Origin of the sequence: Pseudomonas sp. R2-37-08W (assembly GCF_003851705.1) — a bacterium.
GTDB lineage: Bacteria > Pseudomonadota > Gammaproteobacteria > Pseudomonadales > Pseudomonadaceae > Aquipseudomonas.
Genome location: NZ_CP027728.1, coordinates 4996998 through 5053535 on the forward strand (window position 1 = coordinate 4996998; position 56538 = coordinate 5053535).

Sequence of the window (56538 nt, forward strand, 5' to 3'; positions counted from 1 at the left end):
TTTTACCCGTCACGTAGGGAATCTGGCCTTTCGGCCGCCAGAACAATCCCGGTGCGGGTGTTGATCTGGATCAAGCATCGTTGAAAGAGTAGTCCCATTTGCGCTGCCCGGTTGTGTGGTCTTTTGCCGCGTGACAGCTTGCCTCACCAGGGTTATTGCAACTCTTTGTTACAACATGATGCTAATCTCGCCGTTCCTTTAGGCCCCGATCTGTACTCCCAATGCCCAGTGAACCTGCGTTGCTGTTACGTCACCACCGCCCCTTCATCGCGTTCTGGCTGGCGCGGATCTTTACCGCCAGCGGCTTCCAGATGCTGACCGTGGCCATCGGCTGGAACCTCTACCAACTGACTGGCAATGTGCTGGACCTGGGGCTGGTCGGCCTGGTGGAGTTCGTGCCGCGTGTGCTGTTCATGCTGCATACCGGGCATGTGGCCGATCGCTATGAGCGACGCAAAGTCGCCGCCATCTGCCAGACCGTACAGGCGCTGATTGCCCTGTCCCTGGCCATCGGCGGTCTGACCGGCAACGTGACCCGCGAGATGATCTTCATCCTCGCTTTCCTGCTGGGCGCCGCGCGTTCATTCGAAATGCCCACCACCCAGGCGCTGCTGCCGAGTATCGTGCCCAGCGCGCTGTTCCCCCGGGCCGTGGCCTCGTCGCAATCGGCCCAGCAATTGGCGACGATCGTCGCCCCGGCCCTCGGTGGTTTGCTCTATGCGTTCGGCAGCGTTTGGGTGTACGGCCCGACGGTGGTGCTGTACCTGATCGCCTGCGGCTTGACCCTGAACCTGCCTGCGCGCCAGACGCCGCTGAACAAAGGCAAGGCCACCCTGGATTCGCTGCTGGCCGGGATTCGCTTTATCCGCAGCCGGCCGGACATCCTCGGCGCCATTTCCCTGGACCTGTTTGCCGTGCTGCTGGGCGGCGCCACCGCGTTGTTGCCGGTGTTCGCCAAGGACATCCTGCTGACTGGCCCCTGGGGCCTGGGCCTGTTGCGCTCGGCACCAGCGGTGGGGGCGCTGTTGATGTCGTTGTGGCTGGCGCGTTTCTCGGTGGACCGCAAGGTCGGCCGCGTGATGTTCACCGCAGTCGGGGTGTTCGGCGTGGCGACCATCGCGTTCGGGCTGTCGACCTCGTTCTGGTTTTCCCTGGGGGTGCTGGTGGTGCTGGGCGCGGCGGATATGATCAGCATGGTGATCCGGGCTTCGTTCGTGCAGTTGGAAACGCCGGATGAGATGCGCGGCCGGGTGAGCGCAGTCAACGGCCTGTTTATCGGTGCATCCAATCAATTGGGTGAGTTCGAATCAGGGATCACCGCCCATTGGTTCGGCACCGTGCCCGCCGTCGTCATGGGTGGGATTGGTACGCTGGTGGTGACCGGGGTGTGGATCAAGCTGTTCCCGACCCTGGCGAATCGGGACCGGATGCATGTGCCGGTAGAAGAAAACACCAAGCCCGGTGCATGATTCAATGAGGCAATAAAGGACAATGTGGGAGGGGGCTTGCCCCCGATAGTGGTGGATCAGTCTGCTTATGCTTCGACTGAAACTCAGCCATCGGGGGCAAGCCCCCTCCCACATTTAGATCTCCATCGGTTTGAAAGGATTGCGTCAGAGCACCTTGTCCAGGGTGATCGGGAATTCCCGCACCCGCTTGCCCGTGGCGTGGTAGATCGCATTCGCCACCGCCGCCGCCACCCCGACAATGCCGATTTCGCCCACGCCCTTGGACCCGAGCGCATTGACGATCTCGTCGTGCTCTTCGACAAACACCACGTCAATCTCGCCGATATCGGCATTCACCGGGATGTGGTACTCGGCCAGGCTGTGGTTCATGTAGCGACCCAACTGATGGTCGACCTGGGTCTCTTCGTGCAGCGCCATGCCGATCCCCCACACCACCCCGCCGAGGATCTGGCTGCGCGCCATTTTCGGGTTGACCACGCGCCCGGCCGCAATCGCGCTGACCACGCGACTGACCTTGATGGTGCCCAAGTCTTCATCTACCCGTACTTCGACGAACACCGCCGAGTGGGTCGCCGTGGCATAGCCCTCGCGCTTCTTGTCGGGCTCGCTGTCGATCTGCACCTCAAGCGCGTCCTCGCCGCTGTCCTTGACCAGTTGGGCCAGCGACACACTCACGTCGCCGGTGTGCAGTTGGCCGTCTTCAAAGCGCACGGACTCGGCATCCTGGAACACCGGGTAAGTCTGCCGGGCAACGGCCAGCAGTTTGGCGGTCAAGGCCTCGCAGGCTTGCTGCACGGCGGTGCCGACGGACGACACGGTAAACGAACCGCCTTGCAGCGGCGCGGTAGGCAGTGAGGAATCACCGAGCAAAAACACCACGTCCTCCACCGCCACACCGCTGGCCTGCGCCGCGATCTGGGTCATCACGGTGTAGGTGCCCGTGCCGATATCGGTGGTGGCGCTGCTGACGGTGAGTTTGCCGCTCGTATCGAGGCGCGCCTTGGCGCTGGCTTTCATCTGCATGGCTTCCCATACACCACCGGCCATGCCCCAGCCGATCAACTGGCGGCCGTCGCGCATGCTGCGTGGTTCGGGGTTGCGCTGGCTCCAGCCAAAACGCTCGGCACCTTCGCTGTAACACTCGCGCAGGGCCTTGCTCGACCAGGGCTTGTCTTCATTCTGGTTACGTTCGGCGTAGTTGATCAGGCGCAGTTGCACCGGGTCGATGGCCAGGGCGCAGGCCAGTTCGTCCATGGCGCACTCCAGGCCGATCACACCCAGGGCGGCGCCGGGAGCGCGCATGTCCAGTGGGGTGAAGACGTCCAGCGGCACCAGCTTGTAGGTCAATTGCACGTTATCGCAGTGGTAGAGCATGCCGCTCCATTCCACTACGTGTTCGCTGAAATCCTCGAAGCGCGAAGTCTGGCCAATCGCGGTATGCCCCAGGGCCAGCAAGCGCCCGTTGGCGGCGGCGCCCATCTGCAAGCGCTGCAAGGTGCGCGGGCGGTAGCCGAAGGTGAACATCTGTTGGCGGGTCAGGGTCACGCGCACCGAGCGCTTGAGCGCCAGCGATGCCATCACCGCCAGCGGCAATTGGTACTGCGGGCGCAGGCCCGAACCAAAGGCGCCACCGACGAACGCGGCGAAGATGCGTACCTGGCTCTTATCCAGGCCAAAGACTTTTTGCACATACGCCTGGCAGTTCTGCGGGCCCTGGGTTTTGTCGTGGATATGCAGGGTGCCGTCGGGCTGGTACAGCACGGTGCTGGCGTGGGGTTCCATGGGGTTATGGTGTTCGATGGGCGTGCTGTAGTGCAGATCGAGGCTGGTGGCGGCACCCGCCCATTCGGCCTGGAAGTTGCCACGCGGCCCGGGCGGTGTCTGGGGCGAAGGGTGAGCCGATTGCTGCTGAGCGATCAGGTCGGTTTCGAAATCTTCCGCCGCGTATTCGATGTCGATCAGCGAGCCGGCATGCCGCGCCAGTTCCAGGTTATCGGCGATCACCAGGGCCAGGGGCTGGCCGCTGTAGAGCACGCGGTCGTTATACAGCGGACGGAATGGCGAACCGTCGGCGGCATCCGCATCGGCGAAGGCATCGTCGTAGCTGGCGATTTTCGGGCGATTGAGGTGATGGATGACCTCCACCACACCCGGCAGTGCCAGGGCCCTGGAGGCATCGATGCGCAGGACACGGCCTTTGGCGATGGTGCTCGAGACCACGCTGCCATGCAGCAGGCCGTCCTCGGGAAATTCACCGGCATAACGCGCTTTGCCGGTGACCTTGAGCAGACCGTCGACACGGTCCAGGGGTTTGCCGATGGCGCTCATGGCTGTTCTCCTGCGACCGCAGCGTCGCTCAGTGCACGAATGATTGCGCGGCGCGCCAGCTTGATCTTGAAGCCGTTGTGTTGCAGCGGCTCGGCATCCTGCAGCAGGGCATCGGCAGCATTACTGAAGGTTTCGCGGCTGACGCGGCGGCCTATCAGCGACGCCTCTACCGCGCGGTCGCGCCAGGGTTTGTGCGCCACACCGCCAAGGGCCAGGCGGGCGTCGATGATCTCGTCGCCGTTCAACTCCAACGCGGCGGCAACCGACACCAGCGCGAACGCGTAGGACGCACGGTCGCGAATTTTCAGGTAATGGCTGTGGCGGGCCAAGTTATCGGCAGGCAATTCAATGGCGGTGATCAGTTCGTCGTCGGCCAATTGGTTGTCGCGTTGCGGTGCATCGCCGGGCAGGCGGTGGAAGTCGGCGAACTCGATGACCCGCGCCCCGCCGCGCCCTTCGACATGCACCCGCGCCTCCAGCGCCGCCAGGGCCACGCACATGTCCGAAGGGTGGGTGGCGACGCACTGCTCGCTGGCGCCGAGGATCGCATGGATGCGGTTCAAGCCGGTGCGCGCCGGGCAGCCGCTGCCGGGCTCACGCTTGTTGCACGGCACGGTGGCGTCATAGAAATAGTAGCAACGGGTGCGCTGCAGCAGGTTGCCACCGGTACTGGCCATGTTCCGCAGTTGCGGCGAGGCTCCGGCAAGAATGGCTTGGGACAGCAATGGGTAACGCTGCTCAATCAGCGGGTGCCAGGCCAGGTCGGCATTGCTCACCAATGCGCCGATGCGCAGGCCGCCGTCGGCGGTTTCTTCGATGGCATTGAGCGGCAGCCCGGTGATATCGATCAAGTGTTCGGGGCGGCTGATGTTCTCTTTCATCAGGTCCAGCAGGTTGGTGCCCCCGGCGATGAAGCGCGATGCCGCGCTGCTCAGGTGCACTGCCTCGTGCACGTCGGCCGGTTTGCTGTAATGGAAGGGGTTCATTGCTCACCTCCCCGGTTGCCGCACGCCGGCAGCGCCTCTTCGATGGCCGCGCGGATATTGCTGTAGGCACCGCAGCGGCACAGATTGCCGCTCATCAATTCCTGCACCTGCGCACTGTCGTGGGCGCGGCCTTCGTTGGCCAGGCCGACCGCCGAGCAAATCTGGCCGGGGGTGCAGTAGCCGCATTGGAAGGCATCGTGCTTGATGAAGGCTTGCTGCATCGGGTGCAACTGGTCGCCGTCGGCCAGGCCTTCGATGGTGGTCAGCTCGGCGCCGTCGCACATCACGGCCAGGGTCAGGCAGGCGTTTACGCGCTTGCCGTCACGCAAGACGGTGCAGGCGCCGCACTGGCCGTGGTCGCAGCCCTTTTTGCTGCCGACCAGGTCCAATTGTTCGCGCAGCAGGTCGAGCAAGGTGGTCCAGGGCAACACACTCAATTGGCGATCCTGGCCATTCAAGGTCAAGCGTATCGGGTGGGCGACGAACGGCTGGGCCGCCGCGCCATTGGGGGTCGCGCTCATAAACACCTCACGGGTTGATGTACATCCGCGGCGTTCAGGGAAATCGCCGTCTCAGGGGTACGACTTCCCAGGGTTTTGAGCGTTCAAGCCAATTGATCAGCGGATATTGAGCTGGGCTTTCAGGGTGTTTTGCGGAGGATTGATCGAGGTATTGGTGAATTCGAACCAACCCTGGGCTTGCACGTTGAGGTCAAACACATAGATGTAGCCCATCAGCGTGCCCACGCCGTTACAGGCCTCACTGATGTTGCCCACCTGGCACACCGCCGTGCGCTGCCCGTTCAACTCGGCGCCATTGAAGCGGCCCATCGGGCTGTTGCCCAGGCCGACTTCCATTACCGAGACCTTCGTCGGCCCACGGTGCTCGCACATCTGGGTGGTCTGCACACGGTCCGGAATGGTCTCGCTGCACTTCGCCGATTCGACCTTGAACACCCGGACCTCGCTCAAGGCCGGTGCAGCCGCGCCCCACACCGGTGCCGCGCCGAGCCACAGGCCCAGACAAGGGATCAGAGCTAGACTCCACGCGTTGGCTTTTTTCATGCTGTCGATGACCTGCTGTTGAACGTCGGCGCAGTATGCCTCAAGGCCATGCGCCACACAGCCTCGGCTGCTGGTATGATGCGCCGCTTTTTCCGATCCTCTCTGAAGCCACAAGCGCTTGGCGCAGTTTGTGCTTTGACTTAGAGGTCAACAAATCACGACGCAAGATAGCGTCACAGGGAGCCGGCATGCTGGAAAAGCTGTTTCAACTCAAAGCCCACAACACCAACGTGCGCACCGAGATTCTCGCGGGTATCACGACATTCCTGGCCATGGCCTACATCCTGTTCGTGAACCCGAGCATCCTCGGCGAAACCGGCATGGACAAAGGCGCGGTGTTTGTCGCGACTTGCCTCGCGGCGGCCATCGGTTCGACCGTGATGGGCCTGATCGCCAACTACCCGATCGCCCTCGCGCCGGGCATGGGCCTCAATGCCTTCTTCACCTACACCGTGGTCCTGCACATGGGCCACACCTGGCAGGTGGCATTGGGCGCGGTGTTCATTTCGGCGGTGCTGTTCTTCCTGCTGTCGATCTTCCGTATCCGTGAGTGGATCATCAACAGCATTCCCCTGCCCCTGCGCTCGGCGATTGCCGCCGGTATCGGCCTGTTCCTGGCGCTGATCGCCTTGCACAACGCCGGTATCGTGGTCGCCAATCCGGCCACGCTGGTGGGCCTGGGCGACCTGAAACAACCGGCGCCGATCCTGGCCACCCTCGGTTTTGTGCTGATCGTGGCCCTGGAAGCCCTGGCCGTGCGTGGTGCGGTGCTGATCGGCATCCTGGCGGTGACCATCGTGTCCATTGTGATGGGCTTCACCCCGTTCGGCGGCGTGACCTCGATGCCACCGTCCCTGGCCCCGACCTTCCTGCAACTGGACATCAAGGGCGCGCTGGACATCGGCCTGGTCAGCGTGATCTTCGCGTTCCTGTTCGTCGACCTGTTCGACAATTCCGGCACACTGATCGGCGTCGCCAAGCGCGCCGGCCTGATGGGCAAGGACGGCCACATGCCGAAAATGGGCCGTGCGCTGATCGCCGACAGTACGGCGGCCATGGCCGGCTCGCTGCTGGGTACTTCGACCACCACCAGCTACATCGAATCTGCCGCTGGCGTGAGCGCCGGTGGCCGTACCGGCTTGACCGCCATCGTGGTCGCGATCCTGTTCCTGCTGGCGCTGTTCTTCTCACCGCTGGCGGCCAGCGTACCGGCCTTCGCCACCGCGCCGGCGCTGCTGTTCGTGGCCGTCTTGATGACGTCCGGCCTGGCCGAAATCGACTGGGATGACATTACTGTGGCCGCGCCGGTGGTAATCACCGCCCTGGCGATGCCCTTCACTTACTCCATCGCCAACGGCATCGCCTTCGGTTTCATCGCCTGGACCGCCATCAAGCTGCTTTCGGGCCGCTACCGTGAGCTGAACCCGGCCCTGGTGATTCTGTCGATTCTGTTCGTGATCAAGCTGGGCTGGTTCAACGCATGACTTTCGACGCCGCACACTACACCGCTCAACTGCAAGACAAGGTCACGCGCCTGCGTGACCTGCTGGCACCGTTCGACGCCCCCGAGCCGCAGGTCTTCGACTCGCCGCTGCAGCACTTCCGCCTGCGCGCGGAGTTTCGCCTGTGGCGCGAAGGCGGCGAGCGCCACTACGCGATGTTCGCCCAGGACGACAAGCGCACGCCGATCCTGATCGAAGCGTTTCCCATCGCCAGCCAGCGCATCAACCAGTTGATGCCGCAGCTCAAGGCCGCCTGGCAAGCCAGCGCCGCCCTGAGCCACAAACTGTTCCAGGTGGAATTCCTCACCACCCTGGCCGGCGACGCGATGATCACCCTGTGCTATCACCGCCCGCTGGATGAACACTGGCACACCGCAGCGAACAAGCTGGCGGCTGAGCTGAACGTGAGCATCATTGGCCGCTCCAAGGGCAAGCGCGATGTGATCGGCCGCGACTACGTGGTGGAAAAACTCGAGGTCGGTGGCCGCACCTTCAGCTACCGCCAACCCGAAGGCGCCTTCACCCAGCCCAACGGCACGGTGAACCAGAAGATGCTCAACTGGGCTTACGACGCCCTGGGTGATCGCCCGGACGACTTGCTGGAGCTGTACTGCGGCAACGGCAATTTCACCCTGCCGCTGGCGACCCGCGTGCGTAACGTGCTGGCCACCGAAATCAGCAAGACCTCGGTGAATGCGGCCCTGAGCAACCTCGATGAAAATGCCGTGGATAACGTCACCCTGGTGCGCCTCTCCGCCGAAGAACTCACCGCGGCCCTGAATGAAGTGCGCCCGTTCCGCCGTCTGCATGGCATCGACCTGAAAAGCTACGAATTCGGCAGCGTCTTCGTCGACCCGCCCCGCGCCGGCATGGACCCGGACACCTGCGAACTGACCCGGCGCTTCGACAACATCCTGTATATCTCCTGCAACCCGGAGACGTTGGCGGCGAACATCGCGCAGTTGCACGACACGCACCGCATTACCCAGTGTGCAATGTTTGACCAGTTCCCGTGGACGCACCATATGGAATCGGGTGTGTTGCTGACCCGTCGATAACGCTGTCAGGCTTCATCAGCTCCCACACTGAAATCATGTGTCCGTCGAGTCGCCGGGTTCCAACACTTCCTTGCGCGGCCGGCCGCCCTTCTTGCCATTGGCCCGGGCGGCGGCCGATTTGGCGGCGCTGCGTTTGCGACCGTTTCGGGAGGCTACCAGGCTCGTGGCGAGGTCCATCAGAGGCTGGCTTGTGGCGATAAGACCAGTGATCGAAACATCCAGATCCCGGGCCTCACAGCAAAGCGCCTTGCCGCCGAAACCGACCTCCAATTGCTGGAAGTCCTGCTGCGAAAACGTCTCGAACTCCGGCAGACCGGCCACCGGTAACATGACACGGCTGCCATCGCTGAAGCCAATGGAGATGCAGTCGTCTTGATAGCGCACGTTGCTGGCGTTGGCATACAGACGCTTCAGCTTGCGCCCACGGGCGATTGCCTTGTCGACGTCAGCATCGCTGAGAGGCACGTAGGGTTTGACGTTGGCTTTTACGATTTTCTTCATAATTCAATCTCCACAGAGCCCGGTGCCCTGACCAAGCTCAAAATTGTTTTTTGCCCCACGACATCGTGCCGCGCACGTGCAATCACATAAACACCCCGCCGAATGATCAACCCCGGCAACAACTCACTGGTTTCCCAATCCCAGGAATGGTTCTCCAGGCAAACCGTTTGCAGGTTTTCCCACCAGATCCTGCGTGCCCGCGCCAAGTAGTGCGGCTGCATTATTGCCTCGCGTAATTCCTCCAAGACCGCCTTGGGTGGTCGGCAGCGTTCAGGGTTTACATCCCACAGCTCCACGTCCCCATCCAGAAAACTGAAACGAAAACGCGCATCCCACGCCCTTCCCCTGACATGCACATGGGGCGGGCAATGCTCATCCCTGAGAAATACCGAGATTACATATCCCTTGTAAGCACCTACTCTCATCGTAACCCATCCGTTAGGTTATTTTCTGTCAGGTAACAATTTTCCCGTGCCACCCGACAACCGGCTTCGTGCTCACGAAGCTGCTTCAAAGATTAGTAACGACGAACAAACCGGCGAACGCCAGGTTGTAACCACTCATGCCGACAGCTGGGGTGACTCCGGCCACGCCCGTCACTCGTGTTCACACTGCAATCAGGCGTAACACTTCATCAACAGCTGCCCCTACTGATTAACGGTTCGATAATCGAACAGATTCAGCGACTTCATTTGACCAAATTAACCATCCAGTACATTTTATCCGCATAACCAATAAGAACTGCGGAGACCCCTCTATGCCACCCATTGTGCTGGTGCTCAACGGCCCCAATCTCAACCTGCTCGGTACCCGCGAGCCTGCCACCTATGGCCACGAAACCTTGGCCGACATTGCCGCCCTGTGCGGGCGCAGCGCGGAAAAGCTCGGGCTGACCATCGAGTTTCGCCAGACCAACCACGAGGGCGAACTGCTCGACTGGATTCACGCCGCCCGCGCCCGTTGCGCCGGGATCGTGATCAACCCGGCGGCCTGGACGCATACCTCGGTGGCGATTCGTGATGCGCTGGTGGCCAGCGAAGTGCCGGTGATCGAGGTGCATCTGTCCAACGTGCATGCCCGTGAGGCGTTTCGTCATCACTCCTTTGTCTCGCCCATCGCCAAGGCGGTGCTGGCCGGGTTTGGCAGCCATGGCTACCACTTGGCCCTGGAACATTTCAGCCACTCGTTGAAAGGATGCGCCTGATGAAACCGCGCGTTCTCGCCGGCCTGATCGGCGCCGGCATCCAGGCTTCCCGCACGCCCGCCCTGCATGAACAGGAAGGTGACGCCCAGGGCCTGCGCTACCTGTATCGCCTGATCGACCTGGAAGCGCTGCGCCTGGACAGCCACGCCCTGCCCGAGCTGCTACGTGCCGCCGAGCAGCTTCACTTCACCGGCTTGAACATTACCTACCCGTGCAAGCAAGCGATCCTGCCGTTGCTCGATGAATTGTCCGACGAGGCAAAGGGCATTGGCGCGGTCAACACCGTGGTGTTCAAGGACGGCAAGCGCATCGGCCATAACACCGATTGCCTGGGGTTCGCCGAGGGCTTCCGACGCAACTTGAATGACGTGCCGCGCCAGCGCGTGGTGCAGATGGGCGCCGGCGGTGCAGGCGCGGCGGTGGCGCACGCGCTGCTGGCCGAGGGCGTTGAACAGCTGAGCATTTTTGACCTGGACACCCTCCGCGCCCGCGAGCTTGTGGATAACCTCGCCCGGCGTTTTGGCAACGGTCGTGCCCAGGTCGGCGGCGACTTGACCAACGCCATGGCGGAGGCGGACGGCCTGGTCAACACCACACCAATGGGCATGGCCAAGCTGCCCGGCACACCGGTGCCCGCCGCGTTATTACATGCAGGGTTGTGGGTGGCGGAAATCGTGTATTTCCCATTGGAAACCGAGTTGCTGCGCGACGCACGCGCCTTGGGTTGCCGCACGTTGGATGGCGGCAATATGGCAGTGTTTCAGGCGGTGAAGGCGTTTGAGTTGTTCAGTGGCGAAGCGGCAGATGCAGACCGGATGTTGGCGCACTTTCAGAGCATGGATACGCCACTGTAGAAACCGAAATCCAAATGTGGGAGGGGGCTTGCTCCCGATAGCGGTCTGTCAGCGCAACATGGGGTGGCTGACACACCGCTATCGGGAGCAAGCCCCCTCCCACATTGACCGCGTACAGCCAGTTCTCAAGCTTGCAGATAACGCAACACCGACTCGCAGATCATCTCCCGGTGCCGCTGCTTGATCGCCTCATCCGACAGTTCAATTTGAAAAATCTCACTGAAGGTATGCCGGTTGGATACACGGTAAAAACTGAACGAGTTGATCAACAGGTGCACATCCAGCGGCTCCAACCCTTCACGAAACAGCCCCATTTCAGCGCCGCGACGCAGGGTCTCACCGAGCCCCTCGAGAATTTTGCTGTTCATGTCCTTGATCGTACTGGTGCGTTTGACGTACTCGGCGTTGTGGATATTTTCGATGCTGACAATGCGCACGAAATCCACGTTCTGGTCATGGTGGTCGAAGGTGAACTCCACCAGCCGGCGGATCGCTTCGCGCGGTTCCAGGGCCGTGAGGTTCATGCGGGTCTCGGTGTTGCGAATATCGCCGTAGAGCTTCTCCAGCACCTCGACGTAGAGCTGCTCCTTGCTGCCGAAGTAGTAATAGATCATGCGCTTGGAGGTGTGGATGCGCTCGGCAATGGCGTCCACACGGGCGCCGGACAGGCCCTGCTGAACGAACTCGACAATGGCTTCCTGGAGAATATTCTCGCGGGTTTTTTCCGGATTGTTCTTGCGACTCTTGCGCGGTGCGTCTGACACGGCAGAGAGGTCGGGAGTCAGGGTCATGGTGCGCTCACGGCGTTTTTATGCAGGCCCGATTATGGGCCGAGGCGCTCCCCGAAGGAAGCACCTCCCCACCGTTATAAACGCGCCTGACGCACCGCACCGCTGCGCGACTTGGCCATCGCCGCCAAACGCACCGCCACGTTGGCCGCGCCATAACCGGCATAGCCGTTCTTGCGCTGGATGATCTCGAAGAAAAACCGCCCCTCGAAGGCTTCGGTGTAGACATGAAACAGCTCACCGCCCTGGGCGTCGCGGTCGTACAGCACGTTGTAGTACGCCAGCTCGCTGAGGAACTCATCGTCGAAATCAAAGCGTGCGGCCAAATCGTCGTAGTAGTTGAGCGGGATATCCAACAGCGGCACCCCGGCCTCCTTGGCCCGACGCACCTCGGCGAAAATATCCGCGCAATCGAAGGCAATGTGGTGCACGCCCGAGCCTCGATAGCTCGAGAGTGCGTGGGAAATCGCCGTATTGCGGTTCTCGGAAATATTCAGCGGCAGGCGAATCGAACTGCAGCGGCTGCGCAGTGCGCGGCTTTTGACCAGGCCGTAAGGGTCGGGCAGCACCACTTCGTCATCGGCTTCAAAATCCAGCAAGCTTTTGTAGAACAGCACCCAGCTGTCGAGGCTGTCGGCCGGCAGGGCCATGGCCATATGGTCGATGCGCAGCAAGCCGCCGCTGGCGGTGACGGGTTGCAGGTTGAAATCGGTGTCGTATAGCCCGCCTTCGCTTTGGTCCACCAGGTAAATCAAGCTGCCATCCGGCGCGCGTACGGCCGCCAACTCCAGTTCGTTGGGCCCGACCAGGCCGCGATAGGGCTGGCCCTTGTAGGCCACTGCCCGTTCCAACGCCTTGGCGCTGTCCTTGACCCGCATCGCCGTGGCGCACAGCGACGGGCCATGGGCCTCGAAAAAGTTGTGGGCAAAGGAATAAGGTTCGCAATTGAGGATCAGGTTGATATCGCCCTGGCGCAACAGGCTCACGTTCTTGGAACGATGCTGGCCGGCCTTGGCGAAGCCCAGGCGTTCCAACCAGTGGGTCAGCTTGGCGCCGAGACTTTCATCCACCGCAAATTCGAGGAATTCGATGCCGTCGTACTCGCTGGCCGCCGGGGTCTCGAACAGGATATCCAGCGGCGCGGCGGGTTGTTCCGCCGCCAGGCGCTGGCGGGTTTTCTCTTCCAGGTACAGCAACGAGCGCAAACCATCTGCCGCGTTGGCCCGGGTCGGTGCGGCGCGAAAGCCGTCGTTGAAAATCTCCAGGGACAAGGGCCCGGTGTAGCCACTCTGGATGATCGGCGCGAGAAACCCAGCCAGGTCGAATTCACCCTGGCCGGGGAAGCAGCGAAAATGCCGGCTCCACTCCAGCACATCCATGGCCAGGATCGGCGCGTCGGCCATTTGCACGAAGAAGATTTTGTCGCCGGGGATTTCGGCGATGCCACTCGGGTCGCCCTTGAGCGACAAGGTGTGGAAGCTGTCGAGCAGCACACCCAGGCTGGGATGATCCACCTGGCGCACCAGGTTCCATACCTGCTGCCAGGTGTTCACATGCTTGCCCCAGGCCAGCGCTTCATAGCCAATTCGCAAGCCACGGCGGCCCGCGTGTTCGGCCAGCAGGCTGAGGTCGTCCAGCAGGATGCGCTCATCGCCCACGCAATCGGCCGAGGCATTACTGCACACCAGCACCAGGTCGGTGCCCAGCTCCTGCATCAGATCGAATTTGCGCTCGGCGCGCTCGAGGTTGCGCGCCAGACGATCACGGCGGCAGCCCTCGAAGTCTCGAAACGGCTGGAACAGGGTGATGGCAATGCCCAAATCGGCGCACATCTGCCTGACTTCACGCGGGCTTCCGTCGTAGTACAGCAGGTCGTTTTCAAAAATCTCAACGCCATCAAACCCGGCGGCGGCAATGGCTTCGAGCTTTTCCGGCAGGGTGCCGCTCAACGACACGGTAGCGATGGAACGTTGCATGGGTCACTCCCGGCAATTGTTGTTTATGGCAAATTATTCGCCCACAGCCTACACGCGGCAATTAAAATGTACGAACCGGTTAGTTTTTGGTGCGATTATCGAACACTATGCCCCTTTGGCGAATTGACGACTTTTTAACCACTGCGCACCATCGAACCTGCATCAAGACCCAGAACACACCATAAAAATTTCAAAAACGGGTACGACCTCATGCCTCTGCAAAACTCCGCCCTGGCCGCGCGCCCCGGCACCCCGCACGCCGGCATCGGCGACAAGATCCGCGGCGCCCTGGCCGTGGGTAAAACCCGCTGGGGCATGCTGGCCCTGGTGTTCTTCGCCACCACCCTCAACTACATTGATCGCGCCGCCCTGGGCGTGATGCAACCGATTCTGGCCAAGGAGATGAGCTGGACGGCGATGGACTACGCCAACATCAACTTCTGGTTCCAGGTCGGCTACGCCATCGGCTTTGTGCTGCAGGGCCGCTTGATCGACCGGGTAGGCGTCAAGCGCGTGTTTTTCTGCGCGGTGCTGCTGTGGAGCCTGGCCACCGGCGCCCACGGCCTGGCTACCTCGGCAGTCGGCTTCATGGTCTGCCGGTTTATCCTCGGGCTGACCGAGGCCGCCAACTACCCGGCGTGCGTGAAAACCACGCGCCTGTGGTTCCCGGCCGGCGAGCGCGCGGTGGCGACCGGTATCTTCAATGCCGGCACCAACGTCGGCGCGATGATGACGCCCATGCTGCTGCCGTTGATCCTGCACGTGTGGGGCTGGCAGGCGGCGTTCCTGTGCATGTCGGCGCTCGGGGGTATCTGGCTGGTGTTGTGGGGCTTGAAGTACCACAACCCGGAAGAGCATCCCACCGTTAAACAATCCGAGTTGGACTACGTGCAACAGGAAGTCGAGCCGGAACAACCCCGCGTACCGTTCAGCCGCATCCTGCGCATGCGCGGCACCTGGGCCTTCGCGCTGGCGTACTCGCTGACCGCGCCGGTGTTCTGGTTCTACCTGTACTGGCTGCCGCCATTCCTGAACCAGCAATACAACCTGGGCATCAACGTGACGCAGATGGGCATCCCGCTGATCATCATCTACCTCACCGCCGACTTCGGGAGTGTGGGCGGCGGCATTCTGTCCTCGTTCCTGATCGGTCGCGGAATGAACTCAATCAAGGCGCGGCTGCTGTCGATGCTGTTGTTCGCCTGCTGCATCGTCGGCGTGATCATGGCGGCCGGCTCCAGCCAACTGTGGGTCGCGGTGTTCGCCATCTCCCTGGCCATCGGCGCGCACCAGGCCTGGACCGCCAACATCTGGAGCCTGGTGATGGACTACACGCCCAAGCACATGATGAGCACGGTGTTCGGCTTCGGCGGCATGTGCGCGGCCATCGGCGGCATGTTCATGACCCAGATCGTCGGCCATATCCTCACCGTGACCAACAACAACTACACGCTGTTGTTCACCCTGATTCCGGCGATGTATTTCATCGCACTGGTGTGGATGTACTTCATGGCGCCGCGCAAGATTCCTACGGTAGAGGTGTAATCAACGCCGCCGCTGCTGCCAGGCAGCGGCCAAGCCGCTCATGCAGATCACCCCGATACCGACCACCGTGGTCATGTCGGGGGTATGACTGAACACCAGCCAACCCAACAACCCCGCAAACACGATCTGGCAATAGCCGAACGGCGCCAGCAAGGCCGGCGCCGCGAAGCGGAACGCCTGGGTGAGCATCAAGTGCGCGGTCATCCCGCAGGTGCCCAGCGCCAGCATCATCACCCCATGCCACAGGGTCGGTACCTGCCAGAAGAACGGCACCATCGCACTCATCACCAGGGTGTTGCACAGGCCGGCGAAGAAGTTGCTGGTGGTGGGGCTGTCGTATTGGCTGAGGATGCGCGTGAGCAGTTGGTAGAAGCAGAAGAACAGCGCCGAGCACAATGGCAACAGCACCGCCGGGGTGAACAGCTCACCGCCCGGATGGATGATGATCACCACCCCGACAAACCCGCAGATCACCGCCAGCCATTGGCCACGCGTGACGTGCTCGCCGAGCAGGGGCACCGAGAGCGCGGTCACCAGGATCGGCGCAAGGAAGTTCACCGCCGTGGCTTCCGCCAACGGGATGTAATGCAGCGCCGTGGTGAAGAACAGGCTGGTGCCCAACAAGCACAACGCCCGCACCACCTGCATCCCCGGCCGTTTGCTGCGCAGCACGCGCAGGCCCGATTGCGGCAGGAAGATCCCGGCCATCAGCAAGGTGTGCACCATGTACCGCGCCCACACCACCATCACGATCGGGTAGAACCCGGCCAGGTATTTGGACAGGGCGTCGTGGCTGGAGAACAGGAACGTCGCCAGCACAATCAGCAGGATGCCTTTGAAGGGATGATTGACGCCGGAAAGCGGGGTACTGACAGTCATTGAATTCTCTTGTGTGGCGAGCTGAACACGGTGGCACTCAACCGAAGTAATCTAGCAGCCGGGCATGCGTCTGCCCCAAGAGCATAACCAAACACCGGGCGAACAGCGCACTAAATCAGTGGATTTGAGTCCAACCCAGCACGCGCGCCCCGGCGTTGCACACTTTTTAATCAAGGCCCTGCCGCTATGAAAAAAATCCTGTTTGCGCTGTCTGCCCTCGCCCTGCTCTCTGCCTGCGATAAAACGCCGAAAGAAGGCCCCAAGCCCGCCCCCGCGTCCGTGCAGGCGACCCTGGTACCGGAAACCCCACCCACCGATAAATGGGTGGGCAAGTGGATCGGCGTCGAAGGCTTGAACCTGAACATCGCCAAGGATGACAGCATCGGCCGCGGCCATTACATCCTGACCATGCAATATGGCCTGGATGCCGACGCTTCGGGCACGTTCAAAGGCCAGGCAACCGATGATGGCATCGCCTTCGCCCGCCCGGACGGCCCGCAGGTGCTGCGCGCCGGGGATGGCGCAGCCACTGGCTTGAAATGGCTGGCCGATAAAAAAGACTGCCTGATTGTCGCCAGCGGCGAAGGCTATTGCCGCTGATTACGACCATACTCCATCCATATTTTTGCCGGACCGTTAACAAGAGGATTGCCCATGCTATGGAAAAAAGGCCGACGCAGCGACAACGTGGTGGATGCCCGCGATGACAGCGGCGGTGGCGGCGGTGGCGGGATGCGCTTCGGTGGCGGCAAGGGCCTGAGCCTGACCGCTATCGTGCTGATCGTCGGCATCGGCTGGCTCACCGGCCAGGACCCGATGCAAATCCTCGGCCAATTGACCGGCCAGATGGAGCAGGCGCCGTCGGTCAGCACGCAATCGCGTCAGGCTCCGCCGGCCAACGACGAGCAGGCCGACTTCGTGCGCGCGGTGCTGGGCGATACCGAAGACACCTGGGGCCAGGTGTTCCAGGAGAACGGCCTGGCTTACAAGAACCCGAAACTGATCCTGTTCCGTGGCCGGGTGAACTCCGCCTGCGGGGGCGCCACCTCGGCCAGCGGCCCGTTCTATTGCCCGGCTGACCAGCAGGTGTACCTGGACCTGGATTTCTTCCGTGAAATGTCGCAACGCTTCCAGGCCGCCGGCGATTTCGCCCAGGCGTATGTGATCGCCCACGAAGTCGGGCATCACGTACAAACCCTGCTTGGCATCTCGTCCAAGATCCAGGCCGCGCGCCAGCAGGGTCGGCCGATGCAAGGCGACGGCGGCCTGCTGGTCCGCCAGGAGCTGCAAGCCGACTGCTTTGCCGGCGTCTGGGCCAACCGCGCGCAAAAGCGCCTGAATTGGCTGGAACCCGGCGATATCGAAGAAGCACTGAATGCCGCCAACGCCATTGGCGACGACCGCCTGCAGCAGCAGGGTCAAGGGCGCGTGGTGCCGGACTCGTTTACCCACGGCACATCGGCTCAGCGCGTGCGCTGGTTCAAGACCGGCTTCGCTCAGGGCCAGATTTCCCAATGCGATACCTTTACGGCCAGGAGCCTTTGAGTGAATAAACGGTGGGGCTTATTGCTGGGGTTCTGGGTGTCCTGCTCAACCCTGGCAGCCGACCATGATGCCAAGGTGGCCGGCCTCGATCGCTTTCACCTCGACGCCGGCGACCTCAGCCTGGGCTTGAGCCAGGACTGGCGCCGGCCGCTGCCAGATGTCACTCGTGCACTGATCATCGTGCATGGCCGCCTGCGCAATGCCCCGACCTACCTGCACAGCGGAGAAAAGGCCGCTGAGCAAGCCGGAGCAACAGGCAGCACGTTGGTGATCGCACCGCAGTTTCTGGATGAGTCGGATGTGAAGAACGGCCGTCTGGATCAGCAGTTGCTGCGCTGGAGAGTCGATGACTGGATGGCAGGCGCCGCGTCAACCGGCCCGGGCCAGGTCAGCTCCTATAGCGCCCTTGATCAGATCATCAAGCACCTGGGCAACCGCACCCTGTTCCCGGCGCTCAAGGAAATCGTCGTCGCTGGGCATTCCGGTGGCGGCCAGGTGGTGCAGCGTTTCGCGGTCACCGGCCACCCGCACCCGATGCTGCAGACCGAGGGCATCCGCCTGCGTTATGTGGTGGCCAACCCATCGTCCTACGCCTACTTCAGCCCACAGCGGCCGGTGCCGTTCGAGACGGCGAGTTGCCCGGGCTTCAACGAGTGGAAGTACGGCATGCAAGGCCTGCCGGACTACGCCAAGGGCCAGGGCGCCGAGCAACTGGAGCAGGCTTATGTTTCACGCGATGTCACGTACCTGCTGGGCCAACAAGACACCGACCCCAACCACCCGGCGCTGGATAAAAGCTGCGAAGCCGAAACCCAGGGCGCCTATAGGCTGATTCGTGGGCACAACTATTTTGACGCCCTCAAGCAGCGGCATCCGCAGTTGGGTCACAGGCTGGTAGAAGTACCGGGAGTGGGGCATGACGGGGATAAAATGTTTACCTCGCCCGAGGGCCAGAAAGTCCTGTTCGCACAATAACTGCCGAAACCGGATAAACATGTGGGAGGGGGCTTGCCCCGGTACAAACCGGGGACATCGTTTACATTTCTAACCGGGGACATGGTTTACAGGTTAATACGCATGATCAGGAGGTAACTGATCATGCCCTGGAACCAAGAGTCTCCGATGAATCAACGAATCAGACTGGTCGCTGACTGGCTTTCTGGTAACTACACCAAAAGCCAGCTGGCGCGCCGCTTTAACGTAAGTCGGCCTACCGTCGACAAATGGATCGGCCGGCACAATGGCGATTTAAAGTCGTTAGCCGAACTGTCCCGACGCCCTCACAACAGCCCCAATAAAACCGACGATGAAATCCTGGCCCGTGTGGTGGCGATGAAGGAGGCGCACGATAAATGGGGTCCGAAGAAGCTTCTCGAGCTATTGCGACTTGAAGATCCCTCCATCGCCTGGCCTTCCCCAAGTACAGCAGGCCAATGGCTTGATCGACTTGGGCTCGTCCAAAAGCGGCGCTTCAAGCGCAGACACGGTACTTCCCCTGTAGTAATGCGCGAGGCCAACGAACCTAACCAGACGTGGTGCGCCGACTACAAAGGGCAATTCAAAATGCATAACGCGCAGATGTGCTTCCCTTTGACCATCACAGACCACGCGTCCCGGATGATTTTGGCGTGCAGGGCTCATTCAAAGATCAAGACTGAACCTGTTAAACAAGCCTTTGAGAGACTGTTTCAGGAGTACGGCATGCCCGAAGTTATTCGGTCGGACAACGGTGTTCCGTTTGCCTCTCCTGGCCTGGCAAGAATATCCACGCTGGCAGTTTGGTGGATACGTCTGGGCATCTATCCGGAGCGCACCATGCCAGGAAGACCGGCCCAAAATGGTCGCCATGAGCGGATGCACCGTAGCTTGAAACTGGAGCTGCCCTTAGGAGAAAACTTAATCGAGCAGCAGCTTTTGCTGGAGCATTTCAGGCATGAGTTCAATTACGTGCGCCCTCATGAAGCGCTCGGTATGAAACGTCCGGGAGATTTGTATGTGCCGTCTACCCGGCCTTACCCAGGATGCTTGCCCGATGTGGAGTATCCGTCCGAAATGAAGGTTCGAAGCGTCAGGCAGGACGGGTCCATCAAGTGGAACGGCAAGTTGGTATTTATCAGCGAGGCATTGTCTGGGGAACGGATAGGACTCAGAGAAGCTGAAGATGATGTTTGGGATCTGTACCTATGTGATTATCCCTTAGGGAGATTTGGACGCGGTATGACCCGCGTCCAGGCCTCAAATGTGTAAACGATGTCTCCGGTTTCAGTTGTAAACGATGTCTACGGTTCTACACCCCGATAGCGGTGTAACTGTCAGCAATCCTTTAACTGACAGACCGCCATCGGGGGCAAGCCCCCTCCCACATTTGATCTCTATTGGCTGGACTGGATCATCTGGCGCAATACCGCACAATCCTCGGCATGCCAATCCGCCAACTCCGGCCACGGGTTCTGCGGCAAATTAACCAACACCGTCCGCGTCCCGGCCGCCCGGCCGCAATCCAGGTCGAAGCGGTAATCGCCAACCATCACCATCTCGCTCGGTGTGACATCCCAGGCCGCCGCCAGCTTCAACAAGCCGCCCGGATCCGGCTTGGGCGGCGCGTCCTCACGCCCCAGCACGTCCTCAATGGCAAAACAGTCCGCCAGGCCAATCGCTGCCAGGGTGACATGCGCCAGTTCCTGCGCATTACGCGTCAAAATGCCCAGGCGATAACCGCGTCCGGCCAGCTCGCGCACCAGTTCCACCGCGCCCGCAGCGGCGACTGAACCCAGCGCCAGTTCGCGCTCGTGTTCCAGCAACCAGGCATGTTTGGCCGCCGCGATATCCGCCGGCAATGCGGCAAGGTGCGTGAGAATATCGTCTTCGGCGGGAATCTCCAGCGCCACGCGGATGGCCGCAAAATCATGCACGGCCACCGTGAGGGTGCCGTCCATATCAAACACCCAATGCCGAACGTCGGCCAGGCTCATGCCCAGTCCTTGCGATGACGAATCAAGCCTTCCTGGGTCACCGACGCCACCAGTTGCCCGGCGCGGTTGTACACACTGCCCCGGGAAAAACCTCGGGAATTACCGGCCCAGGGGCTGTCCATGGCATACAGCAACCAATCATCGGCGCGCAGGTCGGCGTGGAACCACAGCGCATGATCAAGGCTGGCGACCTGCATGTCTTTGTGCCACACGGTCTTGCCATGGGGCAGCAGCGAGGTGGTCAACAGGCCGAAGTCCGAGGCGTAGGCCAACAGGTATTTATGCAACGCCGGCGCATCGGCTAGGGCGCCATCGGCACGAAACCACACGTACTTGACCGGGTCGGATGGCTGCGGGTTGAACGGGTCTTTTTCGGTAACAGGCCGCACTTCGATGGGCTTGGGGCACAGCAGTTTGTCGCGCATATGCTCGGGGATCAGGTGCGCACGCTGCTGAGTCAGTTCCAGCTCCGACGGCAGGTTCTCCGGGCCGACCACCACGGGCATGGTGGTCTGGTGTTCGAAGCCTGCTTCGTCGTACTGGAACGAGGTGGTGCAGGTGAAAATCGGGTGGCCCTTCTGGATCGCCGTGACGCGGCGCGTGCTGAAACTGCCGCCGTCGCGCACGCGGTCCACCGAATACACCACCGGCAACGCGGCGTCGCCTGGGCGCAGGAAATAACCGTGCAGCGAATGCACGTGGCGCGCTTCTTCTACAGTCTGGCTGGCCGCCGACAGCGATTGGCCAAGCACCTGGCCGCCGAACAGTTGGCGAAAACCCAGGTCCTGGCTGCGGCCGCGAAAGAGGTTTTCCTCGATCGGTTCCAGGGTCAGCAAGTCCACCAGATCTTCCAATACTTGGCTCATAGAGCAACTCCTAAACTCGATAGGGCATTCCGGGCTGCTTATCCGTGCAGCGTGTCCAACCATTGGGCGCGGGTGATGCGGTATAAAACATGCGGACGCAGCGGGTCATCGGCTGCGACTTTGGGGTGTTCGAAATCTGCCTGCGGATCGTAATGCATACCGATGGCCTGCATGACTTTTTGTGATGGCAGATTGGCTTCGGTGGTGAAGGCGACGACCTCATCCAGGCTCAAGCGATCGAAACCACAACGCAATGCGGTCCAGGCCGCCTCGCTGGCGTAACCCAGGCCCCAGTGCTCGCGGGCCAGACGCCAGCCGATTTCCACCGCCGGGGTAAAATTCGCTTCAAAACTGACGTTCTGCAGCCCGGTGAGGCCGATGAATTCACCGGTGTCCTTACGCTGCAAAGCCCAAAAGCCAAAACCATATTCGGCGAAGTGGCCGCGGATCCGGCCAATCAGTGCAGCGCTTTCCAGGTGGCTCAATTTAGCCGGGAAATAACGCATCACCTGCGGGTCGGCGCACATCTGCGCAAAGGCCTGCAGGTCGCTGTCACGCCATTGGCGCATGATCAGGCGTGCGCTTTCCAATTCCAGTATCGGCTCCATGGGTCCCCTCCCTTGCCATGTGCGTGAGTGTACAGCGCTGGTAAGATCCGACGCAGATTCCAGTCAGAAAATCCCATGCCCTTGCCATTGATCTACCACGATGACTACAGCCCCGAGTTCCCGGCGGACCACCGCTTCCCCATGGACAAGTTTCGCCTGTTGCGCGATCACCTGGTGGACAGCGGCCTGACCGAGGACAGCCGTTTGCTGCGCCCGCAGCTGTGCCCGGCAGAGATTCTGGGCCTGGCCCATGAACCTGGGTATATCGAACGCTATATGAGCGGCGAGTTGTCTCGCGAGGACCAACGGCGCCTCGGCCTGCCGTGGAGCGAAGCCCTGGCGCGACGCACCGTGCGTGCGGTGGGTGGCTCGATCCTCGCGGCGGAGCAGGCGCTGGAGCACGGCCTGGCCTGTCACCTCGCCGGGGGCACCCATCACGCCCACTACGATTACCCGGCGGGCTTTTGCATCTTCAATGACCTGGCCGTGATCAGCCATTACCTGCTGGCCAGCGGCCGGGTCAACCGTGTGCTGATCTTCGACTGCGACGTACACCAGGGCGATGGCACCGCGCGCATCCTGCACGACACACCGGACGCCATCACCGTATCGCTGCACTGCGAAAAAAACTTTCCGGCGCGCAAGGCGCAGAGCGACTGGGACATCCCGTTGCCGATGGGCATGGGCGATGCCGACTACCTCAAGGTGGTGGATGACGCGCTCAACTACCTGCTGCCGCTCTACCAGCCGGACCTGGTGCTGTATGACGCGGGCGTCGATGTACACAAGGACGACGCACTCGGTTACCTCAAGCTGACCGATGCCGGTGTCGCCGCTCGCGATGAAAGCGTCATGCGTCACTGCCTGGGCCGCGACATTCCGCTGATGGGCGTGATCGGTGGCGGCTACAGCAAAGACCGCCCTGCCCTGGCCCGCCGCCACGGCATCCTGCACCACAGCGCGCAGCGCGTGTGGGCGTCATCAGGCTGTCATTGAACTGTGGACGTTACCCACAATGCCTGTGGAACCAGCTGTGGATAACTTGAGCGTAACGGTCTGAAAGCGGTTAGCCGTATGGCTTGTAGGAAAGTGTACGTTTTTTGATCAGGCAGCTACGCCTTCGTCGGGTAGAATGCTCGGCCTATTCACCGCACCGTAGCCCTGCCCATGCCTCAGACTTATCCCCACCCTGTCTCCATCATCGGCGGCGGCCCTGCCGGGCTGATGGCCGCCGAAGTCCTGAGCCGGGCGGGCGTGCGCGTGGAACTGTACGACGGCATGCCTTCAGTGGGGCGCAAGTTCCTACTGGCCGGCGTGGGCGGCATGAATATCACCCACTCCGAAGCCTACCCGGCGTTCCTCTCGCGCTATGCCGAACGCGCGCCGCACATGGCGCCGTTGCTGCGCAGCTTCGGTGCCGAAGCATTGTGCGAGTGGATTCACGGCCTGGGCATCGAAACCTTTATCGGCACCTCCGGCCGCGTATTTCCTACGGACATGAAAGCCGCGCCGCTGCTGCGGGCCTGGCTCAAGCGCCTGCGTGAACAAGGTGTGGTTATCCACACCCGGCATCGTTGGCTGGGGTGGAATGCTGCAGGTGATTTACTTATCCACAGCCCGGAGGGCGAGAAAACCGTGCGCAGCGCTGCGGTGCTCCTGGCCTTGGGCGGCGGCAGCTGGTCGCGCCTGGGCTCCGATGGCGCCTGGCTCAATTTATTCGAAGAGCGTGGCGTGCCTTATGTGCGCCTGCAGCCGAGCAACTGCGGTTTCGAGGTGTCGGCGTGGAGCGACTTGATGGTCAGCAAATTCGCCGGGGCGCCGTTGAAAAACGTCGCCATTGGGCTGGGCGACGCTAAACCTCGCCTGGGCGAATGCGTAGTGACCGCCACCGGTATCGAAGGCAGCCTGATCTATGCGCTGTCGGCGCCGATCCGGGAAACGATCAACCGCGACGGCGCCGCCACCGTGCATATCGATCTGCTGCCGAGCAAGCCGTTGCACAAGGTGCAGGCGGCACTGGCCAAGCCGCGCGGGTCGCGGTCGATGAGCAAGCACTTGCACAGTCAATTGGGCCTGGATGGGGTCAAGGCGGCGCTGTTGCGTGAGCTGGCACCTGCTGAGCACTTCAATGACCCGGCGCAGTTGGCGGTGGATATCAAGGCGTTGCCGCTGACACTGGTCAAGACTCGGCCACTGGATGAGGCCATCAGCACGGCCGGCGGTGTGCCGTTCGAAGCGTTGGATGAGCGGCTGATGCTCAAGCAAATGCCGGGCGTGTTTTGTGCCGGGGAGATGCTGGACTGGGAGGCGCCGACCGGAGGGTATTTGCTGACGGGGTGTTTTGCCAGTGGCCGGGCGGCTGGGCTTGGGCTGTTGGAATGGCTTAATAGCTGAGCTGTGTGGTGGAATCAAAGCCGCCATCGGGGCAAGCCCCCTCCCACATTTTGATTTGTGAATACAGTCAAGTGTGGGAGGGGGCTTGCCCCGATGAGGCCATCAGCCACACCGCAAAATCACTTCTTCTTACGCGGCCCGGTGTTGAAAACCGGCACTTTGCGCACCGGCTTGATCGAAGGCTCCGCCGGCGCCACGTCGCCGCTGTCCACCCATTTGCCCAGGTTGCGCTTACCACCGCCACCCGACGTCTTGGGCTTCTTCGGCTTTTTCGGCTTCTTCACCACCTGCCCACTGGCATCGGTATCCGGCACGCGGTGTTCCGGCTCGAAGTCCGGTTCCATCTTGCGGGTCAGGGTCTGGCGGGTCAGCATTTCGATCGCCGAGAGCATGTTCACTTCATCGGCACACACCAGCGAAATCGCCTCGCCGGTGTTGCCCGCGCGACCGGTGCGGCCGATGCGGTGGATGTAGTCTTCCGCGACGATCGGCAGGTCGAAATTGACCACCAGCGGCAAGTCTTCGATGTCCAGGCCTCGGGCCGCCACGTCGGTGGCTACCAGAATCTGCACGTCGCTGGCCTTGAAGCGGTCCAGCGCACGCTGGCGGGTGGCCTGGGGTTTGTCGCCATGGATGCCGTCGGCGTTGATGCCCAGCCCCTGCAACTTATCCACCAGCGCATCCACGCCGTTGCGGGTTTTGGCAAACACCAGCACCTGCTTCCAGCGGCCCTTGCGCATCAGGTGCACGAACAACTCCGCCTTGCGCTTTTTATCTACCGGCACCACCCACTGTTTCACCGTATTGGCGGCAACGTTGCGCGGGCTGACTTCGATGCTCAGCGGGTCATTGAGCATCTGGCTGGCCAGCAGGCGGATGTCGTCGGAGAAAGTGGCGGAGAACAGCAGGGTCTGGCGCTTTTTCGGCAGCATGCGGTAGATGTTCGCAAGCTCTTCGGAGAAGCCCAGGTCGAGCATGCGGTCGGCTTCGTCCAGCACCAGGGTTTGCAGCTGATTGAGTTTCAGCGCGTTCTGGCGGAACAGGTCGATCAGGCGACCGGGCGTGGCAACCAGAATGTCCACACCTTTGCGCAGCTTCATCATCTGCGGGTTGATGCTCACGCCGCCATACACCGCGTAAGTGGTCAATGGCAGATGTTGGGCGTACTCGGCAACGCTGGCGTGAACCTGCTCGGCCAGTTCACGGGTGGGGCACAGGATCAGCGCACGCGCCGAATTGGCGGAGACGTTCGGCCCTTCCATCGTCAGCAGCTGCAGCAGCGGCAAGGCAAAGCCGGCGGTCTTGCCGGTGCCGGTCTGGGCGGCAGCCATCAGGTCACGACCGGCCAGCACCGCCGGAATGGCTTGCGCCTGCACCGGCGTCGGGGTCTGGTAGCCAAGCGTCTCAAGGGCGCGCAGCAAGGGTTCGATCAGGCCAAGGGAGGCGAAAGTCATGTGTTTACCGTAGGAAAAATTCAGCGCAAGGGCGTAATGCGCGGCAGTTTACCTTATTTCCGCCTTCGGCTTGCGCCACTGCGGCAGGCTGATCAGCAATACGGCACTGATGATCACCAGCATCGCCAGGGCTTCTTCCAGGCCGATGGACTCGCCCACGAACACAATCCCCAGCAACACCGCCACGGCGGGGTTCACATACGCATAGCTGGTGGCCGCCGCCGGGCGCACATGCTTGAGCAGGTACATGTAGGCGTTGAAGGCAATGATCGAGCCGAACACCGTCAAATAGGCCAGGGCCAGCCAGCCTTCCAATGGCGGCATCGCCTGCAAGTGCTCACCCGACACGCCGCTGACGATCAACAATGCCACGCCAGCCACCAGCATTTCAGCGGCACTCGCCATCGCACCCCGGGGCAGTGGCAAGTGACGGCTCCACACCGAACCGAACGCCCAGGAAGCCGCCGCCATCAACAGCAACACCGCGCCCATCGGGCTTGATTGCAGGGTGCTGCCCATATTGAGCATGGCGATGCCGATAATCCCCAGAATCACCCCGGCCCATTCCAGCCGCGTATTACGCGCGCCCCAGAAAAAACCGAACAACAGGGTAAACAACGGCACCGTCGCCACCGCCAACGCGGCCACGCCGGACGACACGCCCATATGTTCCGCTACGCTGACGCCGCCATTGCCCACGGTGAGCAGCAGAATGCCGATCATCCCGGCAGCCTTCCACTGCGCCCACGTCGGCGCGGGCGCGCCACGCCACCTGAGGTAGCCATACATCAACGCGCCCGCCGTGCAAAACCGAATCCCCGCCAGCAACAACGGCGGCCAGTACTCAACGCCGATGCGAATCACCAGGTAAGTGGAACCCCAGATCACATACAACGCAAAAAAGGCGGCGATCAACGGTAAGGGAAAGCGACGTGGGCCAGGCATTGGGCGGCTCTATGGCAGGAGATGGGAGGCTTATTCTAGAAAGGCAGAGGGATAAACATAAGTTACAAAACCCGTTTAAACCGCCCGTACACTTGGTCGTTGAGCTGATCGCAACGCGGAGCGTCGCAAGATGCATTCCCACGCAGAGCGTGGGAACGAGCTGAAAACACCGGTATTTCAGTGGCCAGCAAGACCCATCCCTTTCATTTGCGGGACGTTTCCGAGAGAATCCCACGGCCTTGTTTCCGTCGGATTCGGTAGCTAGTCTCGCCCTGTCATCGAATGTTCGGTGACCGGACGTGCAAGTCCGACGACGGTAATACGCATAGCCTTTACTCTCTACGCCTGGGTTTATCTCAGGCGCTAAGTGTCATGGCAGCTGTACGCGGGAGATCTTCGGATCTACCGGACTCCGTCTCGGTCTTGCACACCTGCGTACTGCTGCCACCCTAATTCGTGTGCAAGCGAACGGGTGCAGCTTCTTACCTGACGGAGAAGTTTCACCATGATCAAAGTCACCCCCGATCCACCCAGGTCCAAAGCCGACTTCCTCAGCGAAGACGCCCTGCTCCACCGTCGCGCCATCGACTACTACCTCAAAGCGTCCGCCCCGGATGCGCCCACTTTTATCCTGAATGACAACCTGAGCTTCGAAGATGCCCTGGCCCATGCGGCGGATCTGTTGCATTGCGCGGTGGAGACGGCACATGCCTCGGGAGAGGTGATGAAGGCGCCGCAGCGGGCGGTGATGCATTTGGTGGAGATGGCGAAGGGGGTGGTGGACCAGGCGTTAGCGTGCACACAGCCTCGATGAACAACACATAACTAATGTGGGAGGGGGCTTGCTCCCGATGGCAGTGGGTCAGCCAGTACATCTGGCGACTGACACTCAGCTATCGGGAGCAAGCCCCCTCCCACATTGGGAACTGCAGTGTTTTTAGAACCCGCGATGTTTCTTCAGGTGCTCATTGATCTTCACCGCCGGGACTTTCTGCAAGGTGCACAGCAAATCGTGTGACAGCTCACGCAGGCCATGGGTCTGGCGCAGTTCTTGGGCCAGGTGCGCGGTGAGGTTGGCGGCCATTTCTGCATCCGCCAGCGCCCGGTGAGCCTTGCCGGTGTGGGGCAGTTGGGCGTAGGTGTTGAGGGTGCCGAGCTTGTGATTCGGCGCCGAAGGCATCAACCGACGAGCCAGCAATAAAGAACAGGCGAATTTCTGCAGGCGGGTGCGGCGGATCAGGCTCAGCTCAAAGTCCCAGAACTTCTGGTCGAACGCGGCGTTGTGCGCCATCAATGGCGTGGTGCCGACGAACTCGTTGACCTCGTTCATCACCCGCTCGGCCGGCGGTGCGCTGCGCAGCATGGCGTTGCTGATGCCGGTGAGTTGTTCAATAAAGCCCGGCACGCGTACGCCGGCATTCATCAGGCTCTGGTAGCGGTCGACGATTTGCCCGCGCTCAAGGATGACCACGCCAATTTCCGTGGCCCGGCAGTGGCTGCTCGGGGTGATGCCGGTGGTTTCAAAGTCGATGACCGCTATACGTTCCAAACCTGTTCCAACTCCGTCTGACAATTGAGTGAGCCACAGCGCTTATTTAAGCAGCAACGCACCTTCGATCGGCACGTAGCGGCTGGCGGCGCGTATCAGTGAGTTGGCCGTCAGCCCCGGCACGCCGTAGGCCACGGCCTGCACGCCATGCTTGTGGATGATGCGGTCGAGCAGCATGTCGAAATCGCCATCGCCGGAGGCCAGCACCACTTCGTCGACGTTCGCGGCGGCGTCCATGATGTCGATGGTGATGCCCACGTCCCAGTCGCCCTTGGCCGAGCCGTCACTGCGCTGGATGTAAGGCTTGAGCTTCACGGTAAAGCCGAGGTTGCGCAGGATCTGCTGGAACTGCTGCTGTTTGCTGTCGCCACGGTCGATGGCGTAGGCGTACGCCTCCACGATCTGCCCATGGGCACTGATATCCGCCCACAGCGCCGCGTAGTTGAAGTGGCAGCCATAGGCCTGGCGAACGGTGTAATAGAGGTTTTGCACATCGGCGAACACTGCAATTTTCTTCACCGCACTTCCTCAATGACAGCCAGGCGCCAGCGCCCGGAAAGGGTGCCAGTATGCCAGCCAAGGGAAGGTTTCCGGGAAAAAATCAGACCGGAGCGCCGTAGCGCCCCGGCCGGGCGTGTCAGACGAAGGAATCGTCATCGCCAAAGGAGGAGGAATCGTCGGAATAATCGCTGTCGGCGAAGCTGTCCGCGTTGTTGCTGCCCCAGCTGTCATTGCCTGCGAATTTCTGATCATCGTTGCCCCAACCACCTTGATCACTGGCGGGCGCCGGTTGTTCGATGATCTCTTCCACCACCTGCGGCTGCTGGTTGTGGTGGAACAGGCTGCTGATGCCTTCGGCGAGCAACACACCACCGGCCACGCCGGCGGCGGTTTTCATCGCGCCACCCAGGAACCCGCTACCCGCTGGCGCGGCGGCGGCCGCTGGTTGCGGCTGTTGATAATTCTGTTGCGGTGCCGGCTGGTTGAAGGCTGGCCGCGCCGGTTCACGCCAGCCGCCGCCCGCGTTGCTCGGCGCAGGCTGTGCATCCCGCGAACCGCCGCCGCCAAAGATGCTCGAGAGAAACCCGCCGCTGCTCGCCGGGGCCGCTGGCGCGGACTTGGCGCGCTGCAGCTCCTCCTGCAATTGCTGGATCTGCTGGGCCTGCTGCTTGTTTTGCGCATCGAGGCTCTGCAGCGCGTGTTCCTGCACCAGCAGCGACTGGGTCATGTAGTAGCCGGCGGCCGGTTGGCGAGTCATGTGTTCCTTGATCCGCGCTTCGGCCTGGGCGTCGCGGGGGGCTGAGTCCGTTTCGGCTTGCTGCAACCGTGAAAACAGTCCGTCGATCAGGGTTTGTTCTTCGCTGTTCATGGCGACCTCGTTAGATTGCCGGTAAAAATCAGGGTCCCGCCTGGCGTCAGGCAAGGTACGCCCTAGTTATGGGGCTGTTACCAATTGTTTCAATGGTCTTTACGCAAGGTTTACGTTTGCTTGCCCACGCCCGCTATCGGTTAAAGTGTGCCTCTGCTTTTTCGGCCTGTGATGACTCTGATGAATCCGCTAGACGTGCTGCGCGACTCCTTCCGCTTCACCCAACGCAACCTGGGCGCCATCGTCCAGCTGTGCCTGCCGCTGGTAATCCTCGAAGCCCTGCTGCAACAAGTGCTCGACCACACGCTGGGCCCGGATGCCTTCAGCGGTTACAGCGTGGTAGTGGGACTGCTGGTGTACCCGTTGTACACCGGCGCGCTGATCCTGTTTCTCGACGCGCGCACCCGTGGCGAGTCGCCACGCACCAAGGACGTGTGGGCCATGGCGCTGGCGATGTGGCCGCGCTTCGCCCTGCTGACCGCCATGAGCACGCTGCTGATTCTGCTCGGGCTGTCGCTGTATTTCCTGCCGGGCCTGTGGCTGATGGTGGTGCTGGCGTTCGCCGAGTACCTTTTGGTATTGCGCGGCATGTCGGCGCTTGAAGCGATGAAGGAAAGCCTGCGCCTGACGCGTGGGCACTTCTGGCGAATCCTGGTGTGCCTGTTGTGCGTGATGACCCCGCTGTGGCTGCTCAAGGGCGCGAGCGTGGCGGCCTATCCCGAACCCGCGCCATTGCTGGGGCTGTTGATGGACAGCGCCCACAGTTTCCTGCAGCTGTTCACCAGTGTGGTGCTGTTCCGTTTATTCATGTTGATCGGTGGCGACGCCGACGTGCGGTGATATGCTCCGTGCCCATCCTGAAACGCACATAAGCCGAGCCGATGACCCGTTTATTGCGCATCACCCTGTTGAGCCTGCTGCTGATTGCGGGCCTGCTGACGGCCCTGGTCTACAGCCTGACCTGGCGCCCCGCTGCCAAGGAAACCCTGCCCGTCAGCTGCGTCGCGCCGCGTGCGCCGACCCTGCTGCCGGGGCAGGCACTCAAGGTGATGACCTGGAACGTGCAATACCTGGCCGGCAAGAACTACGTGTTCTGGTACGACACCGCCGACGGCAGCGGCCCGGACGAGCGCCCCACGGTTGAAGATATGGCCTTCAGCCTTGACGAAGTGGCGCGGGTGATCCGCGACGAACAGCCCGACATCCTGCTGTTGCAGGAAATCGACGAAAGCGCCAAGCCGTCCCATTATCAGGACCAGCTGGCCCTGTTACAGGAGCGCCTGGTGGACCTCTACCCCTGCAGCGCCCAGGCCTTCGACTGGAAAGCTGACTTTATGCCCAACCTGCATATCTTCGGCAGCGTCGGCCGCAAATTGGCGACCCTGAGCCGCTACCAGATCGAACACGCCGAGCGCCTGCAATTGCCAACCCCGCAGGCCAACTTCATCAGCCGCCAGTTCCAGCCCAAGCCTGCCCTGCTGCTGACTTACCTGCCGCTGAGCGACGGTGGCCAACTGGCGGTGCTCAACACGCGGCTGGACGGCGGCATGCCTGGACGCAGTGCCGTGCAGGAGCAAGTACAGGCGACCGTAAAGCTGCTGGACAAACTGGAAGGCCGTGGCACGCCCTGGGTGATTGGCGGGGATTTCAATGCGCTGCCGCTGGGCCAATTCCTGCGCCTGGATGCGCAAAAACGCGGCCAGTATTCGCCGGACAGTGAGCTGCACCTGCTGTGGGACAAATACCCGATGATCCCGAGCAACAGTGAATCCAGCGGGATCGACCGAGAGAAATGGCTGACGCACTTCCCCAATGACCCAAGCCTCGACGGGCCTGATCGTACGCTGGATTACCTGTTTTACAGCGCGCGGATCAAGCGGGTGGCGGCCAAGGTAAGGCAGGAAGACACGTTGCGTATTTCCAACCATTTGCCGGTGATCGGCCGGTTCCTGCTGCCTGCCGCGCAATGACCCCTAGCCTTTCAACACTTAGGCACGCAGCGGCTTAAGCCACTCAAGGCTGGTAACCGTGGTGCCGGATGGACGGTATTCACAGCCAATCCACCCTGGGTAGCCACGCTGCTCCAGCGCCGCGAACAAGGCGGCAAAGTCCATGGTCCCGGTGCCCGGCTCATGACGCCCCGGGTTGTCGGCGATTTGTACATGGACGGTCCTGTCGTAAAACTGCGCCAGCACCCCGGCTGCGTCGCCGGTCAACAGCTGAGCATGGTAAAGATCCAGAATCAGTCCGACACTCGTAAAGGTTTCCAGCACCTGTTGGGCCTTGCTGAAGTCGGACATGTAATAGCCTGGCATCGCCTGCGGGCTGATCACTTCAATCAGCGTTCGCAAACCCTGATCTTCGAGGTACTTGACCGCGTACTCCAAGTTACTTGCATAGGCAGGCGCGCTCTCATCCTGGGGCGTGGTCACGCCAGACATGATGTGCACATCCGGGCAGTTCAGCGCCTTCGCATAGCGGGCCGCCTCGCGCAGCCCATCGCGAAATTCCTGCTCCTTGCCCTGCAAGGCTGCGATGCCCTTGGTAACACCAGCCGGTGCCGCGAACTGAATCAACGGCAGGTTGTATTGGGCCAGGTGGTCGGCGAGCAGGCTTGCGTCGAATTCATAGGGTGACGGGAACTCCACCGCACTGAAACCGGCAGCGGCAGCGGCTTCGATGCGTTGCAGAAAAGGCAATTCGTTAAATTGAAAACCGAGGTGAGCATTGAATTTGAGCATGGGTAAATATCCATCCTGGGAATAAACAAATCATCAGCCTGGAGCCTCCTTCGCGGCTCCAGCGCCACGCTATCGAAAGTGGTCAGTGCAAATACTCATGCTCTTCGTATGGTATTTTCCCACTCCAGTGCGGTGGGGGCATCTGCCCCGACGGGAACGGACTGAAGCTAACCATTCGGAATAAAACCTGTGATCAAGAAAGACCTCGCCCTGCAGTTGGCCCCACGCGTCATCGACATGGTTCGCGCCCGTTCGATGAAAGCCGGTGAGCCCTTGCGCGAGCAGACATTTGCGCAAGCGCTCGGGGTATCGCGCTCGCCTATCCGGCGGGTGTTTGCCTTGCTCGCCGAATGGGACCTTGCCATTCAGGAGCCCAATCGTGGCTACTTCCTCAAACAAGGTGCCGGGCAGATTCTGGAAGCCGCAGTCCCTTGCACCAGCGATCCTTTCGAGGACTTTTACCTGCGTGTGGTCGACGACATCCTGAGCGGGGAAATACCTGCGCACTTTTTCGAAGCGCAGTTGTTGCGGCGTTACGAGGTGCCCCGGGGGCAGTTGCTCAAGGTGCTGAACAGACTGGCCAGCGAAGCCATGGTGGAGCGTAAGCCGGGCCAAGGGTGGGGCCTCAAGGACTTCGTGCATAACACGCAGGCGCACATTCAAAGCTACCGTTTCCGAATGGCCATCGAACCGGCGGCGCTGCTTGAGCCCGGTTATCAGATCAATCACGCCGCGTTTGCCCAGGCCAGGCAACAGCAACAAGCCCTGATCGACGGCGAGATCCAGACTTTGTCCCGCGCGCAACTGTTCCAGGTGGGCGCCCAGTTTCACGAAATAATCGTGCAGTGTTCCGGCAATGTGTTTTTCATCGACGCCATACGCCACCAGAATCAGCTCAGACGCTTTATGGGCTACAAGGCCAACATCGATCGCACGCGTCTGAAGGCGCAATGCCAGGAACACATCCATTTGCTCGACCTCATCGAGTCTGACCGGCGTGAAGAAGCCGCACAGTTTCTCTGGCGCCACCTGGATCAAGTCGGCCGACTCAAGACTGATCAGCGCGTCATGCCAGAAGATAGCCAAATCTAGAGCATCATTGACTGCCCATCAGTGCCGTAGCTTCGCCATTACCTCGTCCAATAACGGGCCAAGCAGCCTAACACAATTGTTTCCTCTCAAAACAGAATACAAAAAATCACCAAACAGTTAATTTTTTCACCGCATATTGTATTTCATTACAACAATAGGCAATCATGCGCGCCGCTCGGACACGGATCCGTATCGAATCGCACAGGGATGGTACGTTTCTGAAAGAGCATGGATATTGCGTCATCAAGCCTCAAGACCACTCTCTGGAAGCCTTTAGGGAGACCGCCGGCAAGTTCGGGCTGATTCAGTTTCATACCAAGTCCGATAAACATGGTGTGGTGGGCGGTGGAGAGCCAATCAACAAGGACTGGCAACGTTTCAAGGATGATTATCACGGCGAACTGTCGAGCGATTTTTTCCCGCATACCGATGGGACATTCTGGTAATGGATAACCTGCGGGTCCTGCATGCCCGGCATAAATTCATCGATGGCAACCAGCAGAGAAAAACAAGAAGGCTGTGGATCGCTGATGACGCAAGCACCACATTCAAAAATATCCTGGATCAGTCCCCAGTGCGCAGGGCCATGCAGCCCTTTGAGAACTACAATATTGCTCAGTCTGAAACCGCCGAGCATTCTTTTATCGAGTACACCTGCGGCATCCACGCCCTATCGAGCAAGTCGTTGCTAAACGCGCATAAGGAATTTGATAGCACGCCTGAAGAGCTTTAAGTCCTTCAAGCCCCCCTGCTGTGATTCCACACTTTCAGGTAAACACCCCAGTCATCAAAAAGACTGGGGAGTTACTTACACTCAAGGCTTTCTAGGTTTGATCCGCGCCGTCGCTTCGGCCACCAACGGATCATCCGGCCAGTAATGCTTGGGGTATCGCCCCTTCAAATCCTTCTTCACCTCGGCATAGGTACTGCGCCAGAAGTTCGCCAGGTCCTGCGTCACCTGCACCGGCCGCCGCGCAGGCGACAACAGGTGCAATTTCACCACCTGGCGCCCGCCGGCAATCCGTGGCGTATCCGCCAGCCCGAACAGCTCCTGCAGGCGTACCGCCAGGATCGGCGGGTGTTCGCTGTAGTCCAGGCGTACTGATGAGCCTGAGGGCACTTTCACATGCTGCGGCGCCAGTTCGTCGAGGCGCTGGGGCAGTGGCCAGGGCAGCAGGTTGTGCAGGTAGCTGGAAATATCCAGGTGGGCGAAATGGCTCAAGCGCGAGACTTTGCCCAGGTAGGGCATCAGCCAGTGTTCCAGGCCCGCGAGCAAAGCGCTGTCGCTGACGTCGGGCCATTCGCTGGTTTTGCCGGCATCGAGCTGGCGCAGCAGCAGGACGCGTGCCTGCCATTGGCGCAGCTCCGGTGTCCAGGGCAACAGCTCCAGGCCCTTGCGCCGGACCAGATCAACCAGGGCCTGGCTGCGTGTGGCCTCGTCGAGGCCGGTGAGCGCTTCACGACTGAGGACCAGCTCACCGACCTTGCGCTGGCGTTCGGCGCGCAATACGCCTTCGCGCTCGTCCCAGTCGAGCTGGTCGACGTTGCGCACTTGCTCGGCCAGCACCGTGTCGAACAGCGCCGGGTCGAAGGCCGTCGCCAGGTAGATGCGTTCTTCACGCTGGCCCTGGCGGCTGCCCAGGTCGGCGATCACCAGCCAGGCGTGTTTCATCAAACTGTCGGCTTCGGCAAACAGTGCGGCGCGCCCATTGGCCAAACGGTATTCGGCGCCACCGGGGCGACGCTGTTGGGCGACGCGGTCCGGGTAAGCCAACGCCAGCAAGGCGCCAAGCCAACGCGGATGATCAGGATCGGCCACCGGTTGGTTGGCCTTGCCTCTTAAATAGCCGCGATATTGGCGGGCCAACTGCTTGGCCCGTTGCACACCACCCTGGGTACCACGGGCGCGCTCTTCGCCGGACAACAGCGCCAGGCGGCTGTGCAAGTCGGCACCGGCGCCGCGCAGGATATCGCGCTCACCCAACAACGCCGCGACATCACAGGCCATCGCGGCGAGGCCCAGGTTCTGTCCGCGCAGCAGCAAGTGGGCGATACGCGGATGGGCCGGCAACTCGGCCATTTTCTGGCCATGGGCGGTGAGTGTTTCGTCATTCAAGGCGCCGAGGCGCACGAGTAAATCCTGGGCCTGGGCGTAGGCGGCGGTCGGTGGCCGGTCCAGCCACACTAACTGCGCGGGCGTGACGCCCCAGCGCGCCAGTTGCAAGGCCAGGCCGGCGAGGTCGGCGGCGAGAATTTCCGCGCTGCCATAGGCGGCCAGCCCTTCATGCTGGTCCTCGGACCACAGGCGATAACACACCCCCGGTTCCAACCGCCCTGCCCGGCCGGCACGCTGGGTGGCGCTGGCGCGGGAGATGCGCTGGGTGTCGAGGCGCGTCATGCCGCTGCCGGGGTCGAAGCGTGGCACCCGCGCCAGCCCGGCGTCGATGACCACGCGCACGCCGTTGATGGTCAGGCTGGTCTCGGCAATGTTAGTGGCCAGTACCACTTTGCGTTGATCGGCCGGCGCCGGGTCGATGGCGGCGCGCTGGGCGTTGAGGTCGAGCTCGCCGTGCAGCGGGCACAGCAAAACGGTGGGGTGATCCCCCAAGGCGTCGGCCAGTTGTTGATGCACCCGGCGAATCTCCGCCTGCCCCGGCAGAAACACCAGCACGCTGCCGGTCTCGTCATGCAGGGCCTCAAGGATTGTCTGCACCACGCGCGGCTCGATAAATTCCCCGGCCTGATACGGCCGCCCCCAGCGCATCTGCACCGGGAACATGCGCCCTTCGCTGCGCAGGATCGGCGCATTATCCAGCAGCTCGGCCAGGCGCTCGCCTTCAAGGGTGGCGGACATCAGCAGGATTTTCAGCGGTTGGTCGTCGCGAAACAGCTCGCGGCCGTTGAGGCTCAGGGCCAGCGCCAGGTCGGCGTCGAGGCTGCGCTCGTGGAATTCGTCAAAGATCAGCAGGCCCACGCCGTCCAGCGCCGGGTCGTCCTGCAGGCGCCGGGTGAGGATGCCTTCGGTGACCACTTCTATGCGGGTAGTGGGGCCGACCTTGCTGTCGAGGCGAATGCGGTAGCCGACCGTTTCACCGACCTTCTCGCCCAACTCGCTGGCCAGGCGCTCGGCAGCGGCCCGCGCGGCGAGGCGCCGGGGTTCGAGCATCAGGATGGTTTGCCCGGCGAGCCACGGCTCATTCAACAAGGCCAGGGGCACGCGGGTGGTTTTACCGGCGCCGGGGGGCGCTTCCAGCACGGCTTCATGGCGAATCGCCAAGGCGTCACGCAGGGCGGGTAAAACATCATCAATCGGCAGCGAATTCATACTGGCTCCAAAGCAGAGCGGCGAGTATAACGGCGAACTGCCGGATGCTTGCGCGGGTCTGAATAACATCGCTCCCATACTGAGATCGTTCCCACGCTCTGCGTGGGAATACCGCCCGGAACGCTCCGCGTTCCAATACCTGCGCAAGTTGACGCAAAGCGTCACGGCATGCATTCCCACGCAGAGCGTGGGAACGATCAGGCAGTGCGATATAGTCATTTATCAATAGTGTTCAGGAGAGTTTTATGCGTATCGCTTCCCGTGTCATTGGCGGCGTCTTGGCCGTCACCCTGCTGAGCCAACTCACCGCCTGCGGTTCGATTTTCTACCCGGATCGCCGTGGCCAGATCGACGGCAAGATCGACCCGGCGATTGCCGTGCTCGATGCGGTCGGCTTGCTGTTCTATGTGATCCCCGGCCTGATCGCGTTCGGCGTCGACTTCGCCACGGGGGCGATCTACTTCGAACCGGGCAAGACCGCCCAGGTCGCGCCGGAAAAACTGCACGAAGCCATCGGCGCCGACGGCACGGTCGACAACGCCAAGCTGCAAGGCATCATCCAGAAGGAAACCGGGCACACCCTGCCGCTGGACGATCCACGCCTGATCCAATTCAAGGGCAGCGTGCAACAACTGGCGTCCCTGGGCCTGCAGCCTGCTGCATAAGGACAGCGCCATGACCAGCAGTCCCGAACACGCCAGGCTCCTGCGCCTGGCTACCCGCGCCTCGGTGGGCGTGGCCAGTGCGTTGATCATCACCAAGGCCATCGCCTGGTGGTTCAGTGGCTCGGTGGCCATGCTCGCCGGGTTGACCGACTCGCTGCTCGACGGCGTGACCTCGCTGCTCAATCTGCTGGCGGTGCACTACGCCCTGCGCCCCGCCGATGACGATCATCGTTACGGTCACGGCAAGGCGGAGTCGCTGTCGGGCATGGCCCAGGCGCTGTTTATCGGCGGCAGTGCAGCGTTGATCGCCTTCCAGGCCTATCAACGCTTGCAACACCCGGAGCCCGTAGGCGCACCCTGGCTGAGCATCGGCGTAATCGTGTTTTCACTGGCGCTGACCGTGGCGTTGTTGATGTTGCAACACCGGGTGATCCGCGAAACCGGCTCCAACGCGGTGCGCGCCGATTCGTTGCATTACCGCTCCGACCTGATGCTCAACGGCAGCATCCTGGTGGCGCTGGTGCTCGCGGGGTTTGGCTTCCATCAGGTGGACGCCTGGTTCGGCCTGGGTATCGCCGCCTACATATTGTGGAGCGCCATCCAGATCGCCCGGGAAAGCTTTGCCGTATTGATGGACGAAGAACTGCCGGCGGATATCAGCCAGCACATGCTCGACCTGGCCCGCAGCGTACCGGGCGTGCTGGGCGCCCATGACTTGCGCACGCGGGTTTCCGGCAACCACTGGTTCGTGCAGTTGCACCTGGAGTTGCCGGGAGAACTGACGCTGTCGGTGGCCCACGGCATCAGCGACCAAGCCGCCGATGCCATTCATCAGGCCTACCCGAAGGCCGAGGTGCTGGTGCACGCCGACCCGCAAGAAGTGGTCACCGGCGCCAGCGCTTAATACTGGACCTGATAGCCGCGACTGCTCAGGCAGTTGCCCTGGGCCTGACGGTAGGTTTGCACCACCGCCGGGTCAGGGGCGTAGGTGGCGGTCCGGGGATCGAAACCACTCTGCTGCACGGCCCAGCGATAGCAGTCATAACCGTCCTGTTGCACCTGGGCCGGTGACTGGCCGTTGGCGGGGTACGCCACCACGTCGTAACCGTTGCCCTGAGGCGCCGGTTGCGGTGCAGGCACGGCCGTCGGCGGTTGCACCACCACATACTGTTGAGTGCTGCTTTCGTAGGTGTAATAGGCACCGGCCGCCAGGAACAATAGCGAACCGCCCACCCACACTTCACGCGCGTAGTCCGGCAGATACTGCACCCGGATGCCATACGGTGGCCTCACCACCACATAGCGCGGGCCTTGCGGGCGATACCAGTAGCCGCCGGAGTAGAAGTAGTCCTGGCCACGGTACGGCACGCGGTAATTGCGGTCGGGGAACCGGTCGACGATATAGCCTGGACGATATTGCGGGCCCGCCCCCAACCGTTGCCGTGCCCATCGGGACGTCCCGGCCAGCGGTTGTCGCCGGGACGGCTATGGTCTCCAGGCCGCGAACCTGGACCGCCCGCCTCCCAATGTCGGTTGTCGTCGTTACGCCGTGGGATATCGCGGTAATAGCCCTGGCGCGGCTCCTGGGTCTGGCGCACGGTATCGGGCCGCCCCTGGATCGGCAGGTTGTTCGACGGCTGTGGCTGCGGCTGCGGTTGCGGCCGCCCCTGTTCATTCGCCTGCGGGCGCCCCTGCCATTGACCGCCGCCATTCTGGCCGCCGCGATCAATATGCGGATTCTGCGGGCGTGGCTGGTTGTTCTCCGGGCGCCCGCCGCCTTCCGGCCCGCGCTCATGCTGACCGCCGCCGCCCTGTGGGCGCTGCCCCTGGCCCGGTGAGTTATCGCGTTCGTCGGCCACCGCCTGGGCGCCAACGCTGGCCACCAGCAAACCAACACCTGCCATACGCCAGATGCGCTTCATGCTTTTCCTCACTGCGGATTAGGGCTCGATCATGAGACTGGAAAAGCCTCGGCCGGTTCTGAGACAGGTTATCAGTCACGAGAACTATTTTCTTGAACGCAAAGAAAAGGGGTGACCCGTCGGCCACCCCTTGAGAATTTCGTCCTGGCTCAACGCTTTTGACGTTGGCTCACCTCACGCCGTCTTGTGGACAGTGTGCAGCCTGGAGGCCGGCTCAACCCTGCTCGGGTGGCGGCCGCAGCGGGCCTGATTGGGCTCGCTGTGAGTGGACTGTTGTCCAGGCGGTGATTCTGTTGATAAAGATACAGGCGCGTGCCCGGTGGATGATTGCGAAGATTGCGTCAATAAACAGTGCTTGCGCAATTTTTAACCCTTCATGGATAATTCACCGCAATAGTTACGACAAAGGCCAACCCAATGAGCAAGCTTGACCGATACGACCTGAGTATTTTGGCGGAATTGCAGCGTGACGCACGGATCTCCAACCAGGAGTTGGCCGAGCGCATCGGCCTGTCGCCTTCGCCCTGCTCGCGCCGGGTCAAGCAATTGGAAGACGACGGCTACATCGCCCGTCAGGTCGCGTTGCTCGATCGCAAGATGCTCGGCCTGAGCCTGACCGCCTACGTGTTGATCGGCATGGACCGGCATACCCCGGAACGTTTCGAAAATTTCGAAGCGGCCATCCGCACCTTGCCCCAAGTGCTGGAATGCAGCCTGGTGACCGGGATGGACGCCGACTATCAGCTGAAAGTGGTGGTGCCGGATATGGATCACTATCAGAAACTGCTGCTGGGGCATCTGACCCGGATTGAAGGCGTGACCAGTGTGCGTTCCAGCTTTGTGCTGAACCAAGTCTTGAATAGCACCGAACTGCCCCTGACCCACCTGCGCACCTGAGAACACTGAGATCCAAATGTGGGAGGGGGCTTGCTCCCGATAGCGGTGGATCAGTTGATAAATATACTGACTGACACTCTGCTATCGGGAGCAAGCCCCCTCCCACAGTTTGATTGCACTTCGATCCAGGTCAATGTTGTGCCTGTGATGCTGCCTTATACTTGCCGCCTGCCTTAGTAGGAAGCCCCATGAACAACATCGACCCCGCCCTGTTCGAAGAATGGATGATGACCGGTCTGGTCACGATCCTGATTATCTTCATGGGCTTTATCGTCTGGGACCTGGCGAAAAAATCCAAGGCCGGGCGCTTTGGCTCGTTCATTCTGTTTTTCGTGCTGGGCCTGGGCGTGGCCGCGTTCATCATCAAGAGCGTAGTGATCGGCCTGATCGAGTCCGGTGCCTTATAAACGTGGCGGTACCGCCTTCCACTGGCCCTGATCGAGGCCTTCGATAGACCAGTCGCCAATGCGCACACGCACCAGGCGCAACGTTGGCAAGCCCACCGCGGCGGTCATGCGCCGTACCTGGCGGTTACGCCCTTCACGAATCACCAGCTCCAGCCAATGGGTGGGTACGCTTTTGCGAAAGCGCACGGGCGGGTTGCGTGGCCATAGATCAGGCTCCTCCAACCGGCGGGCCTCGGCGGGCAGGGTCATGCCGTCATTAAGCTCCACGCCGTCGCGCAGACATTGCAGCTGTGCTTCGGTGGGTTCGCCTTCGACCTGCACCCAGTAGGTTTTCGCCAGCTTGTGCCGGGGGTCGGCAATGCGCGCTTGTAGCTGGCCGTCGTTGGTCAGCAGCAACAGGCCTTCGCTGTCACGGTCCAGGCGGCCTGCCGGGTAGATGCCGGGAATATCGATAAAGTCCTTGAGGGTCGCGCGCCCGCCTTCGTCACTGAACTGGGTCAGCACATCGAACGGCTTGTTGAACAGGATCAACTTCGGCTCGGCCGGCGGCGCCTTGGCGATACGGCGCGAGCCCGCATGCGGGGGTTTCACACCAGGGCGGCGCGAATCGGGACGGGTAGGACGGGACATGGCGAAGGAACATCTAACGGTCAGGACCGACAATGCTAGTGGCCTGACCGCTAAATGACCATCCCCACCGCTTAGCGGAACGGCGGCTCGTCGAAACTGCGCAGTTTGCGCGAGTGCAGCGCATTGAGTTCGGTGCGCAGCAGGTCGACAGCTTCGATGCCGATCTTCAAGTGCTGGCTTACGGCCCGCTCATAGAACGCGTTGGCCGAACCCGGCAATTTGATCTCACTGTGCAGCGGTTTGTCCGACACACACAACAACGTGCCGTACGGCACACGCAAACGGTAACCCTGGGCGGCAATGGTGCCGCTTTCCATGTCCACCGCCACCGCGCGAGACAGGTTGATCAGCGGTCGCTCCTGGGCCCAGCGCAGCTCCCAGTTGCGGTCGTCGTAGGTCAACACGGTGCCGGTGCGCAGGCGTTTTTTCAGCTCTTCGCCTTTTTCGCCGGTGACGTTGGCCGCCGCTTGCTGAAGCGCCAGCTGCACCTCGGCCAGGGCCGGGATCGGGATGTTCGGCGGGACCACACGGTCGAGAATCCCGTCGCGACGCATATAGGCGTGGGCCAATACATAGTCGCCGATGGTCTGGGATTGGCGCAGGCCGCCGCAGTGCCCGATCATCAGCCAGCAATGCGGGCGCAGCACGGCCAGGTGGTCGGTGATGTTCTTGGCGTTGGACGGGCCCACGCCGATATTCACCAGGGTCACGCCGTGGCCGTCAGTGGCCTGCAGGTGATAGGCCGGCATCTGGTAGCGGTGCCACACCACGCCTGCGGCAATCGCCGACGCTTCGCCGTGGTCCATGCTCTTGTCGATCACCACGTTGCCCGGCAGCACCATACGGATAAAACGCGGGTCGCTGCGCAGTTGCTCCAGGCCATGCACGATGAACTGGTCAACGTAGCGATGGTAGTTGGTCAGCAGAATCCACGGCTGCACATGGCGCCAGTCGCTGCCGGTGTAGTGCACCAGGCGGCGCAGGGAAAAGTCCACACGGGCCGCGTCGAACAGGGCCAGGGGCAGCGGGTCGGTGTTTTCCCAGTCATAGAGGCCGTCGGCGATGCCATCGGTGGCGGCGGACAAGTCGGTGCTGGGGAACACGCGGGCCAGGGTCGCGGCGGTCACGCCGGAACCGGCCAGCTCATCGCCCTGCTCCACCACGTACGGGTACGGAATGTTCTGCTGGCTGACGCCCACTTCCACCGTCACGGTGAAGTCGTGCATCAGTGGCACCAGCTGCTCCAGCAGGTACTTACGGAAGGCCGCCGGATGGGTGACGGTGACGCTGTAGGTTCCCGGCAGCTGCACCTTGGCATACGCCCGGGTGGTCTGTGGGACTTCGCCGTGGCAGTGGTAAGTCAGGCGCAGCTCCGGATAGCGAAACAGCGCACGTTGTGCGGCGTCGGGTTCGACGCGGTCCTTGAGGTATTGCTTGAGGGCTTGGTTGAGCGCGCCAGTCGCACGCTCATGCAGGGCCGCCAGCCGATCCACGGCCTCTTCAGCGGTTTGAACGACAACAAAAGCTTCGGTCACGGTAAGCATCCTGTGTTCTGGACTTGCAGGCCTTTATCTTGCCTGTATCCCTGCCTCACTGAAACACCAGAGTTGGAATGCCCTTTAAAATGTGGGAGGGGGCTTGCTCCCGATAGCGGTGTGACAGTCACTGGATTCTTGGCTGACATACCGCTATCGGGAGCAAGCCCCCTCCCACACTTGACCGCATTTATTCAAGGAGATAGCGGGGTTGAACGGGCGACAAGGGCCTGCACATCCACCCCGCGCGGCAAGGCGCCGTACGTCCGCCCCGACGACTCACCCAACCGACTGGCCACAAACCCATCGCTGACCGCCGCATTCCCCGCCTCCAGCAACAACTTGGCCTGCAACGCCAGGGCAATGTCCTCGGTCAGTTGACGGGCGCGGTATTGGATATCCTGGGTGTCCATGAACGCTGACTTCAACCCCTCGATATGCCGCGCCAGCCGGGGGTCGCCATGCCCATCGCCCAGTTCGACAAACAACGCCTCCAGCACACCCGGTTCCTTGGACAATGCCCGCAGCACGTCCAGGCATTGCACGTTGCCGGAACCTTCCCACGTTGAATTCACCGGCGCCTCACGGTACAGACGCGGCAGGATGCTGTCCTCGACATACCCGGCGCCGCCCATGCATTCGGCGGCTTCGTTGATCATGGCCGGCGCCCGTTTGCAGATCCAATACTTGCCCACCGCCGTGACCAGCCGGGCGAATTTGGCTTCCTGTTCATCCCCCAGGTGATCCAGCGCCCGGCCCATGCGCAGGCTCAAGGCCAAGGCCGCTTCGCTTTCCAGGGCCAGGTCGGCGATCACGTTCTGCATCAGCGGTTGTTCGCTCAGCACGCGACCGCCGACCGAGCGATGGGCGCAGTGGTGGCTTGCCTGGGTCAAGGCCTGGCGCATCAGCGCGCTGGAACCGACCATGCAATCGAAGCGGGTCATGGCGACCATCTCAATGATGGTCGGCACGCCGCGCCCCTCTTCACCGATCATCCAGGCCAGGGCGCCACGGAACTCCACCTCGCTGGAGGCGTTGGAGCAGTTGCCGAGTTTGTTCTTCAACCGCTGGATGTAGAACTCATTGCGCGTGTCATCCGGGCGATGCCGGGGCAGCAGGAAACAGGTCAGGCCCTTGTCGGTCTGGGCCAGGGTGAGGAAGGCGTCGCACATCGGCGCGGAGCAGAACCATTTGTGCCCGACCAGTTCGTAGGCCTGGCCCGGCCCACCCGCGCCCACCGCGTAGGCGCGGGTGGTGTTGGCGCGCACGTCGGTGCCACCCTGTTTTTCGGTCATGGCCATGCCGATTGTCGCACCGGCCTTGTGGACGATGCCGACGTTGCGCGGGTCGTATTGGGTACTGAGGATCTTCGGCAGCCAGAGGTCCGCCAGTTCCGGTTGCAAGCGCAGGGCCGGGACGCAGGCGAAGGTCATGGTCAGCGGGCAACCGGTGCCCGCTTCGGCCTGGCTGTGCAGGTAAGTCATCGCCGCACGTGCGACGTGGGCGCCGGATTGCGGATGGGCCCACGGCAGCGACGGCAGGCCGTGCTCGACGGCGGTGCGCATCAGTTCGTGGTAGGCGGGGTGAAACTCCACCAAGTCAATTCGATGACCATAACGGTCATGGCTGCTGAACACCGGCTTGTGCTGGTTGGCCAGGAACCCGGCCTCCATCAACGGCCCGCCGGCCAGGGCACCATAGGCATCGATGCGCGACTCGGCCCAGCCGGCGCCAAAGCGACGCGCCCACTCTTGCAGGGGCAGGTCGATGCGGTACAGGTTGGTACCGTCCAAAGACGGTGGCTGGTTGGTGACGTCGTGGGTTTCGGCAAACCGGTGCAGGTTCATGACGGGCCTCTTGGAAACAGGCCACGTGACATCGAGGCCTTGATTTCAGTTAAGCACCGTCCCAGGCCTTAAAAAAGTGGCATACGCGCCGAATGTTCGGCGCTTTCGCCCTCTGGTGGACACAGCACGAGCCGCTCCAGCGTCGCCTGCAAAGCCTCGAAACGTACTGGCTTGGCCAAGTGATCGCTCATGCCGATGCCATGGCAGCGCTCACGGTCCGCAACATTGAGCGCGCTGCTCAGGCCGATCACCGGTAACTCACCGCATCCCGGTAAGGCACGGATCTGACAGCACAATGAGAAGCCGCCCTCAGGCACATCCAGCACTACTGCGTCGAACCTGTGCTCCTGCAACGCCGCCAATGCCGCCGGGCCGCCATCCACGGCCTTGACCCGATAACCCAGCTTGAGCAGCATGCCGCGCACCGCCAATTGCGCCACGCTGTTGTCGTCCACCAACAACACCGTGCAATCCTGCGGCGCTCGTTGTGCAGGCCGCAACTGTGCGGTGGGCTTGGGCTCGGGCGGCACCGGCTTGACGTCCATTTCCAGCTGGAAGCGACTGCCCCTGCGCGGCTCTGAATGATGGGTGAGGCGGCCGCCCATCAGCTCGATCAGCTGCCGGCAAATCGCCAGGCCAATACCCAGGCCGCCGTATTCGCGGGTCATCGAACCATCGAGCTGGAAGAAGCGCTGGTACAGCGTGGCCTCGTCGAGAAAGGCGAAGCCGATACCGGTATCGGTCACGATAAAGCTCAGGCGCAATCCGCCATCCGCCTGGGGGACGCCCACCACGCGTATGCGCACCGCACCGTCGTGGGTGAATTTGAATGCGTTGTCCAGCAGGCAATCCAGGCACTGGATCAGTTTGTCGGCGTCACCGATCACGCGGTCCGGCACGGCATCGGCGACGTCAATGGAAAACGCCAGGCCCTTGGCCTGGGCGCTGGCCGCGAACTGTTGACGCACGGTTTCCAGCACGCCGCGCAGGCCGAACACCTGCGGGCGGGCAGCCAGGCGGCCAGCCTGCAACTCGGTCAGGGTGAGAATGCCGTTGACCATGCGCATCATGTCCCGCGCCGAACCGGCGGCGGTTTGCTGGTACTGCGCCAGGTCATCGTCCAGGGACACGGTTTGCATCAGTTCCAAGGAGCCGATCACGCCGTTCATCGGCGTGCGTAATTCATGGGTCAAGGTGGCAAGGAATTCATCCTTGAGCCGATTGCTGCGGGCCAATTGCTGGTTGAGCACTTCGAGTTTCTGGCTGGCGTCGAACAGGATCTGCGCCTGCTGCTCGCGCATGCCGTTGATGCGGTCGGCCAGGGCCAGGGACAGCAGCGCGACTTCAATGGCCGAGCCGATCTGGCTGGCATACATCGTGAGGAATACGTTGGGCAAGTAGCCCAGCACCATCAGCGTATTGACTACCCCGCCGAGTAAAAACGCCGACCAGGCAATGATGAAATAGCGCGCCATGCGCTGGCCGCAATACCAGGCCTTGATCGCAGCCACGAAGATGGTCACGGTAAACACCAGTGCCAGGCCGGTGGCCAGGCGTAGGGCCACCGCGTAGCTGGTCAACAGCGCCAGCGCCATGACCACCCCGCCACAGGCCGCCAGCCCCAGCAGGATACGGTCGAGCCAGCGGCTGTGTTGCGCGGTGTGCAGGAAGCTGCGCGCGAACAGGCTGCCGAACAAGGCGGCCGAGCCGATCAGAAACGGCACCGCCGCGTTCGCCCACCACGGGTTGTTCGGCCAGAAGTACTCCACGGCCACGCCATTGACCGACAGCTGGTACAGGCCGAACGAGGCTATGTAGAGGATGTAATAGAGGTAGCTGGTGTCGCGGACGCTCAAATAAATGAACAGGTTGTATACCAGCATACCCAGCAACACGCCGTAGATGGCGCCCAGCACATACAAGCGCAGCGGCTGTTCTTCCATATAGGCCGTGCCTGCCCAGAGGGTCAACGGCGCCTGGATCGAGCCTTGGCTCTGCAGGCGCAGGTAGATCGTCTGCTGCTGGCCGGGCAGGAAATTGAGCTTGAACAGGTAGTTGGCCTGGCGCACTTCACGGCTGGAAAACGGTAACGCGCTGCCGGTGCGAGTGGTGAGTCGATAGGTGCCGGTGCCGTCGTTCTGGTACAGCTCGAGGCGATTGAGTGGCGGGTAAGCCAGCTCCACAAACCAGGTCCGCGGGGAGCGGGGGTCAACAGCGGTGTAATGCAGGTTGACCTTCAACCAGAACACCGAATGCGAATAACCGGCATTGAGGGTGGGTGTGTCATGGGGTTTGAATTGAGCGGCGTAGGCAGGGGAACTGACGTCGGCGATGGTGAGGGTGCCGGTCGGGTCTTCGAGCACTTGCATGACCCGGCCCAGTGGCAGGCTTCGGGTGCTCTGATTGAACTCGGCGGCGCCGGCCAGCAGCGGCAGCCCGCACAATAATAAAATCAGCAAATAGCGCATAGAGCCCCAGCGTGGCCTGTCCGGTTATGGCAAAAAGCTCCCCCGTTCCTTTTGAGAAGACGTACACCGGCGATACAGTAAGTTGTTTGGATCCACTTTAGCATAGCCGGTAAAGGCCATTGGACACCATGGTAACTATTTTTCAGATGGCCCTAGGACGAGGCTTTCAGCGTATTTGCAGAAGATGTTCAGCCACCACAAAAGGCTCATCCCAGGGCAACATTCCCTCATCGCCGGACGGCCACGCAAAAAGCGTTTGGTGGTAAGCTCGCGCACCATGAATATCTACAGCTCTCGCCCCGTTGTTCTCTGTCTCTCCGGCCATGATCCCAGTGGTGGCGCCGGCCTGCAGGCCGATATCGAAGCCCTGCTCGCCCAGGGCTGCCACGCCGCTGCGGCCGTCACCGCGCTGACCGTGCAAAACACTGTCAACGTCAGTGACTTTCGCGTGCTCGACCGCGAGTGGGTGCTGGCCCAGGCCAATGCGGTGCTCAGCGATTCCGAAGTCGCGGCGGTCAAGCTGGGCATGCTCGGTTCTACCGCGATGGTCGACACGGTGGTCGAACTACTGCAGGCGCACCCGCACCTGCCGGTGGTGTGCGACCCGGTGCTGCGCGCCGGAGGCGGTGGCAGCCTGGGCAAGGATGAAGTCGGTTATGCGATGCGCGAGCGGCTGCTGCCCCTGGCGCTGATCGCCACACCCAACCTGCCCGAAGCCCGCATCCTGGCCGAATTGCCTGACGGCAGCGCCGACGAATGCGCCGAGAAGCTGTTGCCCTACATCAAGCATCTGCTGATCACAGGCGGCCACGGCGACGAGCACGAAGTGCACAATCGCCTGTACAGCCGCGATGGCAGCCGCCATACCTACACGTGCCAGCGTTTACCCGGCAGTTATCACGGCTCGGGGTGCACGCTGGCCAGTGCGCTTACGGGGCGGCTCGCCCAGGGCGAAGGCCTGGTCAGCGCCGTGCAGTCGGCGCTCAACTACACCTGGCGCACCCTGCGCGATGCCGAACGACTCGGCCAGGGCCAGTTCGTACCGCGTCGGTTGCCACTGGATTTCTGCTCGTAGTTCACCTTTCATCACCACTTACCGCTCGTCACAGCAAGGGGCTTGCCCGATGAAACTACGTGGCCTTTACGCCATTACCGACAGCCAACTGTTGGCCGGCAAATTCCTCGCCTACGTCGAAGCGGCGTTGGACGGCGGCGTGACATTGCTGCAGTACCGCGACAAAAGCAGCGACGAAGCGCGCCGCCTGCGTGAAGCCGAGAAACTGCGGGAGCTGTGCTCGCGCTACAAGACCCACCTGATCATCAACGATGACGCCGAACTGGCCGCGCGCCTGGGCGTGGGCGTGCACCTGGGCCAGACCGACGGCCCGCTGACCCCGGCGCGGGCGCTGCTCGGCTCCAAGGCGATCATTGGCGCAACGTGCCACAGCCAGATTGAGCTGGCCGAACAGGCCGCCCGGGAGGGCGCCAGTTATGTCGCCTTTGGCCGCTTCTTCAATTCCACCACCAAGCCCGGCGCACCGGCCGCCAGCCTTGAAATGCTGGCCGAGGCGCGCCAACGCCTGCACCTGCCGATCTGCGTGATCGGCGGCGTCACCCTGGAAAATGCCGAGCCACTGGTAGCCCACGGCGCCGACCTGCTCGCCGTGGTGCACGGCCTGTTCGGCGCCGACAGCACCCAGGAAGTCACGCGCCGCGCCCGTGCGTTCAACGATCTTCTTAAATCTTCAGTGTAGAGAGCCCGATCATGTCCCGTTCCGAAACCCTGTTTGCCAATGCCCAGAAACACATCCCCGGCGGTGTGAACTCCCCCGTGCGGGCGTTCAAGAGCGTGGGCGGCACGCCGTTGTTCTTCAAGCATGCCGAAGGCGCCTATGTCACCGACGAAGATGACAAGCGCTACGTCGATTACGTCGGCTCCTGGGGCCCGATGATCCTCGGTCACAGCCACCCGGACGTGCTGGACGCCGTACGCCAGCAGTTGCAGCATGGTTTGTCCTACGGTGCTCCAACCGCGATGGAAACCGAGATGGCCGACCTGGTCTGCTCGATCGTGCCGTCGATGGAAATGGTGCGCATGGTCAGCTCCGGCACCGAAGCCACCATGAGCGCAATCCGCCTGGCCCGTGGTTTCACCGGTCGCGACAGCATCATCAAATTCGAAGGTTGCTACCACGGCCATTCCGACAGCCTGCTGGTAAAAGCCGGTTCCGGCGCGCTGACCCAGGGCGTACCGAGTTCGGCCGGCGTACCGGCGGCGTTCGCCAAACACACCCTGACCCTGCCATTCAACGACATCGCCGCGGTCGAGCAGATGCTCGGTGAAGTCGGCCAGGACGTGGCGTGCATCATCGTCGAGCCGGTCGCCGGCAACATGAACTGCGTACCACCGGCCCCAGGCTTCCTCGAAGGCCTGCGCGAACAGTGCGACAAACACGGCGTGGTGCTGATTTTTGACGAAGTGATGACCGGCTTCCGTGTCGCCCTCGGTGGCGCCCAGGCCCATTACGGCGTTACACCGGACCTGAGCACCTTCGGCAAGATCATCGGTGGCGGCATGCCAGTGGGCTGCTTCGGCGGCAAGCGCGAGATCATGCAGCACATCGCCCCACTGGGCCCGGTCTACCAGGCCGGCACGCTGTCCGGTAACCCGCTGGCGATGGCCGCCGGCCTGACCACCCTGCGCCTGATCAGCCGCCCTGGCTTCCACGCCGAGCTGACCGACTACACCACCCGCCTGCTGGACGGCCTGCAAGTGCGGGCCGACGCTGCCGGCATCCCGTTTGTCACCACCCAGGCCGGCGGCATGTTTGGCCTGTACTTCAGCGGCGCCGACGACATCGTCACCTTCGATGACGTGATGGGCAGCGACGCCGACTTGTTCAAGCGCTTCTTCCACCTGATGCTCGAAGGCGGTGTGTACCTGGCGCCCAGTGCGTTTGAAGCCGGCTTCACCTCGATCGCCCACGGCGATGCCGAGTTGAAGCTGACCCTGGACGCTGCCGAGCGCGCCTTTGCGGCCCTGAAATAAGTGACGGCATCCTCTGACGTTTGCCCGTGCCAACGTCAGATTTGCTACCTTGCTTACAGACATTTCTCGCTTTTTTCGAGAATTGCCCTGCAATCCGGCAGATAACTTGCCCAAGCAGCAGAAAAACGAGTAAAGACTTTGTAAGCAGAGGCCTGCTTATTTCATAATGCGCGCTTATTGGACCCCGCGAGGGTCCGCGCGCCCCGTCAGAGGTAAGTCGATTCCCATGAAACGCACCGGCCGCACCCTGGTTCTGGGCTGCCTGTTGCTCCTTCAGCCGCTGCTGGCACATGCACAAGCAGGCGGCAACTCGTTGTTAATCCCAGCGATGGGTCGTTGCACCCTCAATACCCAGCCCGACACCCAGGCCGAAGCCCTGAGCGCGTGCCAGAAACAGGCTGATGAAGGGGATGCGCAAGCGCAATACGAGTTGGGCGAGTACTTCCACGACAGCAAGAACCCGGCCGTCGACCTCAACAAAGCCTTGAGCTATTTCGAGAAGGCTTCGCTACAGGGCCACGCCCAGGCGCAATTCCAGCTGGGCAACATGTTTTTCCGTGGCGAAGGTGTACCGGCCAATAACGTCCAGGCCTACATCGTGCTGAAAATGGCGGCGGTCAACGGCGCCGAAGACGCGCTGGACACCGCCGACGAAGTGGCCGAGCACATGCAGCGTGATGAACTGGAAGTAGCGACCCAGGTGCTGGGGCAGATTTTCCGCAATTACCTGCAGGAATTGCAGAGCGCCGATGGGCGTTCGCCCTTTTCACCCCTTCCCTGATTCAGCGTTGCCTTACTTCTCAGGCATTGGCATCGGAAACGGCATCACATTGCTGGTGCCCCGCGCCTCGCTGATCTTCGGCGTGCCCAGGCGCTCGACTTCGTCGATGCGCACAATCGAATGCATCGGCACAAAACTGCGCACCACGCCTTCGAACTGGGCCTTGAGCTTTTCCTCGCCTGGATCGACGACCAGCTGCGTGCGCTCGCCAAAGACGAACTCTTCCACTTCCAGGAAGCCCCACAGATCACTTTGATAGATCTGCTTGGCGTACATTTCGAACACCTGGCCCTGGTTAAGGAAAATCACCTTGTAGATTGGAGCTTCACGTTTGGTCATGGGGGGCGGGCAGCACATCGGCGGATATAAATGAGGGCGCGAACTATAGCATGGCACCCGATGCACAGTGCTAGGAACCAATGGACATGCCCCCTATAATGCGCGGTTCTTTACCACCAGTTGACGATTCCCATGGCCAAGAAGCTTTACATTGAAACCCACGGTTGCCAGATGAACGAGTACGACAGCTCGCGCATGGTCGATCTGCTGGGTGAGCATCAGGCCCTGGAAGTCACGGCTCGCGCCGAAGATGCCGACGTGATCCTGCTCAATACCTGCTCGATCCGCGAACGGGCCCAAGACCGGGTCTACTCGCAGCTGGGTCGCTGGCGCGAATTGAAACTGGCCAACCCGGACATGGTGATCGCCGTCGGCGGTTGCGTGGCCAGCCAGGAAGGTGCGGCCATTCGTGACCGCGCGCCCTATGTCGATGTGGTCTTCGGCCCGCAGACCCTGCACCGCCTGCCGGAAATGATCGATGCCGCACGCGCCACCAAGCTGCCGCAAGTGGACGTGTCGTTCCCCGAAATCGAAAAATTCGACCATCTGCCCGAGCCGCGCATCGACGGGCCAAGCGCCTATGTATCGGTGATGGAAGGCTGCAGCAAGTACTGCACCTTCTGTGTAGTGCCCTACACCCGTGGCGAAGAAGTCAGCCGGCCGTTTGACGACGTGCTGGCGGAAATCATCCACCTGGCCGAAAACGGCGTGCGCGAAGTGACCCTGCTGGGCCAGAACGTCAACGGCTACCGCGGCCAGACCCACGACGGACGCCTGGCCGACCTGGCGGAGCTGATTCGCGTAGTCGCCGCCGTCGATGGCATCGAGCGCATCCGCTACACCACCTCGCACCCGCTGGAGTTCTCCGACAGCCTGATCCAGGCCCACGCCGACGTGCCGGAGCTGGTCAAACACCTGCATTTGCCGGTGCAATCGGGCTCAGACCGCATCCTGTCGGCAATGAAGCGCAACCACACAGCCCTGGAGTACAAGTCCAAGCTGCGCAAACTGCGCGCCGCCGTGCCGGGCATCTGCATCAGTTCGGACTTTATCGTCGGCTTCCCTGGCGAGACCGAGAAAGACTTCCAGCAAACCATGAAGCTGATCGAGGACGTGGGCTTCGACTTCTCCTACTCGTTCGTCTACAGCCAGCGCCCCGGCACCCCAGCGGCCGACCTGCTGGACGAAACCCCGGAAGCGTTGAAAAAGGAACGCTTGAATGCGCTGCAACATCGCCTGAATCAGCAGGGTTTCGAGATCAGCCGACAAATGGTCGGTTCGATCCAGCGCATCCTGGTAACCGATTACTCGAAGAAAGACCCCGGCGAATTGCAGGGCCGCACCGAGAACAATCGCATCGTCAACTTCCGCTGCGACAACCCGACCCTGATCGGCCAGTTTGCCGATGTGCACATCGATGCGGCGCAACCGCACTCGTTGCGCGGGTCTCTGGTGCAATAGCTGTCATATCAACACCTTTCAAATGTGGGAGGGGGCTTGCCCCCGATGGCGGTACATCAGCAACACATCAGCTGCCTGACACTCCGCTATCGGGGGCAAGCCCCCTCCCACACTGGAATTACGCCGGATAAGTGCTTTCGCACACCGGCGCGTGGCGTTATTCTCTCTTTCACCTCAACAGCCAAAGGGCGGCTAAAAGCGACCTTGAACGCACCTACAGTAGAACCCCATCGTTTTCTCCTCGAGCCGTTTGAGGCTCGCCGTTTCGCCAACCTGTGCGGACAGTTCGACGAGCACCTGCGGCTGATCGAACAACGCCTGAGCATCGAGATCCGCAACCGCGGCAATCAATTCGAGCTCATTGGTGAACCTCAACACACCACGTCTGCGGAAAACCTGCTGCGCCGTCTCTACCGCGAAACCAAGGGCAGTGAGCTGTCGCCGGAAACGGTGCACCTGTACCTGCAGGAATCCGCCGTGGAAGACCTGGCCAACAATCCGGTGGCCGAAGCCAGCGTGGCCCTGCGTACCAAAAAAGGCATGATTCGCCCACGCGGCTTGAATCAGCAGAAGTACGTCAAGGAAATCCTCGGTAACGATATCAACTTCGGCATCGGCCCGGCCGGTACCGGCAAGACCTACCTGGCCGTGGCCTGTGCGGTGGATGCCCTGGAGCGCGAACAGGTTCGCCGCATCCTGTTGGTGCGCCCGGCCGTCGAGGCGGGCGAAAAGCTCGGCTTCCTGCCCGGCGACCTGGCCCAGAAGATCGACCCGTACCTGCGCCCGCTCTACGACGCGCTCTACGAAATGCTTGGCTTTGAATACGTGGCCAAGCTGATCGAGCGTCAGGTGATCGAAATCGCGCCGCTGGCCTACATGCGCGGTCGCACCTTGAACAACAGCTTCATCATTCTCGACGAGAGCCAGAACACCACGGTCGAGCAGATGAAGATGTTCCTCACCCGTATCGGTTTTGGCTCCACGGCCGTGATCACCGGTGATATCACCCAGGTCGACCTGCCCAAGGGCACCAAGTCGGGCCTGGGCCAGGTGATCGAAGTGCTCAAGGATGTGCCGGGTATCAGCTTTACGCATTTCATGCCCAAGGACGTGGTGCGCCACCCGCTGGTGCAGCGCATTGTCGAGGCCTACGAGCGCTTCGAACACCGCGACGACGGCCTGTCCAAGGACGTGCGCCGCGATGCTTGAGCTTGACCTGCAACTGGCCACCGAAGCGGCCGCGCCCAGCGAAGCACAGTTCCGTCAGTGGTGCGAGCTGGCCCTGCGCCAGCGCACCGCCGATTCGGAGCTGACCATTCGTCTGGTGGACGAGCCCGAAGGCCGTGAGCTGAATCACACCTGGCGCCAGAAAGACTACGCGACCAACGTGCTGTCTTTCCCCGCCGACGTGCCCGACGAGTTTCTGGATATCCCGCTGCTGGGCGACCTGGTGATTTGTGTCGCGGTGGTCGAGCGCGAGGCGCGGGAGCAAGAAAAGGAACTTGAGGCCCACTGGGCCCATCTAGTCATCCACGGCTGCCTGCATCTCTTGGGTTACGACCATATAGACGATGACGAAGCCCTGGAAATGGAAGCGCTGGAACGAACGTTGCTTGCAGAACTGGGTCATCGCGACCCGTATGCCGACGACGAAAACCAATCGACACTCAACTGAAACAATCAAGGATTTAGAGTAATCGCTATGAGCGAAGACCGATCGAGCAACGGGCAAAAGTCATGGCTGGGTAAACTGACCCAGGCTTTTGCCCACGAGCCGAAAAACCGCCAGGAGCTGCTGGAGCTGCTGCGCGAGGCCCACCAGAACAAGTTGCTGGACAGCGAAGCGCTGGCCATCGTCGAAGGCGCCATCCAGGTGGCTGACCTGCAAGTACGCGACATCATGGTGCCGCGCTCGCAGATGATCAGTATCAGGGCGACCCAGACCCCGCGCGAATTCCTCCCGGCCGTGATCGACTCGGCGCACTCGCGCTACCCGGTGATCGGTGAAAGCCATGACGACGTCATGGGCGTCCTGTTGGCCAAGGACCTGTTGCCGCTGATCCTCAAAGAGAACGGCGACAACTTCAACATCAAGGACCTGCTGCGCCCGGCCACCTTCGTGCCTGAGTCCAAGCGCCTGAATGTGCTGCTGCGCGAATTTCGCGCCAACCACAATCACATGGCGATCGTGATCGACGAATACGGTGGCGTGGCGGGCCTTGTGACCATCGAGGACGTGCTGGAGCAGATCGTCGGCGACATCGAAGACGAGCACGACGTTGAAGAAGACAGCTACATCAAGCCACTGCCCAGCGGTGACTTCCTGATCAAGGCATTGACGCCCATCGAGAACTTCAACGAGTTCTTCGACAGCGAATTCTCCGACGACGAGTTCGACACCGTCGGCGGCCTGGTGATGAGTGCGTTCGGGCACCTGCCCAAGCGTAACGAAACCACCGAGATCGGCGCCTATCGCTTCCGCATCCTGAATGCCGACAGCCGCCGCATCCACTTGATCCGTTTGACTCCTATTGCCCGTTAAGGACTGAAATGCGCCGTCTGATCGCACCCGGCTGGCCCGGTAATCTGCTGGCCGTGGTGGCCGGCGCCATCACCACCCTGGCGCTGGCGCCGTTCGATATCTGGCCGCTGGCGCTGGTGGCGGTCGGTGTGTTCTATATCGGCCTGCGCGAGCTGACACCTCGCCAGGCCCTGGGGCGCGGCTGGTGTTTCGGTTTCGGCCTGTTTGGCGCCGGCACCAGTTGGATCTACTACAGCATCCACCACTTCGGCGGCGCTTCGGTGCTGCTGGCGGGTTTCCTGATGCTGCTGTTCACCGCCGCCATCGCCTGGTTCTTCGCCCTGCCCGCCTGGCTGTGGGCGCGCTGGCTGCGCCGCAATGAAGCGCCCCTGGCCGATGCGCTGACCTTCGCGGCGTTGTGGGTCGGCCAGGAAGCCTTTCGTGGCTGGTTCCTCACCGGTTTTCCGTGGTTGTACTCCGGCTACAGTCAACTCGACGGCCCGCTGACCGGCCTTGCGCCCTTGGGCGGGATGTGGCTGATTTCGTTCGCCCTGGCGCTGACGGCAGCCCTTTTGTGCAACCTGCCGCGCCTGTTGGCGAGCAAGCGCAACAGTTTCATCGCCGCCGGCCTGGTGCTGCTCGTTGCACCCTGGGCCATTGGCCTGGCGCTCAAGCACCATGCCTGGACCTCGCCCTCCGGCCCGCCCTTGAGCGTGGCCGCCATCCAGGGCAACGTCGAACAAAGCATGAAGTGGGACCCCGAGCAGCTCAATGCGCAGCTGGCGCTGTACCGCGACATGAGTTTGAGCTCCAGGCGCGTCGACCTGCTGGTATGGCCGGAAACCGCCGTTCCGGTGCTCAAGGAGTCGGTCGAAGGCTACTTGGGCATGATGGGCAAGTTCGCCGCCGAGCGTAATACCGCGCTGATCACCGGGGTACCGATTCGCCAGGAAGTACGCCATGAGAAGCGCTACTTCAATGGCATCACCGTGGTCGGCGAAG

At 61.8% G+C, this 56538-nt stretch carries 55 protein-coding genes and 1 pseudogene (1 of these 56 cut by a window edge); 31 read left to right on the top strand and 25 right to left on the bottom strand.

Annotated features, from left to right (window positions below; translation table 11 throughout):
* Positions 1-221 precede the first annotated feature (221 nt).
* A complete protein-coding gene (locus C4J93_RS23030; protein ID WP_124430554.1) occupies positions 222-1469 on the top strand; it encodes an MFS transporter in 1248 nt (415 codons plus the stop codon).
* Between the two features lie 144 nt (positions 1470-1613).
* On the opposite strand, the gene C4J93_RS23035 is transcribed toward C4J93_RS23030, so the two are convergent.
* From C4J93_RS23035 to C4J93_RS23050, 4 genes are all read right to left on the bottom strand, one after another.
* A complete protein-coding gene (locus tag C4J93_RS23035) occupies positions 1614-3797 on the bottom strand; it encodes a xanthine dehydrogenase family protein molybdopterin-binding subunit (protein ID WP_124430555.1) in 2184 nt (727 codons plus the stop codon).
* Positions 3794-4783: a xanthine dehydrogenase family protein subunit M gene (locus C4J93_RS23040; RefSeq protein WP_124371933.1), complete on the bottom strand. Its 990-nt coding sequence runs from the start codon at positions 4781-4783 to the stop codon at positions 3794-3796. The genes C4J93_RS23035 and C4J93_RS23040 overlap by 4 nt, the downstream gene beginning before the upstream one ends.
* Positions 4780-5304, bottom strand: coding sequence for a (2Fe-2S)-binding protein (locus tag C4J93_RS23045; RefSeq protein ID WP_124368435.1), 525 nt, complete (start codon positions 5302-5304; stop codon positions 4780-4782). Before C4J93_RS23045 ends, C4J93_RS23040 begins: the two co-directional genes overlap by 4 nt.
* Positions 5305-5400: 96 nt before the next feature.
* Entirely contained in the window at positions 5401-5847 is a 447-nt protein-coding gene (locus C4J93_RS23050; RefSeq protein WP_124430556.1) for a DUF4879 domain-containing protein, read from the bottom strand.
* Positions 5848-6035: 188 nt separating this feature from the next.
* Here C4J93_RS23050 and C4J93_RS23055 point away from each other — a divergent pair, with 188 nt between their 5' ends.
* Positions 6036-7331 (top strand): NCS2 family permease, encoded by a 1296-nt coding sequence (locus tag C4J93_RS23055; RefSeq protein ID WP_124364502.1) that lies wholly within the window; start codon positions 6036-6038, stop codon positions 7329-7331.
* Positions 7328-8407, top strand: a complete 1080-nt coding sequence (gene trmA, locus C4J93_RS23060) for a tRNA (uridine(54)-C5)-methyltransferase TrmA (RefSeq protein ID WP_124371936.1) — start codon at positions 7328-7330, stop codon at positions 8405-8407. Before C4J93_RS23055 ends, trmA begins: the two co-directional genes overlap by 4 nt.
* Positions 8408-8440: 33 nt before the next feature.
* On the opposite strand, the gene C4J93_RS23065 is transcribed toward trmA, so the two are convergent.
* On the bottom strand, positions 8441-8908 hold the full coding sequence (locus tag C4J93_RS23065) for a DUF2442 domain-containing protein (protein WP_124430557.1): 468 nt from the start codon (positions 8906-8908) through the stop codon (positions 8441-8443).
* On the bottom strand, positions 8905-9333 hold the full coding sequence (locus tag C4J93_RS23070; RefSeq protein WP_124430558.1) for a DUF4160 domain-containing protein: 429 nt from the start codon (positions 9331-9333) through the stop codon (positions 8905-8907). The genes C4J93_RS23065 and C4J93_RS23070 overlap by 4 nt, the downstream gene beginning before the upstream one ends.
* A gap of 332 nt (positions 9334-9665) precedes the next feature.
* Here C4J93_RS23070 and aroQ point away from each other — a divergent pair, with 332 nt between their 5' ends.
* Positions 9666-10112: a type II 3-dehydroquinate dehydratase gene (aroQ, locus tag C4J93_RS23075; protein WP_124364504.1), complete on the top strand. Its 447-nt coding sequence runs from the start codon at positions 9666-9668 to the stop codon at positions 10110-10112.
* Positions 10109-10966, top strand: coding sequence for a shikimate dehydrogenase (locus tag C4J93_RS23080; protein ID WP_164485300.1), 858 nt, complete (start codon positions 10109-10111; stop codon positions 10964-10966). The genes aroQ and C4J93_RS23080 overlap by 4 nt, the downstream gene beginning before the upstream one ends.
* Before the next feature lie 125 nt (positions 10967-11091).
* On the opposite strand, the gene C4J93_RS23085 is transcribed toward C4J93_RS23080, so the two are convergent.
* A complete protein-coding gene (locus C4J93_RS23085; protein WP_124364506.1) occupies positions 11092-11757 on the bottom strand; it encodes a TetR/AcrR family transcriptional regulator in 666 nt (221 codons plus the stop codon).
* A 74-nt stretch (positions 11758-11831) separates the two neighbouring features.
* Positions 11832-13730 carry a 3-dehydroshikimate dehydratase QuiC gene (gene quiC / locus C4J93_RS23090; RefSeq protein WP_124430560.1) on the bottom strand — a complete coding sequence of 633 codons (1899 nt, stop codon included), beginning with the start codon at positions 13728-13730 and terminating at the stop codon, positions 11832-11834.
* A gap of 210 nt (positions 13731-13940) precedes the next feature.
* Between quiC and C4J93_RS23095 the strand changes: the two genes are divergently transcribed.
* Entirely contained in the window at positions 13941-15275 is a 1335-nt protein-coding gene (locus C4J93_RS23095; protein WP_124430561.1) for an MFS transporter, read from the top strand.
* Here C4J93_RS23095 and C4J93_RS23100 read toward each other — a convergent pair whose 3' ends face one another.
* Positions 15276-16154 (bottom strand): DMT family transporter, encoded by an 879-nt coding sequence (locus C4J93_RS23100; protein WP_065935812.1) that lies wholly within the window; start codon positions 16152-16154, stop codon positions 15276-15278.
* A 186-nt stretch (positions 16155-16340) separates the two neighbouring features.
* On the opposite strand from C4J93_RS23100, the gene C4J93_RS23105 reads away from it, so the two are divergent.
* From C4J93_RS23105 to C4J93_RS23120, 4 genes are all read left to right on the top strand, one after another.
* Positions 16341-16754 carry a lipoprotein gene (locus C4J93_RS23105; RefSeq protein ID WP_124430562.1) on the top strand — a complete coding sequence of 138 codons (414 nt, stop codon included), beginning with the start codon at positions 16341-16343 and terminating at the stop codon, positions 16752-16754.
* A 54-nt stretch (positions 16755-16808) separates the two neighbouring features.
* Positions 16809-17699, top strand: a complete 891-nt coding sequence (locus C4J93_RS23110) for a neutral zinc metallopeptidase (RefSeq protein ID WP_124430563.1) — start codon at positions 16809-16811, stop codon at positions 17697-17699.
* A complete protein-coding gene (locus tag C4J93_RS23115; RefSeq protein ID WP_124430564.1) occupies positions 17700-18674 on the top strand; it encodes an alpha/beta hydrolase in 975 nt (324 codons plus the stop codon). It begins immediately after the preceding gene.
* Positions 18675-18797: 123 nt separating this feature from the next.
* Positions 18798-19946, top strand: coding sequence for a DDE-type integrase/transposase/recombinase (locus C4J93_RS23120; protein ID WP_124430565.1), 1149 nt, complete (start codon positions 18798-18800; stop codon positions 19944-19946).
* Positions 19947-20071: 125 nt separating this feature from the next.
* Here the strand turns inward: C4J93_RS23120 and C4J93_RS23125 are convergent, their stop codons facing one another.
* The 3 genes from C4J93_RS23125 to C4J93_RS23135 are packed head-to-tail and all read right to left on the bottom strand — an operon-like array spanning position 20072 to position 22145.
* Positions 20072-20671: an HAD family hydrolase gene (locus C4J93_RS23125; RefSeq protein WP_124430566.1), complete on the bottom strand. Its 600-nt coding sequence runs from the start codon at positions 20669-20671 to the stop codon at positions 20072-20074.
* The gene (gene tesB / locus C4J93_RS23130) at positions 20668-21537 is read right to left on the bottom strand and encodes an acyl-CoA thioesterase II (RefSeq protein WP_124364513.1); all 870 of its coding nucleotides are present in this window, start codon (positions 21535-21537) and stop codon (positions 20668-20670) included. Before tesB ends, C4J93_RS23125 begins: the two co-directional genes overlap by 4 nt.
* Positions 21538-21575: 38 nt before the next feature.
* Positions 21576-22145, bottom strand: coding sequence for a GNAT family N-acetyltransferase (locus C4J93_RS23135; RefSeq protein WP_124371944.1), 570 nt, complete (start codon positions 22143-22145; stop codon positions 21576-21578).
* A gap of 75 nt (positions 22146-22220) precedes the next feature.
* On the opposite strand from C4J93_RS23135, the gene C4J93_RS23140 reads away from it, so the two are divergent.
* Positions 22221-23141 carry a histone deacetylase gene (locus C4J93_RS23140; RefSeq protein ID WP_124430567.1) on the top strand — a complete coding sequence of 307 codons (921 nt, stop codon included), beginning with the start codon at positions 22221-22223 and terminating at the stop codon, positions 23139-23141.
* A 171-nt stretch (positions 23142-23312) separates the two neighbouring features.
* Positions 23313-24539, top strand: a complete 1227-nt coding sequence (locus tag C4J93_RS23145) for a TIGR03862 family flavoprotein (RefSeq protein ID WP_124430568.1) — start codon at positions 23313-23315, stop codon at positions 24537-24539.
* Positions 24540-24658: 119 nt separating this feature from the next.
* Here C4J93_RS23145 and C4J93_RS23150 read toward each other — a convergent pair whose 3' ends face one another.
* The gene (locus C4J93_RS23150) at positions 24659-25993 is read right to left on the bottom strand and encodes a DEAD/DEAH box helicase (RefSeq protein ID WP_124430569.1); all 1335 of its coding nucleotides are present in this window, start codon (positions 25991-25993) and stop codon (positions 24659-24661) included.
* A 48-nt stretch (positions 25994-26041) separates the two neighbouring features.
* Entirely contained in the window at positions 26042-26938 is an 897-nt protein-coding gene (gene yedA / locus C4J93_RS23155) for a drug/metabolite exporter YedA (RefSeq protein ID WP_124430570.1), read from the bottom strand.
* Between the two features lie 505 nt (positions 26939-27443).
* On the opposite strand from yedA, the gene C4J93_RS23160 reads away from it, so the two are divergent.
* Positions 27444-27752: a DUF3077 domain-containing protein gene (locus C4J93_RS23160; RefSeq protein WP_124371949.1), complete on the top strand. Its 309-nt coding sequence runs from the start codon at positions 27444-27446 to the stop codon at positions 27750-27752.
* A 123-nt stretch (positions 27753-27875) separates the two neighbouring features.
* Here the strand turns inward: C4J93_RS23160 and C4J93_RS23165 are convergent, their stop codons facing one another.
* The 3 genes from C4J93_RS23165 to C4J93_RS23175 all read right to left on the bottom strand — a co-directional run bounded on the left by C4J93_RS23165 (position 27876) and on the right by C4J93_RS23175 (position 29856).
* Positions 27876-28487 carry a PolC-type DNA polymerase III gene (locus C4J93_RS23165; RefSeq protein ID WP_124430571.1) on the bottom strand — a complete coding sequence of 204 codons (612 nt, stop codon included), beginning with the start codon at positions 28485-28487 and terminating at the stop codon, positions 27876-27878.
* Between the two features lie 42 nt (positions 28488-28529).
* The gene (locus C4J93_RS23170; protein WP_124364522.1) at positions 28530-29006 is read right to left on the bottom strand and encodes an NYN domain-containing protein; all 477 of its coding nucleotides are present in this window, start codon (positions 29004-29006) and stop codon (positions 28530-28532) included.
* Positions 29007-29124: 118 nt separating this feature from the next.
* Positions 29125-29856: a DUF2076 domain-containing protein gene (locus tag C4J93_RS23175; RefSeq protein WP_124408249.1), complete on the bottom strand. Its 732-nt coding sequence runs from the start codon at positions 29854-29856 to the stop codon at positions 29125-29127.
* Positions 29857-30036: 180 nt separating this feature from the next.
* On the opposite strand from C4J93_RS23175, the gene C4J93_RS23180 reads away from it, so the two are divergent.
* Both C4J93_RS23180 and C4J93_RS23185 read left to right on the top strand, forming a co-directional pair.
* Positions 30037-30696: a YciC family protein gene (locus C4J93_RS23180; RefSeq protein ID WP_124364524.1), complete on the top strand. Its 660-nt coding sequence runs from the start codon at positions 30037-30039 to the stop codon at positions 30694-30696.
* A gap of 41 nt (positions 30697-30737) precedes the next feature.
* Positions 30738-31826 carry an endonuclease/exonuclease/phosphatase family protein gene (locus C4J93_RS23185; RefSeq protein WP_124430572.1) on the top strand — a complete coding sequence of 363 codons (1089 nt, stop codon included), beginning with the start codon at positions 30738-30740 and terminating at the stop codon, positions 31824-31826.
* Between the two features lie 18 nt (positions 31827-31844).
* Here C4J93_RS23185 and C4J93_RS23190 read toward each other — a convergent pair whose 3' ends face one another.
* Positions 31845-32597 carry a hydroxypyruvate isomerase family protein gene (locus C4J93_RS23190; RefSeq protein ID WP_124371953.1) on the bottom strand — a complete coding sequence of 251 codons (753 nt, stop codon included), beginning with the start codon at positions 32595-32597 and terminating at the stop codon, positions 31845-31847.
* A gap of 189 nt (positions 32598-32786) precedes the next feature.
* Between C4J93_RS23190 and C4J93_RS23195 the strand changes: the two genes are divergently transcribed.
* The 3 genes from C4J93_RS23195 (at position 32787) to C4J93_RS27520 (ending at position 34422) form a co-directional block, all read left to right on the top strand.
* Entirely contained in the window at positions 32787-33689 is a 903-nt protein-coding gene (locus tag C4J93_RS23195) for a GntR family transcriptional regulator (RefSeq protein WP_124430573.1), read from the top strand.
* 164 nt (positions 33690-33853) lie between these two features.
* Positions 33854-34135 carry a hypothetical protein gene (locus C4J93_RS27515; RefSeq protein ID WP_256660107.1) on the top strand — a complete coding sequence of 94 codons (282 nt, stop codon included), beginning with the start codon at positions 33854-33856 and terminating at the stop codon, positions 34133-34135.
* Positions 34135-34422 carry a hypothetical protein gene (locus C4J93_RS27520; RefSeq protein ID WP_256660108.1) on the top strand — a complete coding sequence of 96 codons (288 nt, stop codon included), beginning with the start codon at positions 34135-34137 and terminating at the stop codon, positions 34420-34422. Before C4J93_RS27515 ends, C4J93_RS27520 begins: the two co-directional genes overlap by 1 nt.
* An 81-nt stretch (positions 34423-34503) precedes the next feature.
* Here C4J93_RS27520 and hrpB read toward each other — a convergent pair whose 3' ends face one another.
* Complete coding sequence (gene hrpB, locus C4J93_RS23205) at positions 34504-37014, bottom strand: ATP-dependent helicase HrpB (protein WP_124371955.1); 2511 nt, start codon at positions 37012-37014, stop codon at positions 34504-34506.
* Positions 37015-37259: 245 nt separating this feature from the next.
* Here hrpB and C4J93_RS23215 point away from each other — a divergent pair, with 245 nt between their 5' ends.
* Positions 37260-37679 (top strand): polyribonucleotide nucleotidyltransferase, encoded by a 420-nt coding sequence (locus tag C4J93_RS23215; RefSeq protein ID WP_124368458.1) that lies wholly within the window; start codon positions 37260-37262, stop codon positions 37677-37679.
* A gap of 10 nt (positions 37680-37689) precedes the next feature.
* Positions 37690-38583 (top strand): cation diffusion facilitator family transporter, encoded by an 894-nt coding sequence (locus C4J93_RS23220; protein WP_124364531.1) that lies wholly within the window; start codon positions 37690-37692, stop codon positions 38581-38583.
* Here the strand turns inward: C4J93_RS23220 and C4J93_RS23225 are convergent.
* Positions 38580-39601: pseudogene (locus C4J93_RS23225) on the bottom strand (DUF6515 family protein). The gene C4J93_RS23220 and the pseudogene C4J93_RS23225 overlap by 4 nt on opposite strands.
* 417 nt (positions 39602-40018) lie before the next feature.
* Here C4J93_RS23225 and C4J93_RS23230 point away from each other — a divergent pair.
* Both C4J93_RS23230 and C4J93_RS23235 read left to right on the top strand, forming a co-directional pair.
* Positions 40019-40498, top strand: coding sequence for an Lrp/AsnC family transcriptional regulator (locus C4J93_RS23230; RefSeq protein ID WP_003194418.1), 480 nt, complete (start codon positions 40019-40021; stop codon positions 40496-40498).
* A 197-nt stretch (positions 40499-40695) separates the two neighbouring features.
* Complete coding sequence (locus tag C4J93_RS23235) at positions 40696-40905, top strand: DUF2788 domain-containing protein (protein WP_025999909.1); 210 nt, start codon at positions 40696-40698, stop codon at positions 40903-40905.
* Here the strand turns inward: C4J93_RS23235 and C4J93_RS23240 are convergent.
* The 4 genes from C4J93_RS23240 to C4J93_RS23255 form a co-directional block, all read right to left on the bottom strand.
* Positions 40900-41466, bottom strand: coding sequence for a pseudouridine synthase (locus C4J93_RS23240; protein WP_164485301.1), 567 nt, complete (start codon positions 41464-41466; stop codon positions 40900-40902). The genes C4J93_RS23235 and C4J93_RS23240 overlap by 6 nt on opposite strands.
* A 140-nt stretch (positions 41467-41606) precedes the next feature.
* Positions 41607-43079, bottom strand: a complete 1473-nt coding sequence (amn, locus tag C4J93_RS23245) for an AMP nucleosidase (RefSeq protein WP_164484569.1) — start codon at positions 43077-43079, stop codon at positions 41607-41609.
* 185 nt (positions 43080-43264) lie between these two features.
* Positions 43265-44917, bottom strand: coding sequence for an acyl-CoA dehydrogenase family protein (locus C4J93_RS23250; protein WP_124371960.1), 1653 nt, complete (start codon positions 44915-44917; stop codon positions 43265-43267).
* Positions 44918-44985: 68 nt separating this feature from the next.
* Entirely contained in the window at positions 44986-47385 is a 2400-nt protein-coding gene (locus C4J93_RS23255; protein WP_124371961.1) for a hybrid sensor histidine kinase/response regulator, read from the bottom strand.
* 277 nt (positions 47386-47662) lie between these two features.
* Here C4J93_RS23255 and C4J93_RS23260 point away from each other — a divergent pair, with 277 nt between their 5' ends.
* The 4 genes from C4J93_RS23260 to C4J93_RS23275 all read left to right on the top strand — a co-directional run bounded on the left by C4J93_RS23260 (position 47663) and on the right by C4J93_RS23275 (position 51215).
* The gene (locus C4J93_RS23260) at positions 47663-48460 is read left to right on the top strand and encodes a hydroxymethylpyrimidine/phosphomethylpyrimidine kinase (RefSeq protein ID WP_124368463.1); all 798 of its coding nucleotides are present in this window, start codon (positions 47663-47665) and stop codon (positions 48458-48460) included.
* A gap of 49 nt (positions 48461-48509) precedes the next feature.
* The gene (gene thiE, locus C4J93_RS23265; protein WP_124364538.1) at positions 48510-49139 is read left to right on the top strand and encodes a thiamine phosphate synthase; all 630 of its coding nucleotides are present in this window, start codon (positions 48510-48512) and stop codon (positions 49137-49139) included.
* An 11-nt stretch (positions 49140-49150) separates the two neighbouring features.
* The gene (gene hemL, locus C4J93_RS23270; protein ID WP_124364539.1) at positions 49151-50434 is read left to right on the top strand and encodes a glutamate-1-semialdehyde 2,1-aminomutase; all 1284 of its coding nucleotides are present in this window, start codon (positions 49151-49153) and stop codon (positions 50432-50434) included.
* 226 nt (positions 50435-50660) lie between these two features.
* Entirely contained in the window at positions 50661-51215 is a 555-nt protein-coding gene (locus C4J93_RS23275; protein ID WP_065886862.1) for a tetratricopeptide repeat protein, read from the top strand.
* A gap of 12 nt (positions 51216-51227) precedes the next feature.
* On the opposite strand, the gene C4J93_RS23280 is transcribed toward C4J93_RS23275, so the two are convergent.
* Complete coding sequence (locus tag C4J93_RS23280; RefSeq protein ID WP_003194436.1) at positions 51228-51554, bottom strand: DUF1820 family protein; 327 nt, start codon at positions 51552-51554, stop codon at positions 51228-51230.
* Positions 51555-51686: 132 nt separating this feature from the next.
* Between C4J93_RS23280 and miaB the strand changes: the two genes are divergently transcribed.
* The 5 genes from miaB to lnt form a co-directional block, all read left to right on the top strand.
* Positions 51687-53015, top strand: a complete 1329-nt coding sequence (miaB, locus tag C4J93_RS23285) for a tRNA (N6-isopentenyl adenosine(37)-C2)-methylthiotransferase MiaB (RefSeq protein WP_124430574.1) — start codon at positions 51687-51689, stop codon at positions 53013-53015.
* Positions 53016-53219: 204 nt separating this feature from the next.
* Positions 53220-54224 carry a PhoH family protein gene (locus C4J93_RS23290; RefSeq protein ID WP_124364541.1) on the top strand — a complete coding sequence of 335 codons (1005 nt, stop codon included), beginning with the start codon at positions 53220-53222 and terminating at the stop codon, positions 54222-54224.
* The gene (ybeY, locus tag C4J93_RS23295) at positions 54217-54690 is read left to right on the top strand and encodes an rRNA maturation RNase YbeY (protein ID WP_124364542.1); all 474 of its coding nucleotides are present in this window, start codon (positions 54217-54219) and stop codon (positions 54688-54690) included. The genes C4J93_RS23290 and ybeY overlap by 8 nt, the downstream gene beginning before the upstream one ends.
* A 27-nt stretch (positions 54691-54717) precedes the next feature.
* On the top strand, positions 54718-55557 hold the full coding sequence (locus C4J93_RS23300; protein ID WP_122483878.1) for an HlyC/CorC family transporter: 840 nt from the start codon (positions 54718-54720) through the stop codon (positions 55555-55557).
* Between the two features lie 8 nt (positions 55558-55565).
* Positions 55566-56538, top strand: the 5' portion of a protein-coding gene (lnt, locus tag C4J93_RS23305) for an apolipoprotein N-acyltransferase (protein ID WP_124371964.1). It continues 551 nt past the right edge of the window; only the first 973 of its 1524 coding nucleotides appear in the window; its start codon is at positions 55566-55568; the stop codon falls past the right edge of the window.

Coding starts and splice junctions, on each gene's coding strand:
- C4J93_RS23030 (WP_124430554.1), top strand. CDS start 222: ATGCCCAGTGAACCTGCGTTGCTGTTACGTCACCACCGCCCCTTCATC.
- C4J93_RS23035 (WP_124430555.1), bottom strand. CDS start 3,797: ATGAGCGCCATCGGCAAACCCCTGGACCGTGTCGACGGTCTGCTCAAG.
- C4J93_RS23040 (WP_124371933.1), bottom strand. CDS start 4,783: ATGAACCCCTTCCATTACAGCAAACCGGCCGACGTGCACGAGGCAGTG.
- C4J93_RS23045 (WP_124368435.1), bottom strand. CDS start 5,304: ATGAGCGCGACCCCCAATGGCGCGGCGGCCCAGCCGTTCGTCGCCCAC.
- C4J93_RS23050 (WP_124430556.1), bottom strand. CDS start 5,847: ATGAAAAAAGCCAACGCGTGGAGTCTAGCTCTGATCCCTTGTCTGGGC.
- C4J93_RS23055 (WP_124364502.1), top strand. CDS start 6,036: ATGCTGGAAAAGCTGTTTCAACTCAAAGCCCACAACACCAACGTGCGC.
- trmA (WP_124371936.1), top strand. CDS start 7,328: ATGACTTTCGACGCCGCACACTACACCGCTCAACTGCAAGACAAGGTC.
- C4J93_RS23065 (WP_124430557.1), bottom strand. CDS start 8,908: ATGAAGAAAATCGTAAAAGCCAACGTCAAACCCTACGTGCCTCTCAGC.
- C4J93_RS23070 (WP_124430558.1), bottom strand. CDS start 9,333: ATGAGAGTAGGTGCTTACAAGGGATATGTAATCTCGGTATTTCTCAGG.
- aroQ (WP_124364504.1), top strand. CDS start 9,666: ATGCCACCCATTGTGCTGGTGCTCAACGGCCCCAATCTCAACCTGCTC.
- C4J93_RS23085 (WP_124364506.1), bottom strand. CDS start 11,757: ATGACCCTGACTCCCGACCTCTCTGCCGTGTCAGACGCACCGCGCAAG.
- quiC (WP_124430560.1), bottom strand. CDS start 13,730: ATGCAACGTTCCATCGCTACCGTGTCGTTGAGCGGCACCCTGCCGGAA.
- C4J93_RS23095 (WP_124430561.1), top strand. CDS start 13,941: ATGCCTCTGCAAAACTCCGCCCTGGCCGCGCGCCCCGGCACCCCGCAC.
- C4J93_RS23100 (WP_065935812.1), bottom strand. CDS start 16,154: ATGACTGTCAGTACCCCGCTTTCCGGCGTCAATCATCCCTTCAAAGGC.
- C4J93_RS23105 (WP_124430562.1), top strand. CDS start 16,341: ATGAAAAAAATCCTGTTTGCGCTGTCTGCCCTCGCCCTGCTCTCTGCC.
- C4J93_RS23110 (WP_124430563.1), top strand. CDS start 16,809: ATGCTATGGAAAAAAGGCCGACGCAGCGACAACGTGGTGGATGCCCGC.
- C4J93_RS23120 (WP_124430565.1), top strand. CDS start 18,798: ATGCCCTGGAACCAAGAGTCTCCGATGAATCAACGAATCAGACTGGTC.
- C4J93_RS23125 (WP_124430566.1), bottom strand. CDS start 20,671: ATGAGCCTGGCCGACGTTCGGCATTGGGTGTTTGATATGGACGGCACC.
- tesB (WP_124364513.1), bottom strand. CDS start 21,537: ATGAGCCAAGTATTGGAAGATCTGGTGGACTTGCTGACCCTGGAACCG.
- C4J93_RS23135 (WP_124371944.1), bottom strand. CDS start 22,145: ATGGAGCCGATACTGGAATTGGAAAGCGCACGCCTGATCATGCGCCAA.
- C4J93_RS23140 (WP_124430567.1), top strand. CDS start 22,221: ATGCCCTTGCCATTGATCTACCACGATGACTACAGCCCCGAGTTCCCG.
- C4J93_RS23145 (WP_124430568.1), top strand. CDS start 23,313: ATGCCTCAGACTTATCCCCACCCTGTCTCCATCATCGGCGGCGGCCCT.
- C4J93_RS23150 (WP_124430569.1), bottom strand. CDS start 25,993: ATGACTTTCGCCTCCCTTGGCCTGATCGAACCCTTGCTGCGCGCCCTT.
- yedA (WP_124430570.1), bottom strand. CDS start 26,938: ATGCCTGGCCCACGTCGCTTTCCCTTACCGTTGATCGCCGCCTTTTTT.
- C4J93_RS23160 (WP_124371949.1), top strand. CDS start 27,444: ATGATCAAAGTCACCCCCGATCCACCCAGGTCCAAAGCCGACTTCCTC.
- C4J93_RS23175 (WP_124408249.1), bottom strand. CDS start 29,856: ATGAACAGCGAAGAACAAACCCTGATCGACGGACTGTTTTCACGGTTG.
- C4J93_RS23180 (WP_124364524.1), top strand. CDS start 30,037: ATGAATCCGCTAGACGTGCTGCGCGACTCCTTCCGCTTCACCCAACGC.
- C4J93_RS23185 (WP_124430572.1), top strand. CDS start 30,738: ATGACCCGTTTATTGCGCATCACCCTGTTGAGCCTGCTGCTGATTGCG.
- C4J93_RS23190 (WP_124371953.1), bottom strand. CDS start 32,597: ATGCTCAAATTCAATGCTCACCTCGGTTTTCAATTTAACGAATTGCCT.
- C4J93_RS27515 (WP_256660107.1), top strand. CDS start 33,854: ATGCGCGCCGCTCGGACACGGATCCGTATCGAATCGCACAGGGATGGT.
- C4J93_RS27520 (WP_256660108.1), top strand. CDS start 34,135: ATGGATAACCTGCGGGTCCTGCATGCCCGGCATAAATTCATCGATGGC.
- hrpB (WP_124371955.1), bottom strand. CDS start 37,014: ATGAATTCGCTGCCGATTGATGATGTTTTACCCGCCCTGCGTGACGCC.
- C4J93_RS23215 (WP_124368458.1), top strand. CDS start 37,260: ATGCGTATCGCTTCCCGTGTCATTGGCGGCGTCTTGGCCGTCACCCTG.
- C4J93_RS23220 (WP_124364531.1), top strand. CDS start 37,690: ATGACCAGCAGTCCCGAACACGCCAGGCTCCTGCGCCTGGCTACCCGC.
- C4J93_RS23230 (WP_003194418.1), top strand. CDS start 40,019: ATGAGCAAGCTTGACCGATACGACCTGAGTATTTTGGCGGAATTGCAG.
- amn (WP_164484569.1), bottom strand. CDS start 43,079: ATGCTTACCGTGACCGAAGCTTTTGTTGTCGTTCAAACCGCTGAAGAG.
- C4J93_RS23250 (WP_124371960.1), bottom strand. CDS start 44,917: ATGAACCTGCACCGGTTTGCCGAAACCCACGACGTCACCAACCAGCCA.
- C4J93_RS23255 (WP_124371961.1), bottom strand. CDS start 47,385: ATGCGCTATTTGCTGATTTTATTATTGTGCGGGCTGCCGCTGCTGGCC.
- C4J93_RS23260 (WP_124368463.1), top strand. CDS start 47,663: ATGAATATCTACAGCTCTCGCCCCGTTGTTCTCTGTCTCTCCGGCCAT.
- thiE (WP_124364538.1), top strand. CDS start 48,510: ATGAAACTACGTGGCCTTTACGCCATTACCGACAGCCAACTGTTGGCC.
- hemL (WP_124364539.1), top strand. CDS start 49,151: ATGTCCCGTTCCGAAACCCTGTTTGCCAATGCCCAGAAACACATCCCC.
- C4J93_RS23275 (WP_065886862.1), top strand. CDS start 50,661: ATGAAACGCACCGGCCGCACCCTGGTTCTGGGCTGCCTGTTGCTCCTT.
- C4J93_RS23280 (WP_003194436.1), bottom strand. CDS start 51,554: ATGACCAAACGTGAAGCTCCAATCTACAAGGTGATTTTCCTTAACCAG.
- miaB (WP_124430574.1), top strand. CDS start 51,687: ATGGCCAAGAAGCTTTACATTGAAACCCACGGTTGCCAGATGAACGAG.
- ybeY (WP_124364542.1), top strand. CDS start 54,217: ATGCTTGAGCTTGACCTGCAACTGGCCACCGAAGCGGCCGCGCCCAGC.
- C4J93_RS23300 (WP_122483878.1), top strand. CDS start 54,718: ATGAGCGAAGACCGATCGAGCAACGGGCAAAAGTCATGGCTGGGTAAA.